The sequence below is a fragment of the Amycolatopsis sp. NPDC004079 genome (genome assembly GCF_040610415.1).
Taxonomy (GTDB): Bacteria; Actinomycetota; Actinomycetes; order Mycobacteriales; family Pseudonocardiaceae; genus Amycolatopsis; species Amycolatopsis halotolerans.
Genome location: NZ_JBEXMH010000041.1, coordinates 1 through 54,813, shown reverse-complemented (window position 1 = coordinate 54,813; position 54,813 = coordinate 1). Strand labels below are relative to the sequence as shown.

Sequence of the window (54,813 nt, the reverse complement as noted above, 5' to 3'; positions counted from 1 at the left end):
TCGTCTACCGCTACGCGCTCTTCCGCCTCGGCGACCGCGACCTGGCCGAGGACGTCACCAGCGAGACCTTCCTGCGCGCGCTGCGCCGGATCACGTCGGTGAGCTACCAGGGCCGCGACGTCGGCGCGTGGTTCGTCACCATCGCCCGCAACCTGATCCTCGACCACGTGAAGTCCAGCCGGTTCCGGCTCGAGGTCGTCACCGACGAGGTCGCCGAACCGGGCGGCGTGCCCGGCGGACCGGTCGGCCCGGTCGCGCAGGCCGGGCCCGAACAGCAGGCGATCGCGGGCGCGACCCGGACCGAGCTGCTGCGATGTGTCGCCGAACTCGGCGACGACCAGCGCGAATGCATCGTGCTGCGGTTCCTGCAGGGGCTCTCGGTCGCCGAGACCGCCCAGATCATGGACCGCAACGAGGGCGCGGTGAAGGCGCTGCAGCACCGCGCGGTCCGGCGGCTCGCGCAGCTGCTGCCCACCGGCCTGCGTTGATCGTTCAACGATCAGCCGTAACTTTTTCGGCTTCTTAATCGTTTCTCACGCAGACCGGCGGTCAGGGCCGGGCGTTGGGTGGAGACGGAGCAGCACCGTGGGCGTGCCCGGGTGGTTTTCGCGTGGTCGGACCGAGAGCGAACGGTTCGACGACGCGATCAATGCTTCCCCCGGGCAGCGGCCGGACGAGTTCGCCGAAGAGCTGGCCCTCGTCGGCACCCTGCGCGAACTGGGCCAAGCGGGCGACCCCGACCCAGCCACCCGGGCCCGCATCCGCGCCGAGATCGAAGGCCGCATCGGCGAACCGCTTCCCCGCCGACGCTGGCGGCCGCGAATGGCCGACCTCGCCGCCGCGGGCATCGCGCTCATTCTGGGCTTGGGCGGGCTCACGCTGCTGCTTTCGCGAGACGCCTTGCCCGGAGACGCGCTGTACAGCGTGAAGCGAGCCGGCGAAGTCACCTCGCTCGGCCTGACCTTCGGCGACGAAGCCAAGGCCGAGAAACATCTGAAGTTCGCCGCGAACCGCGTCACCGAACTGAGCCGGATGAGCGACGCCAGCCCGGCGGCGTTCCAGACCGCCCTGCACGATTTCAGCAGCGACGTCCGCGCGGGCGTGGCCGAACTCACCGAGCTGGCGACCACGAACGGCAACCGCACGCGGCTGGCGTCGCTGGAATCGTGGGCGCAGAGCCAGTCGCGGCAACTGGAATCGGAACAGGCCGACGTCCCGGAGTCCGCCCTCTCGGAGTTCGAGCAAGCGCGCCTCCTGCTCGACCGGGTGCGGCAGCGGACGTCCGCGCTGGGCTCGCGGCTGAGCTGCTACCAGATCACCACCGGCACCACAGACGAACTGGGCCTCCTCCCGGCGCGTGGCGCGTGCACCCAGCAACCGCTTTCGCCCGGCGGCTCCACTCCGAGCAGCCCTCCGCCCGCTGCCGGGTCGAGCGTGCCGCCGACGGACTCCCCGCTGCCGGTGCGCTCGGTGTCCTCGCCGACGCTGAGCAGCCCGAACCAGCCGACTCCGACGCCGACCTCGACGGAGGTCCCGCGCACGGCGACCCCGCCGAGCGTGTCCCCGCCGATCACCGCCCCGACGCCGCCGCGGATCCCGACCCGGCCCGCTCCCCCGCCGGTCGTCTCGATCCCGCCGCTGCTGCCCGGCCTGCCGCCGATCGTCATCGGCTGATGCCTCGGTCCGTGAAGGGCTCCTTGAAGGAATCTGGTTCCCTCAAGGAGCCCTTCACGGACCGCCAGCCGCGACGTAGATCACTCTCGAGCGCGGTGATCGGGGCGGGTGGGCAACCCCTATCGGAGGCACGGGCCACATCTCCAACGGGTGAGTCGAGCGGTCGCTACCCTGTCCTGCAGGACCCGGTCGGCGTCGTCCGCCGGGACGTGCCCGAACCTGGAGGCGGTGTGCGTGTCAGCTTGGCGTGGCAAGGATAAGAGTCAGGAACTCGAGCGGCTCGCCACGCTCGCCGGCGAGGCGTCGGCCGAGGCGGCCTCGTCTTCGGCGCAGCTGGCGACGTCGGTTCCGCCCGCGCCGCCGGACCTCACCGCGGGCGCCTTCTTCGACGTGGACAACACGATGATGATGGGCGCGTCGATCTTCTACTTCGCCCGCGGCCTCGCCGCGCGCAAGTTCTTCACCTCCGCCGACCTCGCCGGTTTCGTGTGGGACCAGGTCAAGTTCCGCATCGGCGGCCGCGAGAACAAGGCCGACATCAAGACCCACCGCGAGCGCGCGCTGTCCTTTGTGGCCGGTCGCACGGTCGAGGAGCTCACCACGATGAGCGAGGAAATCTACGACGAGCTGATGGCGGACAAGATCTGGTCCGGCACCCGCGCGCTCGCGCAGATGCACCTCGACGCGGGCCAGCGCGTGTGGCTCGTCACGGCGACGCCGATCGAACTCGCCGCGATCATCTCCCGCCGCCTCGGCCTCACCGGCGCGCTCGGCACGGTCGCGGAAACCAAGGACGGCGTCTACACCGGACGCTTGGTCGGCGACATGCTGCACGGCCGCGCGAAAGCCCACGCGGTCCGCGCGCTCGCGTCGCGGGAAGGCCTGAACCTCAAGCGCTGCACGGCTTATTCGGATTCGCAGAACGACGTGCCGATGCTGTCGGTCGTCGGAACCGCGGTCGCGGTGAACCCGGACAGCGGCCTGCGCGACGTCGCCCGCGCCCGCGGCTGGGAGATCCGCGACTTCCGCACCGGCCGCAAGGCCGCCCGCATCGGCGTCCCGTCGGTGATCGGCGCGGGTGCGGTCGCGGGGGCGGTCGCCGCGGGGATGGCGTACCGCCGCCGCTGAGGCTTCAGTCCAGGACCGCGGTCGCTTCGACCTCCACCAGGAGGTCCGGCTCCGCCAGGAACGCCACACCGATCCCCGTCAACGGGGCCTGGATGGCGACGCCCAGCTTCTTCTCCGCCCGCTGCACGCCCTCGACGAACTCGCCCATCTTCTCCGGCGACCACTCGACGAAGTACACCGTCAGCCGCGCCACATCGGCAAAGGTGGCACCCACCTCGGCCAGCGCCGCGGCCACGTTCAGGTAAGCCTGCTCGACCTGCGCGGCCAGATCCCCGTCCCCGACGTGCCCGCCGTCGGCAGTCCGTGCCACCTGCCCGGCGATGTACACGGTCCGCGAGCCGGTCGCGACGGACACTTGGCTGTAGAGGCCGACCTGCGGCAGTGCGGCCGGGTTGACCAGGGTGACGGCCATGTTTCCTCCTGAAGCAGGGAAAGATCATCGGTTCTTCAAACATAGCATTGCAATGCTATAGAATGCCGCCATGGCGAGGGCGAAGGATCCGGCAGTGCGCACCTTGCTGCTCGAACGGGCAGCGCAGATGCTCCGCACCCGCGAACCGATCACCCTGCGCTCGCTCGTGGCCGGGACCGGAGTGTCGACGATGGCCGTCTACACGCACTTCGACAACATGGACGGCCTCTGGAAAGCCTTGCGCCAGGAGGGTTTTACCCGCTTGGCACACCGGATGGCCGAGGTCCGCCAGTCTGCCGACCCGGTACGCGACCACGCCGCGCTGATTTCCGCGTACCTCGGCAATGCGCTCGACCACCCCGACCTGTACCGCGTGATGTTCGACGCCAACTTCGAGCTGGAAGACGCCCAAGCCGCCGACGACACCCTCGAATACCTGGTGCAAGCCGCCGCCCGAAGCCGCGACACCGGCCGGTACCGCGAAGGCCTCGACGCGCTCGAACTCGCCACACAAAGCTGGGCCATCGCACACGGCCTGGTCTCGCTGGTCGCCAACGGTCCCTTGCCGCGCACCACACTCGAGCACGGCGCGCCCTTGCTGACCGCGCTGTTCGTCAGCGTCGGCGACGAACCTCAGCGCTGCGAACGCTCAGTGCGCCGCGGCTGGCACCTGCCCGGCTGAAACTCAGCCGCGGAAAACGCTGCGGCGCTGGGAAAGCCTGCGGTACAGCGCATGCTGGATCGACTCCCGCACCTGGTCGGTGAGCGTGAACACCAGCATCGGATCGTCGACCGCGTCCGGGCCGTAGTCGTCGGTGCGGATCGGCTCGCCGAACTCGATGGTCCACTTCGTCGGCAGCGGCACCGCGCCGAGCGGGCCCAGCAGCGGGAAGAACGGCGTGACCGGGAAGTACGGCAGCCCGAACAGCCGCGCCAGCACCTTCAGCTCGCCGATCTTCGGGTACGTCTCCTCGGCCCCGACCACCGACACCGGGATGATCGGCACGCCCGCGCGCATCGCCGCGGACACGAACCCGCCGCGGCCGAAGCGCTGCAGCTTGTACCGCGCGGAGAACGGCTTCCCGACGCCCTTGAACCCTTCGGGCCACACGCCGACGAGCTCGCCGTTGGTCAGCAGGCGTTCGGCGTCGGCGTTGCAGGCGAGCGTCTGCCCTGACTTGCGCGCGAACGACCCCACCAGCGGCAGCTTGAACACCAGATCCGCGCCGAGGCCGCGCAGATGCCGTCCGCCGGTCTCGTCGTGCACCGCGACCGCGGTCATCAGCGCGTCGAGCGGCAAGGTGCCGGAGTGGTTGGACACCAGCAGCGCGCCGCCCGCCTTCGGCAGGTTCTCGACGCCGAACGTGTCGACGCGGAACCACTTCTCGTACAGCGCGCGCAGCGGCGGCAGCACGAGCGTCTCGGTGAGCTCGGCGTCGAACCCGAACTCGTCCACCGCGTAGTCGCCGGTGAGCCGGTGGCGCAGGAAGGTGAGCGCGCTCCGGACCGACTCCGACAGCGGATCGGCCGCGGGTTCGCGCACCGGCCCGGACGGCTGCGCCGGGAACTCGACGACGGGCGCGTCCACGCGCTCCTCGGCCTGCTCCGGCGCCTCGGCCGGCTTCTCCCGGCCAGGTCCATGCAGCGGGATGACCTGTGCCTCAGCACCATTCACGGGATTCGCCTCACTTCCGGCCCTCGTCGCGTGGTTCATCGGCGCGCCTGCCCAGTGGCGGCGGCCTCGAGCACTTTCCCGGCCAGCCCGGCCAGTGCGCCGCCGTCGAGCACCGGGCGCAGGCCGCGGCCGGCCACGTAATCGTCGAACGCCTCGCGGGTGGTCCAGCGGGGCGTGTACCCGAATTCCTTCTTGAGCTTCGTGATGTCGACCGCGCGGCCGAAATTCAGCAGCCGCACCTGGTCGGCGGAGAAATCGACCAGCCGGGCCCCGCGCAGCAGCTTCCCGACCGACGGCACGACGCCGCGCGGCATCGGCAGCCCGACCCGGCCCGCCCGGCGGATCGCCTGCGACAGGGTGAGTACCCCTTCCGAGGCGACGTTGAACACGCCCGGCCGGTCTTCCAGAGTCGCCATTTCCAGCACCGACAGCGCGTCTGAACCGTGCAGGAGCTGCAGCCGGGAGTCGTACCCGAAGACCGTCGGCACGACCGGCAGCGAGAAGTACCGGGCCAGCACGGTGTCGACCTCGGGGCCGATGATGTTCGCGAACCGGGCGAGCGTGATGGTCAGGTCCGGGCGGCGGCGCGCGAGGCCGCGCACGTAGCCCTCCATCTCCACCGCGTCCTTCGCGTAACCGCTGGACGACGGCGGGATCAGCTCCGAATCCTCGGTGAAGACCGCCTGCGAACGCGCGCCCGCGCCGTACACCGCGGCGCTGGACTTCACGACGAGCTTGCGCACCTTCGGCGCGCGCTGGCACGCGGCGAGCAGCCGCATGGTGCCGATGACGTTGACTTCCTTGACCGCCGCGCGGCGGCTCGGCCCGGCCGGATGCGCGGTGCACGAGGTGTGCACGACCGTGTCCACCTCGGCGCTGCTGATCACCTTCGCGATGAGCGGATTGCGGATGTCGGCGCGCACGAACTCGGCGCGGCCCATCCGCTGCTGGACGTCCTTGGCGGGCGGCGCGGTGTCGACGCCGATCACCCGTTCAAGATCCGGATGGGCTCCGAGCCGGGCGAGCAGCTTGCCGCCGAGGTCGCCGGCGACCCCGGTGACGAGCACGATGTTCGAGGCCATGGAACTCCCTGATCGGCAGCAGTGTGCAAGACGGAGTGATCACTCGGGGTGCGCGAACCTGCACTCGCTGGAAGCATCGCGCTGATGCGCCCGCCATGTTACCGGCCGCAGGCACCCTTCTGACCAGGGCTTACCTCGTTTTTACGAGGGACGTCCGGATTGCGATACGCGCCTCACTCGATCGGGCGTACTCGGGCCCGAACATGAGTGTGGCCCGTCCAGAGACTGGACGGGCCACGAAACCTCAACCGCGCGGACGGCTCACTTGCCGGCCTTGCGCCGCTGCACGCGCGTGCGGCGCAGCAGCTTGCGGTGCTTCTTCTTGGACATGCGCTTGCGGCGCTTCTTGATCACGGAACCCATGGGCGCTCCTCTTGTCGTCGGTCACGCTGCCCGGCGCAGCGTCCAACGGGTGGAGCGCACAGGCACGAGCGGTTTACCAGGCTACTAGCGTCCCGGCGCGGGCTGGTCGGCGGGCATGGTTTGACGCATGCCCGGCGACCAGTCAGCCCACGTCGAAGTAAGCACCCTGCAGATACTCGTGCACCGCTTTTTCCGGCACCCGGAAGGACTTCCCGACTCTGACCGCGGGAAGTTCGCCCGAATGCACCAGGCGGTACACGGTCATCTTCGAGACCCGCATCAGCGTGGCCACTTCGGCGACTGTCAAAAACTGGACCTGCCCTACCGCGGGCAAATCCTCCCTCTTGTTCGGCGACATGTTTACCGCGTCCTTCGACACGTGTCGCGCCACGAGGCTTCCCCACCTGTGGTATCGACACGCACGTGCTCTTCCGAGGGTAGCGGGACAGGTGGGACTCGTGCGACGCCTGTCACCAGGATGGGCTCTCACCTGGGGCTTCGGATAGCCCAGACGGCCCAGCAGTGTCCGAAACGCCCGACTCGCCCGACCGCCCCGATGGGGCATGGATGCACTGAACGGACTAGCGGACCGCCGCCACTCGCCGCAGAGGCGCCGCGGCAGGGCCGGGCCAAGCATCAGCCGGGGCGCATGACTCCGCTCCCGCCGAGGTCCGTGAAGGGCTCATCGAGGGAATCTGATTCCGTTAAGGAGCCCTTCACGGACCCACGCGCCGTCGGCACTCGCCCACTGCCGCGAAAACTCGCCGGGACCAGGCAAGCGCCCGACGCGGCGTCGGGGCGGACGATCAGTTTTCGTGGGCGCGGCCCAGCTCCTCGGAGCGGTCGCGGGCGGCCTCGATCGCGTCGAGCAGTGCCGCGCGCACGCCGTGCTTCTCCAGTTCGCGGATCGCGTTGATGGTCGTCCCGGCCGGGGACGTCACCGCCTCGCGCAGCAGCACCGGGTGGTCCTGGCCCTCGGCGAGCATCTTCGCCGCGCCGACCGCCGACTGGATGATCAGCTGCCCGGCGAGCGCGCGCGGCAGGCCGAGCAGGATGCCCGCGTCGATCATGGCCTCGACCAGGTAAAAGAAGTACGCCGGACCAGATCCGGACAGCGCCGTCACCGCGTCCTGCTGCCGCTCCGGCACCTCGACGACCTGGCCGACGTGCGACAGCAGCTCCTTGACCGTCGCGACGTGCGCCGGCGTCGCGTGCTTGCCGGGTGAGATCGCACTCATCGCCTCGCCGACCAGCATCGGGGTGTTCGGCATCACGCGGACCACCGGCACCCCCGAAGCGAGCCGGCGTTCGTACAGCGCGGTCGGCAGTCCCGCGCACAGCGAGACGACCAGCGACGCCGTCCCGAGCAGCGGGGCCAGCTCGTCCAGCACCGGCTCGATGTCCTGCGGCTTCACCGCGACCACGACGATGTCCGCCTGCCGGGCGGCGTCCGCGACAGTCGCCGCCTTCATCCCCGGGTAGCGCGCCTCAAGCTCGCGCGCCCGCTCCTCGTACCGCTCGGTGAAGAGCAGGTCGCCTGGCTCGTGGCCGCCGTTGAGCAGGCCCGACAGCAGGGCTTCGCCGATCTTTCCCGCACCCAGCACCGCGATCACACTCATGCGGCCAGCGTGCCAAACGCGGCTCAGCCGCCCGGTGCCGGGGCGAGCGCCAGCTGCCGCACCTGCGCGACGAGCCGGCCTTGCGCGTCCACGACGGTGGCGTCCGAGTCGAACCACGGCTCGTGCACCGACCGCGCTTCGACGAGGATCCGCAGCCAGCCCGGGGCCGGGCGGGTGCGCAGCAGCGAGGTCAGCTGGACGGTCGGGGCCCAGCCGTGCCTGCCGAGGTTCGCCACCACCGGCGGGTTGAGGTCGCCCGCCAGGAGCGCGAAGTACACGTCGGGCTGGCCGACGCGCGGACGGGCCCACATCCGCAGCCGCGGCGGGTCTCCGGTCCGTCCGGACACGAACCCCGCGGTCGCCGGATCGAGTCGCACGTCGCAGGCGGCGGACAGGTGGAACGGGCCTTCCGGGGTGTCCTTGCCGAGCTGCAGCGCGCTCGACGGCGGTTCGGCGGGCATCTGCGGCAGGTCCGTCCATTCGGAACGGCGCATCGGCAGCCGGCCGACCGTGACCCGCGCCTCGACGCAAGCCCGGCCGCGCTGTTCGAGCGAGACCGCGACCACCGAAACGCGGCGGCCGACCTTGCGCACATCGGTGCGCAGCAGCACCGGGCCGAGCGCGGGCGCGTGCAGGAATTCGGTGCTCACCGCGAGCGGTTCGACCGTCGCGTCCCCGCGCTCGTGCAACGCGGCGGCAGCGGTTTTTGCCAGCAAGGCCACCAAAAACCCGCCGTGCGGATGGACCGCGATCGCCCATTCCAAACGCAACGTCGCGGTGAACGTGCCGTCCCCGAGCGACCGGACTGCGGTGGCCGCGTCGAAAGCGGTCGCGGTGTCGTCGGCCGCGCTCACGGACGACCGGCCACGGCGATACGGCGCGTGGAACCGGGTCCGGGGAAGACTGGAGACGGCGATGGCAGCGAGGTCACGCCCGCACTTTACGGTGCCCGGCCGCCTTTGCGAGCCGAGCCGGGCAGGGACCGCCCGGACAGCCGAGCAAGATCACCCGCGGATCACTGCCCGAGATGCAGGCGGGCGAACAGCAATGCCTCCGCCAACGCCCGGGCCCGCGCCGCCGCCCCCGTCGCGTGCCGGGTGTTGACCTCCAGCACCACCTGCCCGGAAAAGCTGTCACTCACCAGCTTTTCCAGCAATTCCGCACAAGGTTGCCCGCCATGCCCCGGAATCAGGTGCTCGTCCTTCGGAATTCCCGTCCCGTCCGCCAAATGGACATGACTCAGCCCGGCCCCCATCCGGTCGGCCAGTGCCAGCGCGTCCATCCGCGCCGCGGCCGAATGCGACAGGTCCAAGGTGTAGTGCCGGAATCCGACATCCGTGGGGTCGATGGAGGGGCGGAAGGCCGACACCCGCGCGTCACGCGATCCGCCGGGCGGGCGGACCTTGAACATGTTCTCCACCGCGACGTCGACGCCGCTCGCGTCCTCGAGTTCGTCCACGAGATCGCCGAACGCGTCGCCGTAGCGGCGCTGCCAGCGGAACGGCGGGTGCACCACGACCGTGCGCGCGCCGAGTTCCAGCGCGGCGTCCACGGAGCGGCGCAGGCGCACCTCGGGATCCGGCGACCAGATCCGCTGCGTGATCAGCAGCGACGGCGAATGCACCGACAGCACCGGCATCCCGGTGCGCCGCGACCAGCGCCGGATCGCCGAGACGTCCTGGCTGATCGGGTCGGCCCAGACCATGACCTCGACGCCGTCGTAGCCGAGGTCCGCGGCCAGCTCGAAGGCCGCGCCCGCGCGCAGCGGCCACACCGAGGCGGTGCTCAAGCCCACGGGGACGGGCGCGCTCTCACTCACGCGCCCATCCTGCCCCAGCGGCCTCGGCGGCGGGCTACTTGGCCACCAGCAACAGCGCCGCGGGCGACACCGTCACCACCAGCCCGACGAGAATCGCCAGCAGCGTCGTCTGCAGGTCCTCGGCGCGGCGGATCTTCCGCACGATCCAGACCAGCGCGACGATCACCAGCAGCGCGCCCACGAGCGCGGCGGGCGCGAGGTTGACCCACAGCCAGTTGAAGCCGAGCCACACCGCGGCGCCGCCGACGACGCCCAGCGCCAGCTGTCCGGCCAGCGTCAGCCACTGTTTGCCCGCCGAAACCGCGGGTTCCGGCTCGGCCTCCGGCGCGTCCTCGGCGACGGCTTCCTCGGGGTAGTCGTCGTACTCGTCGCCTTCGGCGTAGCCCTCGGCGTGTTCGTAGCCTTCGGCCTGCTCGTACCCGTAGCCGTCGTCGCCCTCGAAGTCCGGCTGGCCCTCGGGGTAGCCCGACGGTTCGGCGAACTCGCGCTCGTACTCGGACAGGTCGTCCTCGACCTGGTCCTTGCCGCCCGGCGCGAACGGCATCGGGGCCGGGTAGCCCGCGGTCGGCGGGCCCGCGTCGTAGTCCGCGGCGGCGGGCGGGTACTCGTCCTCGTAGCCGTCGTCGACGTAGTCGTCCTCGGCGTACTGCGCGGCCGGTTCCGGCTCCGCACCAGCGGGCGGGACGGCCGGCATCATGCCGACCTCGGTGTCCTCCAGTTGCTCCGCCTGCCGACGCTGACGCCATCCCGCGAGACCCGCTGGCGGCGCGTCTTCGGCGACGCCCTCGGCGGGCAGGCCGTCGACCGCGTCGAACTGCTCGGTGTGCGGCTCCTGCTTCGGCGCCGGACGGCGGGCCGGAGCGCGCCGCGGCCGGTTGGGAGGAGCGGCCGGAGCGCCGGGAGCCGGGAACGCGCCGCTCGCCATCGGCGTCGCAGGCGGTTCCGGGGAATCGCCGTCGAGACCGTCGAGCCGGGCGGCGAGGCCACCGTCCTGCGGGGGCGGCGGAGCCTGCGGGGCCGGGCGGCGGCGGACCGGCGGCACCGCGCCGCGGGTCTCCTCGCCGCCTGCCGGTGGCCCCTGCGGACGCGGCGGGCGGCCGCGCGGCGGCACCGGCATCTGCCCGGATTCCTGCGGCGGCGCGGGCGGACGCACGTAGCCCGAGTCCTGCGGGGCGGCGGGACGCAGGTAGCCGGTGCCCTGCGGACCAGGACCGGCCGCGGGCGGCGCGGGGCGGGCGAACTGGCCCGACTCCTGCGGCGGCGCGGGCGGGCGCACGTAGGCCGAGTCCTGCTGGCCGTTGCCCGGCCGCGGGTACTGGCCGGACTCCTGCGGCGGCGCCGGGGGACGCACGTAGCCGGAGTCCTGCTGGCCGTTCACCGGGTACTGGCCCGACTCCTGCGGAGCCGGGTACTGCCCGGAGGGCTGCTGGCCGGGACGCGGGTACTGACCCGATTCCTGCGGCGCGGGCGGCGCGGGCGGTGCCGGCCGGGGAGCCGCGTCCGGACGGCGACGGCCGCCCGGGGGACGCGACGGAGGCGGCGGGGTGCCGCCCTCGGAGGCCACCCGGTCGATGATCGCCTGTGGTCCGGTGTCGGTGAGGTTCGAGCGCCGCGGGGCGGCCTCGTCCTCGTCATCGGCCGCCCTGCGCCTGCGTCGCCGTGCGCCGTCGACCTGCTGCCCGTGCTGGGCGAGCAGTTCCGCCACGGTCTTCTGGGGCTGGTCGCCGCCGGTCTGGTCCGTCATACCGTGCTGTCCAAAGCGCGCTCGGGGTTGGTTGTGGTCACTCGGGCACACCTGCCTCCGGAGCCGCGCGCAATCGACACCGTGCAGTGCATGTCCGTCACCTCTTCACCGTGCCTGGTCTTCGTCGGCCAAGTCCAGTCCGCTGCTGTCACCGGTCCTCCCCGCTCGCCGAAACGCCGGCGACGGCAGTACCAGTTTCGTCCGCCCCATTGGCGTGGTCCAACCGCCGCAGGATGACACCCTCTCGCAGCGCCCAGGGGCAAATCTCCAACTCGGTGAGGGAGAGCGCCCGCATCGCGGCCTGCGCCACCAGCGCACCCGCCACGAGCTGGTGCGACCGGCTCCCGCTGACGCCTTCCAGCTGAGCCAGATCCGCGGCGGTCATCCGCGAAATGAAGGCGATGAGCTGGCGAAGGGCAGTGTCAGTGAGCGTACGGCGCACTCGGGGGCCCGCCGCCGAGGGGGCCGCGCCGGTCAGCCGGGCGAGCGAGCGGAACGTCTTGGAGGTCGCCACGACCCGGTCCGGCATGCCCTGCCCGGCGACCTTCTTCGCGAGCCCGGCGAGCTGGTCCTCGAGCCAGGCCGACGTCGCGACGACCTCGGAGCGGGTCGGCGGGTCGTTGCGGAAGCGCGTGCGGGTGGTGCGGCCCGCGCCGAGCGGGAGCGATTCGGCGAGTTCGGGTTCCTCGTCGCGGCCCATCGCGACCTCGAACGACCCGCCGCCGATGTCCAGCACCAGCAGTTTCCCGGCCGACCAGCCGTACCAGCGGCGCACCGCGAGGAAGGTGAGCCGCGCCTCGTCCGCACCGGAGAGAACACGCAGGTTGACGCCGGTTTCGGCGGTCACCCTGGCCAGCACCTTCGCCGAGTTCTTCGCCTCGCGCACCGCGGACGTGGCGAACGCCAGCACGTCCTCGCAGCCGAGCCGCACGGCCGCGGCCTTGGCCGATTCGACCGCCCGGACCAGGCCGTCCTCGCCGGGACGGCTCAGTTCGCCGGAGCCGGTCAGCTGTTCGGCCAGCCGCAGCATCGTTTTCTCGGAGTGCATCGGGGTCGGGTGGGCGCCACGGTGGGCGTCGACCACGAGCAAATGGACGGTGTTGGAACCGACGTCGAGTACCCCTAGGCGCACGAGGATTCAGCGTACCGGTCCCAGTGCCAGGTCTCGAAACTGTAACCAACTCCACTCGGATCAACATCGACTCAGCGTGCGCGATCCGGCACGGTATGCGCTGAAACCCGGACAAAAGCCGTGAAGGACCCCTTGCGGGAATCAGATTCCTTCAAGGAGTCCTTCACGGACGGTCCGGGAGAAACGGCTCAGGTCTCGAACTTGTAGCCGAGCCCGCGCACGGTCACCAGGTGCCGCGGCGAACCCGGGTCCGGCTCGATCTTCGAGCGGAGCCGCTTCACGTGGACGTCGAGGGTCTTGGTGTCGCCGACGTAGTCCGCGCCCCACACCCGGTCGATGAGCTGGCCGCGGGTCAGCACCCGGCCGACGTTGCGCAGCAGGTACTCGAGCAGGTCGAACTCCTTGAGCGGCAACGAAACCTCGCCGCCGTCCACAGTGACCACGTGCCGTTCGACGTCCATTCGCACCGGTCCGGCCGACAGCACCAGCGGAGCGAGTTCGCCGTCCGTGCCCGGCTCGCCGCCGCGGCGCAGCACCGCGCGCACCCGCGCGATCAGCTCGCGCGCCGAGTACGGCTTGGTCACGTAGTCGTCGGCGCCGAGTTCCAGCCCGACGACCTTGTCGATCTCGCTGTCGCGCGCGGTCACCATGATCACCGGCACCGCGGAACGCTGCCGCAGCTGCTTGCAGACGTCGGTGCCGCTCATCCCGGGCAGCATCAGGTCGAGAAGCACGATGTCGGCGCCGTTGCGGTCGAACTCCTCAAGCGCCTGCTGGCCGGTCACAGCCACCGCCGCGGTGAAGCCTTCCTTGCGCAGCAAGAAGGCGAGCGGGTCGGCGAAGGACTCTTCGTCCTCGACTATGAGAACCCTCGTCACAGGTTTCCTCCATGGTCTGGGCTGGAGACTTCCTGCCCGGTTGCCACGAGCCGGGGTGTCCGCTCGGGGGTCTTGTCCGGCCGCGCGGGCGCGGCCTTGCGTGCGGTGTCGGCGGGTTCGGTGCGCACGTGCGCCGGGATGCGCAAGGTGAACGTCGACCCGGTGCCGGGACGGCTCCACAGGCCGACCGAACCGCCGTGGTTGGCCGCGACGTGTTTCACGATCGCCAGCCCGAGGCCGGTGCCGCCGGTGGCGCGCGAACGCGCCTTGTCCGCGCGGTAGAAGCGCTCGAAGACGCGCTGCTGCTCGTCCTCGGCGATGCCGATGCCGCGGTCGGTCACCGCGATCTCGACCATGCCGTCGGCGAGCCTGCGCGAGATGGACACCGGGCTGCCCGGCGACGAGTACGCGACGGCGTTCTCCAGCAGGTTCGACAGCGCGGTGACCAGCAGCGTCCGGTCGCCCTCGATGAGAAGGCCGCTGGCCGCGTCGGTGGTGATGGTGATTTCGGCGGATTCCGCCGACAGCGTGGTGCGCCCGAGCGCCTCCCGCACGACGGCGTCGACCTCGACCACGTTGAGGTCCGGCAACCGTTCGGCGCCCTGGAGGCGCGACAGCGCGATCAGCTCGGTGACGAGCTGGCCGAGCCGGGTGGATTCGCGCAGGATCTTGCTGCCGAAGCGGCGGACCTCTTCGACGTCCTCGGCGGCGTCCAGCACGGCCTCGGTGAGCAGCGCGATCGCGCCGACCGGGGTCTTGAGCTCGTGGCTGACGTTGGCGACGAAGTCGCGGCGGACCGCTTCCAGCCGGATCGCCTCGGAGTGGTCGACGGCCTCGACGACGGTGAACCCGTCGCCGAGCGGCCGGACCTCGCCGAGCACCGCCTCGGGCTGGCGGCGGCCCCGGCTCTCCAGCGGCGAAAGGTCGACCTCCATCGGCTCGTCGGTCTCGACCACCTGTTCGGCGGCCTTGCGCGCCCGCGGGTCGGCCTGGTTCACCCGGACCAGGCCGAGCTCGTACGCCCGCGGGTTGTGCAGCACGAGGTCGCCGAACCGGTTGAGCACGATGACGCCGTGGTTGGAGGAGCGGATCAGCCTCATCAGCAGCTCCGCGACGGTGGGGCCGGTAGGCCGGGCCGCCTCGCGCCGGGCCCTGGCCCGTGCCGCGAGGAAACCGGCGACCGCGCCGACGGCAAGAGAGCCGATGGCCGTCAGCAGGACAACAGGCGTGGTCACGAGGGAATCGTAAGCATCCCGGTAGCCTTCCGGCCTAGTCCTGGAAGCCCTGTCGTGAGGCGAGTGACACCTGACGGGGACATATTCGCCTCGGGGTCAGGCCCTGTTCACCCGATCGAGATGTTTCGGCAAAATCGGCACGCTTGGCGTTCAGCGCGCATCAAGGGTTTCGAGGTCCTCGTCGGTCAGCTTCAGCGCCGCCGCCGCGACGTTCTGGTCCAGGTGAGCGGGGTCACTCGTGCCCGGAATCGCGAGCACGTGCGGGCCCTGCGCGAGCGTCCACGCCAGCCGCACTTGAGCGTCCGTCACCTTGTGCCGCCGCGCAACCTCGGCGACCCGCTCGCCCGCATCGGACTGTCCACTCGCGACCGCGAAGAACGGCACGAACGCCACGCCCTGCTCGCCGCACAGCCGCAGCAGTTCGTCGTCCTCGCGGCGGGCGGACAGGCCGTACTGGTTCTGCACGCACACCACCGGCGCGATCGCCCGCGCCTCGGCGAGGTGCTCCGCGTTGACGTTCGAAATCCCCAGCTCGCCGATCAGCCCCTCGGTGCGCAGTTCGGCCAGCGCGCCGAAGTGCTCGGCGAGCGAGCCGGTGCCGCGGTCCAGGCCGGTGCCGATGCGCAGGTTGACGACGTCGATGTGCTCGCGGCCGAGTTCGCGCAGGTTCTGCTCGACCTGGCCGCGCAGCTCGTCGGGACGGGCGAACGGCCGGAACTGGCCGGATTCGTCACGGGACGGGCCGACCTTGGTGGTCAGCACGAGGTCGTCGCCGTACGGCGCGAGCGCGGCCTTGATCAGGGCGTTGGCCGACCAGGTGGCGCCGAAGTAGAACGCCGCGGTGTCGATGTGGTTCACGCCCAGTTCGACGGCTCGGCGCAGCACGGAAATCGCCCGGTCGGCGTCGATCGGCGCGGTCGGGTCGAGCGTGCCGCCGAGCCGCATCGAGCCGAAGCCGAGGCGGTTGACGGTGCGGGAGCCGAGCTGCCAGGTGCCCGCGGCAGCGGCGGGAAGTGTCGTTTCGGTCATGTCTCCAGCCTGCTTCCCGGTCAATCCCGGCGGGGTGTTTGGCAGCAAGCTGCCAACGCAGGACACTGGATGACGTGCCCCGAGCCGAGGAAATCGCGAACCTGCGCGACGAGCGGGAACTGGTCGAGCGCGCCGGGCACCTGCTCGCCGGCGCGGACGAGTTCGCCTGCGCCGCGAACGACCTGCACACCTGGTCCGCGATGCAGAAATTCGCCCAGGAGCTGCCGAACCAGCGGAAACTGCGGATCCGGAAGGTCTATCTCTCGCGGGTGCTGCTCGACCCGCGCGGAGCCGAGCACCTGCGGACGCTGCACCGGCTGGGCGCGGAAGTCCGGATCAGCGACCACGAGATCAACGAGACGATCCTGCTCGACGGCCGCATCGCCATCCTCGCCGACGGGCCCGGCTACAGCGTCGTGCGCAAACCGGATCTGGTGCGCGGCATCTCGTCGCTGTACGAGGCCGCCTGGCGCTCGTCGACCGCGTTCGAGGCATACGAGACGCGGTTCGCCGAGCTGCGCCAGTACACGCCGCAGCTGCTCGACCTGCTGTCTTCCGGCTCCACGGACGAAAAGGCGGCCCGGGAGATGGGCGTCGGGCTGCGGACGTACCGTCGGCGGGTGGCCGAATTGATGGATGTACTGGGTGCGACGTCGCGGTTCCAAGCGGGTGCTCTCGCGCGGGAGGCGGGCCTGCTGTGAGGCGCGCTGTCCTCGCCGCGGCCCTGCTCACCGCCGGTTGCAGCGGAGCTGTGTCCGGGCAAACCGCACCGCCCGCGCCGTCGTCCGCGCCCGCTCCCGCGAATGTGGCCTATGTGGACGCCAAGGCGACCAGCGACGCGGTGTCCGGCATCAAAAAGGCCGTGGAGTCCGCGTTCACCTACGACTCCACGAAACCGGACGAGGTCGCGAAAACCGAGCAGCAGTACCTGACCGGCGCGGCCCGCGCGCAGTTCGACAAGACCTTCGCCGAGGTCCGCACCGAGCCGGTGAGCACGCAGACGCAGGTCGTGGAAACCGGATTGGCCGAGCTGACCCCGGACCACGCGCGGATGCTGGTGGCGGCCACGCAGCACAGCAAGCATCCCGACGGAGCCACGAACCAGGCGGGCGCGCTCATGCTCGTCACCGCGGTCCGGACGAACGGGCACTGGCTGTTGCAGGACTTGAACTTCGACCCGCGCGGCCCGATCGCTTCGGCCGCCGCTCCGGCGAAAGGCCTTGCCGCGAATAGGGATTCCGCGGTCGAGGCGGCTCGCCGGGACGGCGGGATCCTGATGACCATCGACCCGCAGAACATCGACGCGAACTACACGGCCTGGGAGAACGTCGCTGCCGAGCCGCTGCTGACGGAGTTCAAGAAGAGCCGCCAGGAGACCGTGGACCAGATCAAGCAGACCGGGAAGAAGGCAAGCTACGGCCCGGATTCGACGGCCGCGCTGACCGAACTAAGCCCCGACGGCACGCACGCGTCGGCGGTGCTGGCCGCGCTGCTGACGACCAGCGGCGGCCAGAACCCCGGCGAAAACCGGCTGCCGGTGCACCTCGACCTCGTGCGGCAGGGCGAGGAGTGGAAAGTGTCCGGAATGAAGGCGATCACCGCAGGCTCGTGAGCGGCGACGCCATTCACGACGCGCCCCACGCAGCCATGCCCTCGTGAGCGGCAATCCCGGTTCTAACCACAACCAGCACTCACGACACCCCACGCAACCAGCCCTGCCGCCGCCTGCCCCTCGCGAGCGCCCGTGCCCGGCGAGAACCGGTACCGCCCACCCACGCCAAGCCGCCGCCAAGGGGCCAAGCCGCCGCCTGCTAGTGAGTGGCGATCCTGGTGAGAACCGGGATCGCCACTCACGAGCCGAACGGGCAGCAGGCAGCGGGTAAAGCGCGGAGCCTCAGCGGCCCTGGTTCGCGACCGCGGCGGCGGCGTCCTTCGCCGCCTCCGGGTCCAGGTACTCGCCGCCTGCCTTGACCGGCTTGAGGTCCGGCGTCAGGTCGTAGCGCAGCGGGATGCCGGTCGGGATGTTCAGCGCGGCGATGGCGTCGTCGGAGATGCCGTCGAGGTGCTTCACCAGCGCGCGCAGCGAGTTGCCGTGCGCGGCCACCAGGACCGTGCGCCCGGCCCGCAGGTCGGGGACGATCGCCGACTCCCAGTACGGCAGCAGCCGGGCCACGACGTCCTTCAGGCATTCCGTCAGCGGGGCCTGGTCGCCGAGGTCGGCGTACCGCGCGTCGCCGGCCTGGCTGTACTCGTCCTTGGGGTCGATGGCGGGCGGCGGCGTGTCGTACGAGCGGCGCCAGAGCATGAACTGCTCCTCGCCGAACTCGTCCAGCGTCTGCTTCTTGTTCTTGCCCTGCAGCGCGCCGTAGTGCCGCTCGTTGAGCCGCCAGTCGCGCTTGACCGGGATCCAGTGCCGGTCGGCGGCGTCGAGGGCGATGTTCGCCGTGCTGATCGCCCGGCGCAGCAGCGACGTGTGCACCACGTCCGGCAGCAGCCCCGACTCGGCGAGCAGCTGCCCGCCCTGGCGGGCCTCTCGCTCGCCGGTCTCCGAAAGGGGCACGTCCACCCAGCCGGTGAACAGGTTTTCCGCGTTCCACGTGCTCTGTCCGTGCCGCAGCAGCACCAGGGTCCCAAGTTCGGCCATGGCCACCAGCCTGCCAGAGCGGGCGAGCGCTGCCAGTAGTGCGTCCACCCCTCTACCCAGAGTGCGTTACCCGGGAGTAACACCTTCACCCGACGCGCAGGTGGGTTGCCGACAAGCAGGCCAAAGAGTGCAAGATGCTGCACACCGTTATCCCCGTCAGTGAAGTTCACTCGAACGGAGTAACCAGTAGTCTTGTGATTACTGGTCGACATCTGACAGGTTGGGCATGTCCCGCTCAGCCGGATTCCACGCACTCCCGGCTGATCACGGGCAGTGACCGCGGCTCGTCTCCCCCCTGCCGAGCCGCGGCCCGCCGGCCCCGTTGGCATCCCCCTCGTCACCGGGTCCAGCAGGCGGGACCTGCAGCGGGACGGCTCGAGATCGCGACTCCCCCTCCCTCGAGCCGTTCCGCCAGCCCCTCACTCCGCGGGCCTGGCCCCGCGGCGGCGGCGGAACCACCAGAACACCGCGCCCGCCGGAATCCCGAACGCGATCGCGAACGGCAGCAGCACGCCCAGCACCCGGACCAGCCCGTTGCAGAACGCGACGAACGCGTCCCATCCCCCGGACAGCCCGGAGAGGAAGCCGCCCGCCGGTGCCGCGGGAGCCTCCTGCTTCGTCACCGACAGCGACACGGTCGCCATCGCGACCTGCCCGGCCAACGAAGCCTGTTGCCGCTCCAGCGACTCCAGCGTGGCCTGCCTGCTGGTCAGCTCGCTCTCGACGGACGCGATCTCGGACACCGATTGCGCCTTCGCCAGCAGCGCGCGCATCCGGTCGACGCTCGCCCGCTGGGTCGCCAGCCGCGCGTCCACGTCGACCACCTGCGCGGTGACGTCCTGCGCGCTGATCTCCCGCCGCTTCACCTGGCCGAGCCCGCCGAGCTGGTCGAGCACGCCGTCGAGTTTCTCCGCGGGCACCGACAAGGTCAGCGACGCGGAATCGTCCGTCGCGCTCTCCTGCCCGGGATAGCCGCCCGCGCCGGTCGCGATCGCCTTGGCGCGGGACACGACGTCATCGGTCTTCGGCGTGGTCAGGTCGAGCCGTGCGCTGCGCGCCAGCTTGCGATCGGTCGCGCCGGGCGCGGGCACCGACGCCTGTGCGTTGCCCTGTTTCGGCGCCGCGCCCTGCTGCTGCGCGGGCGCGATCGCCGACCTCGCCGAATCCGCGCTGTTGGCGCTGCATCCGGCCAGCAGGAACACCGCCGCGCCCGCGAGCGCGTATCTCCATCGAGTCCGCATCCCCGTCTCCCTCCAGTCGTCGGCGGTGAGACGAAACGACCGGAGAAGGCGTTGCACGGGATCGGTTACGAGTCGGTCAACCCCGGTTCGTGGCCGTCGGCGGGCTCGGCGAGGTGTTTGAACGCCTGCAGGTTCGCCAGCGATTCGCCGCGCGAGACGCGCCAGTCCCATTCGCGCTTGATCGACGTGGCGAACCCGATTTCCAGCAGCGGGTTGAAATCGCCGTCGGCGGCTTCCAGCACCTGGCCGAGGATCTTGTCCAGTTCGGACTCGGTCACCGTCTCCTTGCCGAAGCGGCCGACGAGGTAGATGTCGCCGAGACTGTCCACTGTGTAGTGCACGCCGTAGAGCCGGGCGTTGCGCTGCAACAGGAACCGGTACACGTCCTCGTGCCGCTCGTCCGGTCGGCGGCAGACGAACGCCTCCACCGAGAACGCGTGGTCGCCGTCCACGAGCCAGCAGTTCGTCTGCAGCTTCTTGGTTCCCGGCAACGTCACGAAATAGCGGCCTTCGCCGCGACGGTCGTACTCGAGCCCACTTGAGTCCAAAGTGGACTTGATAGTCGCGTCAAGGCTCACACTGCCACCTCCGCCCGCAGTTCCAGCGCCTGCCGGAACGCTATGGTCGCCTGAGCATAGATGTCCAGCAAGGAATCCGTGGTGCGCCGCCAGGAAAACCGCTGCGCGTGCCGCACCGCGTTGGCCGCGAGTTCGGCTCGGCGATCCGGGCGCAGCGCGACGGCGGCGAGCGCGTCGGCCCATTCCGGCGCGCCGTGCGAGGGAACCAGCAGCCCGGAAACCCCGTGCGGCACCGCGACCGGCAGCCCGCCGACCTCGGCCGCCACCACCGGCGTGCCGCACGCCTGCGCTTCGAGCGCGACCAAACCGAAGGATTCGTTGTAGCTCGGCACCGCGACGACGTCGGCCGCGCGGAACACCGTGCGCAGCTTCAGCCCGCTCTGCGGCGGCAGGAATCGCACCTGCTCCGCGATGCCCAGCGACACCGCCAGCTCGCGCAACGCCTGCGGCTGCTCCAGCCCGGTCCCGGACGGTCCGCCGACCACCAGAACCACCAGCCGCGACGCCAATTCCGGCCGCCGCCGCAGCATTTCCGCCGCCGCGTGCAGCAGGACGTCAGGCGCCTTGAGCGGTTGGATCCGTCCGGCGAAAGCGAGCACGACGGCGTCCGGCGACAGGTTCAGCTCGCGGCGCGCGTCCAGCTGCGAACCAGGCGTGAACCGTTCGAGGTCGACACCGGGCGGCACGGCGTGCACCGCGGGCGCGGCGGCCCCGTAGAGATCGACCAGCTGCCGAGCCTCGACCTGGGTGTTCGCGACGAGGCAATCCGCCTCGGCGACCACCTGCTCCTCGCCCATCACGCGCGTGCGCGGCTCGGGCTTGTCGCCCTCGGCGAGCAGCGCGTTCTTGACCTTGGCCAGGGTGTGCGCGGTGTGCACGAGCGGCACGCCCCAGCGGTCGCGGGCGAGCCAGCCGACCTGGCCAGACAGCCAATAGTGCGAATGGATCAGGTCGTAGTAGCCCGGCTCGTGAAACGCCTCCGCGCGCAGCACGCCCGAGGTGAACGCGCACAGCTGCGCGGGCAGCTCGTCGCGCGCCAGCGGCTCGAACGGCCCGGCCGGCACGTGCCGCACCGTGACGCCGGGCGCCAGCTCGGCCAGCGGCGGCTGGTCCGACGAGGTCGCCCGGGTGAAGACCTCGACCTCGATGCCGCGCCGCGCCATCTCCTGCGCGGTCTGGCTGACGTACACGTTCATCCCGCCGGCGTCGCCGGTGCCCGGCTGCTCGAGCGGGGAGGTGTGCACGGACAAGACCGCGATCCGGCGCGGCTGCGCGATGAATCCCTTGAGGGTCACCTAGTCACTCCTGCTACTCGGCTGCTGCGTCCCCGGCGAACCGCCGCAGCACGGAGTTGAAGTCCTCCGGCTCCTCGACGAACGGCAGATGCCCGGCCTCAACGAACCAACGCAGGACCGCCCCCGGAATCTTCCCGGCCGAATACTCTGCCGCCGAAGGATCCACCACCCCGTCGGCCGAGCCGTGCACCACGAGCGTCGGCTTGTCGACCGCGGCAAGCACGTCACCACTGCCGATGTCCCGCCGGAACAGCTCGCCGCGCACCGCGGGCGGCACCGAAAGCGAGCTGCCGAGCATCGCCTGCGCGTACCCACCGGGCACCTTTGCACTGGCCTGGGCGCGGGTGAACTCGACCAGCGCGGGGATCGCCACCTCGGCGTCGTCCGAGAGCGCGGCGGGCAGCGCGGCCCGCATGATCGGCCCGGTGGCGCCGCCCTCGCGCTTGCGGCCGATCTCGGTGATCGCGCCCACCAGCACGATCCCGCCGAGCCGTGCGGTGCCGTGCTCGCGCAGGTAGTCCGTGATCACCAGCCCGCCGTAGGACCAGCCGACGACGATCGCGTCCGGACCGGCGAAGTCGAGCACCGCGGCGAGATCCCCGGCCCACTGCGCCGGGTCGTCGTAGCCGTCCTCCGGGACGTCGGACGCGCCGTGCCCGCGCAGGTCCATCGCGACGAGCCGGAACTGCCCGCTCAGCGCCGGGTCGGCGAACTGAGCGGACCAGGCCGCGGCGGACTGGGCCCAGCCGTGCACGAAGACGATCGGACGCGCGTTCTCCGGGCCTTCGACGCGCAGTGCGATCCGCACGCCGCCGGCCCCGGTTACCTCAGTGTTCACTTCTACTTGTTAGCAGACGGCCAGTGGATCACTTCGCGGCCGAGAGCGACTTCCAGGTCGACCAGTCGTAGAACCAGTCCTTGACGTCGGAGTTCGTCGGGCTGCCCAGCTTCGAGCCGGTGACCTCGACCGGGTCGCCGACCATCGCCGTGTCGAAGTAGGCCTTGGCGTCCGCCTCGAGCAGGTTGACGCAGCCGTGCGAGTTGTTGGTCTTGCCGATCGCGGCCGCGTTGTCCTGGTTCTCGTGGATGAACTCGCCGTGGTTGGAGAACCGGCAGGCCCACTTCTTGTTGACGTTGGTGTAGCCGTAGCGGGCGTTGTCGAACACCGCGTGCGGCTCCTTCGACATGATGATGAAGGTGCCGTTCGGGGTGTTGCGGTCGACGACCGAGTCGAGCCCGTTGGAGCACGGGTAGCTCGCGCTCTCCGCACCGCCGCGGTAGACCTTCATCACGTGGTCCGGCGTGTTGATCTTGACCACCTGGTTGCGGCCGATCTTGAACTTGGTGCTGACATCCGATTTCACGAAGACGCCGCCGCCGAGGTCCACGCCGTACAGGTTGGCCTCGACCTCGACGGTCGTGTTGGCCGGCCAGTACTCCTTGGGCCGCCAGTCGACCTGGTTCGCCGACATCCAGGCCCACGAGCCCTCGACGTCCTTGCTGGTCTTGACCTTGAGCGCCTTCTCGACCGCGGCCCGGTCCTTCGGAGCGGCCCCGTTGAACTTCACGCTGATCGGCATCGCGACCCCGACCTCGGCGTCGTCGCCCGGGTTCAGCGTGGCGCGCACCGTCTTGGCCGGGCTGATCGTGGCGAACGAGCCCTTGAGCTCGGCGGGCCGCTGGTCGGTGCCGGTCGCCTTGGCGGCGTAGTTGTAGGTCTTGCCGTAGCCGAGCGGTTCGGAACTGGTCCAGGACAGGCCGTCCTTGGCGATCTCGCCCTTGATCTCGTCGCCGCCCTCGTTGGTCAGCTTGACCTCGGTGAGCTTGCCTTCGGTGACCTTCACCACCACCGGCTCGCGCACGCTCGCGTCCTTGGCCCCGACGGCCGGGGTCGCGGTGAGCTTCGCCACCGGGGCGACCGGCTTGCCGCCGTTGTCGCCGCTCCCGCCCTGCGGCGACGCGGTGCCGTCATTGCTGCCGCCCGAGCACGCGGCGGCCAGCGCCGCCGCGCCGGTCGCGAGAACGGCCTTGAACACCGTACGGCGCTCGATCACGGTCTTACCTCCACTTGTCCCCCGCACCGGCATCTCCCACGCACATCAGCGCCGGTGAGCGCTTTGACGTTACCTGCGAACCGGAAATTCCACTCCATCCCGCAAGACGTTTCACCCGGTGCCCGGTTGCTGCCGATTTCCTGTCGCCTGGCTCACCCGGGTTACCCCGATGGCGTCAGAGCGAACAGTTGATCAGCAGCGGTTCCGGTCGCAACCGCACTCCGAAGCGCCCTTCGACCCCGTCCCGGACCTCGCGAGCCAACTGCAGCAGGTCTTCCGTGCTTGCCCCGCCGCGGTTGGTGAGCGCGAGCGTGTGCTTGGTGGACAGCGAAACCCGACCGCCAGGCCCGGGGTACCCCTTGCCGAACCCGGCCCGCTCGATCAGCCACGCGGCGGACAACTTCACCCCGCCGCTGGCCGGGTACTGCGGGATCTTCCCCTCAGTCGACTCCGCGATCCGCTCGAGGACGGCTGGCGCTTCTTCTTCGGGGACGATCGGGTTGGTGAAGAACGACCCCGCACTCCAGGTGTCGTGATCAGCGGCGTCGAGCACCATGCCCTTGCCGCGCCGCAACCCCAGCACCGCTTCCCGAGCCTGCGCGGCGGGGACTTTCGCGTCGATCTCGACACCCAGCGTGCGCGCCAACTCGGCGTACCGGACAGGCGCGGACTGCCCGCTCGGGTCGATCCGGAACCGCACGCTCAGCACGACGCCGCGATCGGTGCCCTTGAGGACGCTGGTGCGGTAGGCGAAGCCGAGTTCGTCAGCCTTGACCGTGCGCACTTCTTTCGCCGCCCTGTCGTACAACTCGACAGAGACGATCGACTCAGCCACCTCGCCGCCGTACGCCCCGACGTTCTGAATCGGCGTCGCCCCCACTGACCCCGGGATGCCGGAGAGACACTCGAGCCCGCCGAGGTCGTTGTCGACCAGCGCGGCGACGAACGCGTCCCACTCCTGCCCGGCGGCCACCTCGACGATGTCACCGTCTCGGGTCCAGCCGGTGTTGGCGATCCGCACGAGAGTGCCCGCGAAGCCTTCGTCGCCGACCACGAGATTCGACCCGCCGCCGAGCAGCAGCACGGGCTCGCCAGCGTCGTCGGCGTCGCGCACGGCGGAGACGAGTTCCGCGGCGGTGGTCGCGGTGACGAACCGGCGCACCGGCCCGCCGAGGCGCAGCGTCGTGTACTCGGCGAGGTGAGCCGGACCAGGCGTTTCAGCGATGTCCACGAAGCTTGACGGTACTGCGCGCCCCCGCCCCCGCCCGCTCGGACCGTCCGTGAGGGGAACCCTGAGGGAATCAGAGTCAATGAGGGTTCCCCTCACGACCCGCCCAGCCCCTCCCCCAACCGGCCACAATGTCGCCGCCAGGCGACGAGCAACCCACCCGGTACTGTCCGTTTCATGGGATCCCGGATCGAACACCGCGGCGAGTTCGACGGCTCGCTAGCGGACGTCTTCGCCGCTGTAGCCGGAGAAGAAGCCCTCCGCGCCCGCCTGGAAGCGCTAGGCGGAGACGACGCCAAACTCCTGGCCTACACCGCCGAAGCCGACTCCGTCCGCTACGAACTCCAGCACGGCATCAAGGCGGCCAAACTCCCCCAAGCCGTCCGAGCCCTGCACAAAGGCGACATCATCGTCAACCGCACCCAGACCTGGAAGCGGTCCGGCGACGAGTACACCGGCCGGTCCGACGTCAGCGTCGGCGGCGTGCCCGGCGAAATCGGCGCCTCCACCTACCTCACCCCCAAAGACGGCAAAGTCCTCCTCCGCACCTCAGGCGAGGTAGTCGTCCGGATCCCCCTCTTCGGCGGCCGGATCGAGGAGTTCGTCTCCGAGCAGGTGGTCAACCTGCTGCGGAACGAGGACGAGTTCACCGCGCAGTGGCTGGCCGAGCACGCCTGACCCCGGTGGGCGCCCCGACCAGGGGCACCACCAATCCCAACCGGTTGCGCAGGGTCGACCGCTGGCTCGCGAGCGACCCGGCCGTCACCCGCCTGCTGCGACGGGGCGAAAGTCCCCTTGTCGTCGATCTCGGCTACGGAGCGTCGCCGGTCACGACGGTCGAACTGGCTCGCTGGCTGGCGCGCGTACGGCCGGACGTCCGCGTGCTCGGGCTCGAACTCGACCCGGAACGCGTCGCCGCCGCCCAGCCCGCCGCCGATCCGCCCCGGCTCGATTTCCGGCGCGGCGGCTTCGAACTCGCCGGGGCGCGGCCGGTCCTGGTGCGCGCGTTCAACGTGCTCCGGCAGTACGCCGAGGACGAGGTCCCCGGCGCGTGGCAGCTGATGCTCGACGCGATGCCGCCGGACGGCCTGCTCGTCGAGGGCACCTGCGACGAGATCGGCAGGCTGGTCACGTGGGTCGTGGTCGGAGCCGACGGCCCGCGCACGCTGACCCTGTCGCTCCGCCTCGCCGAGCTCGACCGTCCGTCCACAGTGGCCGAACGGCTGCCGAAGATCCTCATTCACCGCAACGTTCCCGGCGAACGCGTGCACGCCCTGATGTCCACATTGGACGAATGCTGGGCGGCCGCCGCGCCGCACCGTTCCTTCGGCGTACGCGCCCGCTGGACCACCACCGTCGCCATGCTCGCCGACCGCGGCTGGCCCGTTTTCGGCAATCCGGACCGGCGCAGGCTCGGCGAACTGACCGTGGCCTGGGAAAGCGTCGCGCCGCGCTGAACCCACCTGTTCACCACCCGCACCCCGCTGGGTCATCCCTTGGTGACCTTCAGTGCTGACGATGAGCGGGTGGAACTGCTGGAACACGTCACCGACCTGATCCGGGGCACCCTCGGCTCGCCCTGGCTGTGGGTGCTCGTGTTCGCGATCGCCGGACTGGACGCGCTGCTCCCGTTCATGCCGAGCGAAACGACCGTGGTGACCGTGGCCGTCCTGATCGGACCCGACGTCGGCAGGCTCGCGCTGCTGGTCGTCGTCTCCGCCGCGGGCGCGTGGGCGGGCGACTGTCTCGGCTACGCCGTGGGCCGCGCCGCCGGACCGCGCGCTGTCGCCCGGCTGCAGCGCGGACCGTCCGGACGGCAACGCTACGAATGGGCCCGTGACCAAGTCCGCCGGCAAGCGCCGCTGCTGATCATCGCCGCTCGGTACCTGCCCGGCGGCCGCGTCGCGAGCGCGCTGGCCAACGGCAGCCTCGGCTACCCGCTGCGCCGGTTCGTGCCGCTCGACGCCGTGGGCGCGGCGCTGTGGTCGGTGTACAGCGCGCTGATCGGGCTCGCCGGCGGCACCGCGTTCGCCGACCGTCCGGTGTACGGGCTGCTGCTGTCGTTCCTGCTCGGCCTGCTGCTGGTCGCGCTCATCGAATTCGGCCGACGGGTGCGGGTGCGCAGGCTACGGTCAGTGCATGGACGCGCCACGTCTGCTGGAAGCGATCGACATTCACGCCGACCGGATCAAAGCCGCGACGCTCGCCGCAGGCCCGGCCGCGCCCGTCCTCAACTGTCCGGAGTGGACAGTGCAGGACCTGGTGACGCACCTGACGACGGTGCTCTCGTACACGGTCGCGGCGATCACCGACCGGAAGGCTGAGCCGCGACCGGTGGCCACCTGGGAAGACGCACTCGGCTGTTTGGACGGCGAACGCATGGCCGTCCGCGAAGCCCTGCGCCGCCCGGCGGACACCCCGCTGCGGTCGCCGTTCCCGCGCGGCGGCCCGGTCACCGTCGGAGACTGGACGCGCCGGCTCGCGCACGAGTTCGCCATCCACCGGCTCGACGCGGAAAGCGCCCTGCCCACGCCGCCGGTCACCCAGTACCGCACGGAATTCGCCGAGGACGGCATCGACGAGTTCCTCGCGTTCCTGACCCCGCGCCGCGCCCAGCCGAGCGGCCGCGGCGGGATCGTCCAGGTCAGCACCGACACGCGGACGTGGACCGTGCTGCTGCACGCCGACCAGCCGCCGACGCTGGGCGAAGGCGTCCCGGACCTCACGCTCACCGGCCCCGCCGACGACGTCTACCGCGCGCTCTGGGGCCGCCCGAACCACGCCGGGAAAGTCGGCGACGCCACCCTTCTGGAGCCCCTCGCAGCGCCCTGACCAGCGGCCGGTGAGAATGGGCGCGTGTCAGATCCTCAGCGTTACGTGCTCACCTTCGGCTGCCCCGACCGCACCGGCATCATCGCCCGCATCTCGGGCTTCCTCGCCGACCACGGAGGAATGATCGCCGAGGCGGCGTATCACACCGACCCCGACTCGGGCTGGTTCTTCACCCGCCAGGTCGTGCGCGCCGATTCGCTGCCGTTCGACGCCGCGGGATTGCGCGAGCGGTTCGGCGAGGTGGCGAACGAGCTGTCCGCGGAGTCGAGCTGGCAGGTCCGCGACACCGGCGAGCGCCCGCGCGCGGTGGTGCTGGTGTCGAAGGCCGGGCACTGCCTGTACGACCTGCTCGGCCGCGTCGCCTCCGGTGAACTGGACGTCGACATCGCCGCGGTGATCGGCAACCACGACTCACTCGCGGACATCACCCGCGCGCACGGGATCCCGTTCCACCACGTGCCGTTCCCGGCGGGCGACCCCGACGGCAAGGCGGCCGCGTTCGCCAAGGTCCGCGAACTGGTCGACGCACACGACCCGCACGCGATCGTGCTGGCGCGGTTCATGCAGGTGCTGCCCGCGGACCTGTGTGCGGAGTGGGCCGGGCGCGCGCTGAACATCCACCACAGCTTCCTGCCGTCGTTCATCGGCGCGAAGCCGTACCACCAGGCGCACACGCGCGGCGTGAAGCTCGTCGGCGCGACCTGCCACTACGTCACCGCGGACCTGGACGCCGGGCCGATCATCGAACAGGACGTGATCCGCGTCGACCACGGCGATTCGGTGCAGGACATGGTGCGCAAGGGCCGCGACATCGAGAAGGTGACGCTCGCCCGCGGCCTGCGCTGGCACCTCGAGGGGCGCGTTCTGGTACACGGCAACCGGACCATGGTGCTCTGACGCGCCCCAATGTGGCATTGGGTGCGTTCAGCGCACCGAACGCCACATTGGGTGCGTTGAACAGGCCAGCGGCGCGCAGCGCCTCCGTTGAGGGCGGCGGCGGGGGCATGGATGGAGCACCCAATGTGGCATTGGGGCGCGGTCGGCGAGGGGTCAGCCGATCGTCGAGGTGTCGATCACGAAGCGGTAGCGCACGTCGCTGTTCTCGACCCGCGCGTACGCCTCGTTCACCTGGTCCGCGCTGATCGTCTCGATCTCCGCGCCGACGCCGTGCTCTGCGCAGAAGTCGAGCATCTCCTGGGTTTCCGCGATGCCGCCGATCATCGAACCGGCGAGCACGCGGTTGCCGCCGAGCAGGGAGAAGACGTTGTACTCCAACGGTTCTCCCGGCGCGCCGACGTTCACCATCGCGCCGCCGACGCGCAGCAGGCTGAGGTACGCGTCGACCGGCAGCTTCGCCGAGACGGTGTTGAGGATGACGTCGAACTGGCCGGCGAGCGCCTCGAAGGTCGACTCGTCGCTGGTCGCGTAGTAGTCCTTCGCGCCGAGGCGAATCCCGTCTTCCTGCTTCTTGAGGCTCTGGCTGAGCACGGTGACGTCCGCGCCCATCGCGACGGCCAGCTTGACCGCCATGTGCCCGAGCCCGCCAAGCCCGACGACGGCGACCTTCTTGCCCGGTCCCGCGCCCCACCGGCGCAGCGGCGAGTACGTGGTGATGCCCGCGCACAGCAGCGGCGCGGCGATGTCGAGGGAGATGCCTTCCGGGATGCGGCAGACGAACGCGTCCTTCACGACGATCTGCTGGCTGTAGCCGCCGTAGGTGTTCTCGCCGTCGAAGCCGACCCCGTTGTAGGTCTGCACGTTGCCCTTGACGCAGAACTGCTCGGACCCGGCGCGGCAGTACTCGCACTCGCCGCAGGAATCGACCATGCAGCCGACTCCGACCCGATCGCCGACCTGGTACTTCGTGACGTCCGAGCCGACCGCAGCGACGACGCCGGCGATCTCGTGGCCCGGGACCATCGGGAAGATCGCGGTCCCCCAGTCCTGGTGGACCTGGTGCAGATCGCTGTGGCAGATGCCCGCGTAGGCGATGTCGATCAGCACGTCGTCCGGCCGCAGGTCGCGGCGCTCGATCGTCGTCGGGGCGAGCGGTCCGCCCGGCGCCGCGGCGGCGATGGCGGAGGTGGTCGTGGTCATGAAGCCCTCCTGGGTGTCCCGTCCGGTGCGGGACAAATTCGATGTAAGAACCCTCTTACATAGACTAGCGTGGGCCTCGGCTTATTCCTCGGCACGACCACGATCGGGTGTGACACACGGCATGGCGGCGCAGTACCACCACCGCAATCTGCGCGCCGAACTCGTGCGCGTCTCGCTCGACTTGATCGCGGAAAACGGGGTCGCCGGCTTCTCGGTCGCCGAAGCCGCGCGGCGGGCGAAGGTCTCCGCCGCCGCGCCGTACCGACATTTCCCAGATCGCGCGGCGCTGCTGGCCGCAGTCGGCACGGTCGCGGCGCGTCAGCTTCGCGAGCTTGCCGAGGAAGCGGCCGCCGCCGAGACGGACGACGGTGCCGCGCTGGCCGCGGTCGCCGCCGCGCACACCGAGTTCCTGATCGACACCCGAATCGGGCTGCACGTCTTCTTCGCCGCGGAGTTGGCCGACGCGCAGTACGGCGAACTGCACGAGGCCCGCCGTGAACTGATCGACGCGTCGCTGCTGCGCTGCCTCGCGATCTCGCCGGATCCGGCTACCGCGCTGGAATTGATGGAGCAGCTGCACACCCAGGCCTACGGCTACGGCGATTTCTACCTCAACGGCGTCTATCAATGGCTCGGTTATCCGACGGAGCAGGTCGTCGCCAAGTCCCGGCGGGCGGCGCGGATCGTGGTCGAGGCTTATCGCGCCGGGAGTCCGGAGATCAGTCCGGCGGAGTGGTGACGTAGCGGGCGGCCAGCCATTCTCCTAAGGCGCGCAAGCGATCGGTGAGCGCGGACGGCTCCAGGACGTCGAAATCCACATCCAGGTAGGCCAGCCAGCGCGCGGCCCAGTCGAGATCGTCGGTGCCGAAGCGGAGTTCGCATTCGTCGCCGTCCTCGACCACGGTGGCCACGCTCGGGTCGACGAGCTCCCGGACCAGTTCCGCGGAGGTGTGCACCTGCACGCGGACGCGATGCCGCCAGCCCGCGTCCGTGACCAGCTCGGCCACAGTGGACGGTGGCTCCGGCGCGGGCAGCTGGATCCCGAGCGGCTGAACCGCCTCGATCCGGTCCACCGCGAAGGTTTTCCATTCTCCTACCCCGCGCGGGCAGGCGACGAGGTACCACTGCCGCCTGACCGCAATGAGCCGATGTGGTTGCACATCAACCGGTTTCGCGGACGGAGCGTCCAGGGCTCGATGCCGGATCCGGACCGCCTCGCCAGCCCGGCAAGCCAACGCGAGCGGAATCAAAGTGTCCCGAGCCGCACGCCAGAAAGGCTTGCCCGGCAACGATTCCACGTCCGCCAGCGCGGCTAGCCGGGTCTGCCAGCGCGCCGGGACCACCTGGGTCAGCTTGGCCAGCGCGGTCACCGTGGCGGTTTCGAGCCCGTCGACCGCCACCGCTGTCTGCAGGCCGAGCGAAACGGCGGCGACCTCGTCCGCGTCGAGCAACAACGGCGGCATCGCGGTCCCGTGCGCGAGCCGGTAGCCGCCGACCCGGCCCGGCTCGCCGTCGATGCGGTAGCCGAGTTCGCGCAGCTGAGCGATGTCGCGGCGCGTGGTGCGCTCGGTGACGCCGAGCCGGGCCGCGAGGTCGGTGCCGGAGATGCCGGGACGCGCCTGCAGCAGGGCCAGCGTTTCCAGGCGACGGCTCGTGGTGGTCATGGTGCGATTCTCGCGCAAAACTAGGACAGTATCCGACCGGGTATCTGGTCATACTCGTCTCATGACACAGCTGCTCCGCCCCGAAGGGCTCGTCCAGTCCCCCGCCTTCACCCACGTCGCGGTGGTCCCGCCCGGCGCGACCACGGTCTACGTCGGAGGCCAGAACGCCGTCGACGCCGAGGGCGGGATCATCGGCGGAACCGACGTCGCCGCGCAGGTCGAGCGGGTAATGGCCAATCTGAAGACCGCGCTGGCCGCCGGGGGTGCGACGATCCAGGACGTGGTGCTGCTGAACGTCCTGCTGGTCGAAGACGTCGACATCAACGAGGCCTATCCGGCCGCCGCAGCGGGCCTGGAGGGCGCGACCCCGCCGGTCGTCGCCCAGCGGGTGGCCGGGCTCGGAGTGCCGGGCGCGCTCGTCGAGGTCAGCGCGATCGCGGCGGTGGTCCGGTGAGCGTCGGGCAGACCAAGGACGCGGGCTGGCAGATCGGCGTCTCGAAGACGATCGGCCGCTCCGCCGAAGAGGTGTGGGACTTCATCACCTCGCCGGAAGGCGTGGCGATCTGGCTCGGCGAGGGCGTGACTGTCCACCCCGAACCCGGCGTCGGATACGAGACCGCCGACGGAATCCGCGGCGAGACGCGCAGTTTCCGCGAAATGGACCGGATCCGGCTCACCTGGCAGCCGACCGGCTGGTCGCACGAGACGACCCTGCAGCTGGCGGTGCGCGCCAGCGGTCCCGGCAAAGCGATGCTGCGCATTCACCAGGAGCGGCTGGCCAATGCCGCCGAACGGGAGCAGCAGCGCCGCCATTGGCAGGGAGTTCTCACCGAACTGATCACCGCGCTTGCCTAGCCCGCGACTGACGGAGGACCCTGGTACGCAAGCGGTTCACCGGCAGGAGGCGCGATGCTCTGCGTGTTCGACGTCAACGAGACGCTGCTCGATCTGACCGCGCTCGACCCGCTGTTCACCCAGCTCACCGGAGACCCGGCGGCGCGGCAGGAGTGGTTCACCCTCGCGATCCACACCGTGCTCACGGTGACCGCGGCGGGCCAGTACCGCGATTTCGCGCAGATCGCCGGGGAAGCCGCGGCCGCCGTTTGCGCGCGGCACGGCCACGAACTCACCGACGCCGAGCTGGGGAAGGTCGGCGACGGCCTGCGTGCACTGCCCGCGCACGCCGACGTCGTACCCGGCCTTGACCGCTTGCGCCAGGCCGGACATCAGGTTGTCGCCCTCACGAATTCGCCGCTCGCCACCGCCGAAGCGCAGCTGCAGAACGCTGGCCTGGCAACGAAATTCGACCGGATCTTCTCCGCACAGCAAGTCAGCCGGTTGAAGCCCGCGCCAGCGCCGTACCACCAGGTGCTGCGCGCCTTCGGCGTCGAACCTGGTCAGGCGGTGATGATCGCCGCGCACGGCTGGGACATCGCCGGGGCCCAAGCCGCCGGACTCCGGACCGCGCTGCTCGCGCGTCCCGGAGTCCATCCGCTGCCCGGCCTGCCCGCCGCGACCTACACGGCGGCGACGATGCCCGAGCTGGCTGACGCGATCGTCAGGAACTGAGGCGCACCAGCATCTTGCCGGTGTTGGCCCCGCTCAGCAGACCGAGGAACGCTTCCGGCGCGTTGCGGATACCGTCCACAAAGGTCTCGGAGTACTTGATCTCGCCGGACGCGACGAGCGGCGCGACCTCGGCCACGAACTCCTGCATCAGGTGCCAGTGGTCCAGCACGAGCAGGCCGCGCATGGTGATCCGCTTCGCGATGAGCTGCACCAGGTTGCGCGGCGCGGGCGTCGGCTCGGTGGCGTTGTACTGCGAGATCATGCCGCAGATGGCGATCCGGCCGTGCAGGTTCATCGAGGCGATCGCGGCTTCCAGGTGCTCGCCGCCGACGTTGTCGAAGTAGACGTCGATGCCCTCGGGCGCGGCCGCGGCGAGCTGCTCGGCGACCGGACCGTCCTTGTAGTTGAAGGCAGCGTCGAAGCCGAGCTCCTCGGTGAGGTAGCGGACCTTCTCCGCCGAACCCGCGCTGCCGATCACGCGCTTGGCGCCCTTGAGCCGCGCCAACTGACCGACGAGCGAGCCGACCGCACCGGCCGCGCCGGACACGAAAACGGTGTCGCCGGGCTTGAATTCCGCGCTCACCAGCAGTCCGGCGTAGGCGGTGAGACCCGGCATCCCGAGCACGCCGAGGTAGGTCGAAAGCGGCGCGACGGAATCGTCCACTTTGACCGCTCGCTTGGCGTCGAGCACCGCGTGCGTGCGCCAGCCCGCCTGATGCAGCACGTGATCGCCGGGCGCGAAGCCGTCCACAGTGGACTCGATGACCTCGCCGACCGCGCCGCCCTGCATGGCCTCGCCGACGACGAACGGCGGCGAGTAGGACTTCACGTCGTTCATCCGGCCGCGCATCGCCGGGTCGACGCTCATCACCGCGTTGCGCACCAGAATCTGCCCGGGACCCGGCTTCGGCACGTCGGTCTCGACGATGTCGAAAGTGTCCATGGTCGGGACGCCGTGCGGACGGGCCGCGAGCCGGACCTCGGTCGCTGTGTCGGGCGCTGTGGGTGCGTTCACCGTCGAACTCCGTTTCGTTCAAGCTGGACTGAAGCGGGGCGCACGCCCCGTCTATCCGGCCAACGGAGCAACCGGGGCGCGCATTCCGATTGTCCCCGGAGCTGTGGCAAGCGCTACACGATCTCCGCGAGCTTGCCGAGAACGCCGTCGTAGATCTTCTTGAGCCCGCCGGGCGCGAAGGTCTTCTCGAAGAAGCCGCCGACGCCGCCCGCGCCGTCCCAGCTGGTCTGGATGCGGACCAGCGAACGCTCGCCGGAGGCGGTGACGGTCCAGGTGGTGACCATGCTGGAGTTCGCGTCGGTCTCGACGAGGGTGCCCGGCGACGGCTCGGTCACCGTGGCCGCGACGTCGCGCACGCGCTTGGCCGTGGCCTGCAGCTTCCAGCTGGCCTTCGTGCCGGCGCCGACTCCGCCTTCGCTGACCTCGTAGTCGCGGTAGTGCTCGGTGAGCAGCTTCGGCCGGGTCTCGGCGTAGTCCGCGACCAGCTCACGCACGCGTTCCACCGGCGCGTCGATCGTGCGCTCCGCGGTGGCCGTGACCTTGCCCATGTCGTTTCCTCTGCTCTCCTCAGGTTCCGCCGAGGTCACCTTCGCACATGGGGGTCGTGAGTGGCGATCCCGGTTAGAACCCGTGATCGCCACTCACGACACTCAGCTGAGGCCCTGCTGCTTCAGCCAGTCCTTGGCCACGTCGGCCGCGGGCTCGCCGTCCGCGTCGACCCGCTTGTTCAGCTCGCGCATGCCCTCCGTGGTGAGCTTCGCGCTGACCGCGTTGACGACCGTCGCGAAGTCCGTGCCGCGCTCGTCGAGCACCTTCTTGTTCACCGCGGGCACCACGTTCTCGGTGGGCACGATGGTGAGGTCGTCCTTGAGCGCGACGTACTGCGAGTCGCCGACCAGCGGGCTGACCGAGTCGACCGGGATCACCGTGACCGCGCCGGAATTGAGCTGCTGCACGCGCGGCCCGGCCTCCTGCACGGTCTGGAAGGTGGCGTTCGCCAGCTTGTAGACGTCCTTGAAGCCCTTGAAGCACGGCAGCCGCTTCTCGCACTCCGGCGGACCGGCCATGACGACCTTGTCGAGCTTCTTCAGGTCGCTGATCGACGCGATGCCCTTCGACTTCGCGACGTCGGCCTTCATGATGTAGGTGTTCTTGTCCTCGGCCGCGGCGTAGTTCAGCAGGCCGACGCCCTCCGGCGCGAACAGCTTCTCCAGCTGGTCGTGCTCGGCCTTGGCGTCCTTCGTGGCCTCCTTGCCGAAGCCGGTCGTGATCGCCGCGCCCTGGTACTCCGGCAGGAACTGCAGTTCGCCGGATTTGAGCGACGGGTAGACCAGCTCCCGCGAGCCGAGGTTCAGCTTCCGGGTGACCGGATAGCCCTTGGCCTCCAGCGCGCTCGCGTAGATCTCGGCCAGGATCTGGCTGTCGGTGAAGTTGAACGAGGCGACGACGATCGGAGCGCCGCCCTTGCTCGGCGCGGCCGGCTGGTCGCTTCCCCCACCGCACGCGGTCAAGCCGAGCGCGGCCGTCGCCAGCAGCGCGGCCACTCGGATGTTCCGGGTCCAGCGCACGTGTCCCCACACTCCTCAGTTCACTCTTTCAGTGGAGTTGGACCCTAACCGCGCGCACCGACAGAAACCACTGGTTAGGAACATCGCCACGCAATCTCAACTGTCGGAATATTGTCGCTCGATCGGGGTAACCTCGTGCGGTGCACGCGTCCGTGACCCCGCTGCTGGCCGACAGCAGCCGTCCCCTCTTCGAATGGCGGTGGGTCGAACGCAACGCTGACGCGATTCTTCAGCGGCTCGGCGAGCACGTCGCCCTCACCGCGACCGCGCTCGGCGTCGGTCTCGTGCTGTCGCTCGCGCTGGCCACGCTGTGCCTGCGCTACCGCTGGTTCTATCCGTTCGTCGTGGGCGCCGCGGGCGCGCTCTACGTGATCCCGAGCCTGGGCGCGTTCGCGCTGCTGGTCCCGTTGCTCGGGTTCACCTTCGCCACCTCGGTGATCCCTCTGGCGACGTACACGCTGCTGATCCTGATCCGCAACATCGTGACCGGCGTGCAGCAGGTGCCGACCGAGGTGCGCGAGGCCGCGGTCGGGATGGGCTTCACGCGACGGCGGCTGTTGTGGCAGGTGGAACTGCCGCTCGCGCTGCCGGTGGTGATCGCCGGGCTTCGAGTGGCCGCGGTGACGACGATCGGCCTGGTCACCGTCACGTCGCTGCTCGGCAACGGCGGGCTCGGCTACTTCATCCGCGCCGGAATCCAGACGCCGATCCCCAACCCGAGCCCGATCATCGTGGGCATCGTGCTGTCGATCGCGCTGGCCGTGCTCGTCGATTTGCTGCTGTGGCTGAGCGAACGCGCGCTCGCCCCGTGGGCGCGGAGGGCGGTCCGATGAGCTTTTTCGCGCAGCTGAGCCAATGGCTGGCCGACCCGAACCGCTGGAGCTGGACCGATCCGGCCGGGATTCCGTTCCGGACCGTGCAGCATCTGTGGTTTTCCGCGCTGGCGCTGGTGATCTCGATCGTCCTGACGGTCCCGTTCGCGCTGTGGCTCGCGCACTACCGGCGCGGCCAGTTCCTCGCCAGCAGCGCGGTGAACATCGGCCGCGCGATCCCGAGCTTCGGGCTGATCATCCTGTTCTGGTTCCTGGCCAGCAGGTGGGGCGCGAACACGGACTTCTGGCCGCTGCTGCTCGCGCTCGTCGCGCTGGCGCTGCCGCCGCTGTTCACCAACACCTACGCCGGGGTGGTGCAGGTGGAACAGGAAGTCGTCGACGCGGCGCGCGGCACCGGGTATCGCGAATGGCAGATCATGCTGCGCGTGGAACTGCCGCTGGCGTCGCCGGTGATCGTGGCCGCCGCGCGAGTGGCGTTCCTGCAACTGGTCGCGACGGTCGCGATCGGCGCGATCGTCAACGACGGCGGCGGTCTCGGCCGCTACATCGTGGACGGTTTCGCCCTCGGCGAGCAGGGCCACGGCGAGATCTTCGGCGGCGGCGTGGCGGTGGTGATTCTGGCGTTGGTGTGTGAGGGATTGTTCGCGCTGCTGACCAAGCTGGCTACGCCTCGCGGTCTCGCGCTCCAGCAGGCACGGCGGGACTCGTGAGGGGTTATCCCGGTTCTAACCGGCATGGGAACTCACGACACACCGCGGCCAGTCGCTCGATTTCCGGCCCCAGCGACCGGTCGACCACCACCGGCTCGACCCTCTCGGCCAGCCAGGCGTAGGCGTCGGCCAGCCCCGGTGCTCCTGGGGTCTTGAGCAGATACCGCGCTTGCCGTCCGGCGATCAACTCGCACGCGGTGATGGCGAAGAAGCGTTCGATGACGGTCTCCAGCTCGGCACCGGCCTTGCTGGCAAACGCTTGCACGTCCTCCTGACCAGCGGAAGTGTCGAGCGATCCGAGCGTCGCCGGTGCGGCCAGCCGCCGCATCGCGTGCAGCTCGCCCGCCGCGCGTTTGTGCAGCGGCGTGAGTCCAGCCTGTGGACCCGGATCCACCGCCAGCTGGGGCGGGAGGCCGCTGAACTGCGGGTCGAGGAGGCGGTGCAGGCGCTGTACCGAGACCTCCGCCGCGTGGATGAGCGCTGCCTTCACGGCGTCCATCCGAAGCCCGAGCGCGGCTGCGTGATAGCCGGTCGTCGGGACGAACTCTCCGTCGAGGAAGGCCGGTGAGTCCGCCGGAGTTTCCCAGGACTGCTGCAGGGTTTCCCGCAGTTCCTCGACCGTCTGGCTGACGTATTCGAGCACCTTCGGGCCTACTCGCACCGAGATCGGCGCCTGCACGACTCCCTTTCTCGTTTTGCCCCCGTCGATAAGTCTCTCGATCCTCGTGCCGCGGTAAATCGCTTGCGGCGCACCGAGAACGTCCACGGTGATCGCCGCGCAGACCGTCTGCCAATCAACCAGCCGACGTGCTCTTTCGCCGCAGACCCACGCGTACGCCTCGGCCAGCGGCGAACCTTGGATCAGGCTCGCCCCTTCCTTCGGCCCGAGCACGAACGGCTTCACCCCGCGTTGGTGCAGCGCCTCCGCCGCCGGGACTTCGATGCCGTCCTCGATGACTGTGCCGAGCCCGACGAAGGTCTGGAACGCGTGCGCCAGCGGGATGATCTCGCCCGCGCTGCCGAGGCTGTCGCGCGGGACGGCGGGGAGGAACCCGTCGTTGATCCGGTCGGCGAGGAAGGTGACCAGCTCGGGGCTGACCGCCGCGTCGCCGCGGAGAAACCCGCGCAATCGCATGCGCAGCACCGCACGGGTCAACTCCGGCGACAACCACGGCGGCCCGCCCACTGCCCGGCCGACCAGGAGATTGCGCTGGTGGTGAGCTTGCTGCTCGCTGGTGAGCCGGGTCCCGGCGAGCCGCCCCATCCCGGTGTTGATGCCGTAGATCGGACTGTTGTTGTCCAGCGCGGCCAGCATCGCCTCGCGCTGCCGCTTAAGGGCTTCGAGGACTGCCGGGCTGACCTTGACCGGTTCTAATTCGTCCATTATGGACAGTTCAGCGCGCGAGCCCGTCGATGACCTCGGCGTTCGGCAGCCCCGCGAGGGCCGAACCGGAGATCAGGAGCTTGCTGCCGCGGATTCCGCTGCCGATCACCAATTCCGGCGCGTCCGCGACGGCCTGGTCAACGAGGATCGGCCAGTCCGCGGGCAGCCCGACGGGCGTGATGCCGCCGTACTCCATGCCAGTGAGGGAAACGGCCTCGTCCATCGGCGCGAACGACGCCTTGCGCACGTCGAGCCGACGCTTGATGACGCCGTTGACGTCGGCGCGGGTAGTCGCGAGCACGAGCGCCGCCGCGAAGCGAACCTCGCCAGCGCGCTTGCCAGCGACAACAACGCAGTTCGCGGAGGCTGTCAACGGCGACCCGTACGCCTCGCAAAACGCCGCCGTATCGGCGAGTTCCGGATCGATCTCGGTGACGCCGAGCGCGTCCGGCGCGGGCATCGCGGCCAGCGCCTTGGCGACGGGTTCGGCGAGCAGGTCAGTACGGGTCGGCGCGGGAACGACGGTGAGGCTTCCGGCGATAGTCCAGGTGGTCACCGACCCGAATGTAATCCGCCCGGTGCCCCGGTCACCAGTTGCGGTGGCCCCGCTGGACCTCGATGAGCTTCGGCCGCACGTCGACGATGTAGACGAGCGCCGCCGCCATCGCGGGCACCCAGAAGATGAACCCGGGTCCCTGGATCTGGAACAGCACCAGCGCGAGCGTGGCCCCGCCGGTGATCAACATCCAGATCGGCTTGGTCTTGCGATCGGCCGCCGAGTACGCGTCGGCCCGCTGCAGCAGCGCGTGAACGAAGGCGAAGAGCCCGACCAAGGCGCTGCCCCAGTGGATGACCCTGAGGATCCATTCGGCAACCAGCACGACGTCAGCTTACGGCAAACCGCCCACGCCGCCCGCTCCCCCGAAACCCGGCGTCACGACGTGACTGCTGGTCAGGGTCGGGTCGAGCGGGTTAGCCATGGTCGACCGCCGCGACGGGGCTCGAGGTGACAACGGTCACTCCCGGCGGGCCGCCTTGGCTCCGGCCGAGCTGCGGTTCGAGTGCGGCTCGTTGCTCGGGTTAGGTCGAACCCACCCGCTTCGCCGCGAACTTAGGCCGGGTCCAATGGGGCTCGTCCTAGCTAGGCCGAACCTAATCACGCGCGCCCAAGCTAGGCCCGACCCAGCAAAACTCCCCCGAGCTAGGCCCGACCCAACCACGCACGCCCAACCTAGGTCCGACCCAACGAGACTCCCCCAAGCTAGGCCCGACCCAACGAAACTCGGCGAAACCTAGGCCGAACCCAGCCACGCCCCGCCAGTCAGGCCGCACCGAACGAATCTCGCCGAATTAGGCCCAGCCCAAGACCGGCCACCGCCCCCACGGCCCCCGCGCACCGATACCCCGACGCCTCCGCCGAAACACCCCCAACGCAGCACACGGCGACCGGACCAAACCTCGGTCCGGCCGCCGTGCGACCCCTCGTTCTTCAATTCTCGCCCTCGGCGACTCCGGCGCAAACCGAGTCACCCCAACGATTCCAGCGCCGAAGCGCCCGAACCGCCGTCAGCGCGGTGCAGTGCGGTGCGAGTGCGACCGTCACTTCTCCGTCTTCGGCGCGGCCGGCTTCTTGGCGTTCGCCGTGGCCGTGCTGCTGGCGGTGGTGCGACGAGCAGGCGTCGCGGTCTTCGGCGAGGTGCGGTTCGCGGCCTTGCGGGCCACCGACCGGGTCTCGTGCGCGACGTTCTCGCCGATTTCCTCAACCGCGTCCGCGGTCTCGCCGGCCACCTCGGTCACCTTGCGGGCGGCCTTCTCGCCAGCGGAACGGGTGCGCTTGGTGACCTTCGACAGCACGCCGTCGACGCGCTCGCGGGTCTCCTCGGTCAGGCCGTCGACGCGTTCCTGCGCGGCGGTCAGAGCGTCGTCCAGCTGCTCGAGGGCCTTCTTGACCTGCGGCTGCGCGGCGATCTTGTCCCAGGCCTGCTCGCCGGACTCGGCCAGCTTGTTGTACAGCTTCAGCGCGGCCTCGGTGTACTCGTCGATGGCCTTGCGCAGTTCGGCCGGGTCGAGCTTCTCGCGGAGGCTCTCGACGTCGGTCGGCAGCTCCTCGAAGCCCTTGCGGGCGGCCTCGGTGTTCTTGGTGACGTTGGCGCGGGCCTTGGAAACCGCGTCGGTCACGGCCTGGCTGGCCAGGTTGCCGGCGCCGAGCGCGGCGAGCAGCGGGGTGCGGACCTGGTCGAGCGCGGTGTTGACGGCCTTGCGGACGTCCTCGGTCTTGGGCGTGGTCATGCCGACTCCTCAGTGGTCTCTTGGGTGGTCTTCGGTGCGGTGGTGCTCGCGGCGGCGTTTTCGCGCCGGAAGGACTCGTAGACGTCGAGCAGGACCTGCTTCTGCCGTTCGGTCAGCTCGGCGTCGGCGCGGATCGCGTCGCCGACCGGGCCGCCGGTCGGCAGGTCGAGAATCCCGGCCTGCACGTACAACGCTTCGGCCGAGATCCGCAGCCCCTTGGCGATCTGCTGGAGGATCTCCGCGCTGGGTTTGCGGACCCCGCGCTCGATCTGGCTCAGGTACGGATTGGACACTCCGGCGAGTTTCGACAGCTGGCGCAGCGAAATCTTCGCGGAACTGCGCTGCTGGCGGATGTACTCGCCGATGTCGGAGGCGATGTCCGCGACCTTGTCCATGGGGCGCTGTGCTCCGCCGGGTTCTGTCATCCGGTCACCTCCTCGCGACCTACTCGACAGTACGCTCGCGTGCTAGCTATTGCAAGCACCCTGCTTGCAACCATCGGGTGTGGTTCCGCTCACCCCGTTACCCTGGGCTTATGCGGGCACAACGGTTGCGTCGACGCCTGGTCCGGCAACTCGTCGAAGAGGACGTGCTGCACGACGAAGCCTGGGCCGAGGCCTTCGCCACCGTCCCTCGGCACGCGTTCCTGCCGCGCTTTTTCGTGCCCGCCGGCACCGGCTGGGCGGCGGTCGACCGCGGCGATCCGGATTGGCTGGACCGCGTCTATTCGCGCGAAGTCCTGGTCACCCAGCTCGACGACGACCCGGCGCGCTGGGACCGCGCCCGCGCGCACGGACCAGTCCCCGGCGTGCCGACCAGTTCGTCCAGCATGCCCGCGATCATGGCGATCATGCTGGAAGAACTCCTGGTCCGCGACGGCGATCGCGTACTGGAGATCGGCACCGGAACGGGCTACAACGCGGGTTTGCTGTGCCACCGCTGCGGTTCCGGCCAAGTGTCCACAGTGGATATCGACGCGACCATCGCCGCCGCCGCGCAGGAACGCCTTGCCTCCTGCGGCTACGAACCCGCGTGCGCCACCGGCGACGGCGCGCTCGGCTTCCCGGCCGGGGTTCTCTTCGACCGAGTCCTCTGCACCGCGTCGGTATCGCGGATTCCCCTTGCCTGGCTTGAGCAAACACTCCCCGGCGGGCACATCGTCACCACCCTGAACCGCCCGCTCGGCGGCGGGCTCGTCCGCCTCACCGTAGGCGAAGGCGCGACCGCCGAAGGCCAAGTCCTCGCCCGCGACGGCCGGTTCATGCCCCTGCGCGCGCATCGCCTGCCACCGCTCGCGGACCTGCCGGACGCCGCCGCCACACAATGGCGGCCGACTGAGGTGTCGATGTCAGATGTCCTTAAGCCACAACGGCATTTCGAATTCTTCGCCTCACTGGAGCTGCCCGACGTACGCCCGGTGCACGTCGAGCCGAACGGAGCCTTCGCACTGTCCCATGCGGACGGTTCCTGGGCCCGAACCCGCCGCACCGACTCCGGTTTCGAGGCAGCGCAAGGAGGTCCGCGCGCCTTGTGGGATCTCGCCGAGGACGCGCACCGCCGCTGGGAATCGCTGGGCCGCCCCAGCCGATCCCGCTTCGGGCTCACGGTGAACAGCGAGGAACAAACCTTCTGGCTGGACGATCCACAGTCCGAAAACCGATGGCCGTTGCAGGGTCTCAAATCCGATGGCGGATCCGCCAACCGGTAGCGGTCACTGGCGGGAAGAAATGCCATCGAACTGAGGCCGATCTTGAGTGGCGCAGCCGCTGTTCGAGGCCGCGCAGCCGTGCGGGTGCTTCGATCAACCCGCCAGCCCGCGAAGCAGTCCTTCCAAATCACGCTCGCCGACCCGCGTCTGCGCACCCCGCGCCAATCCTCCGCGAATCAGCGCTTCCGCTGCGGGACGAGTGAACTGCCCCGCCCAAGCATCGTGTTCCCGCTGAAATCCGTTGGCCAAATCATCCGGGACCAGAGCCTGTTTCGCCGCCGCGACCACGCCTTCCGGCAACGCGGCGATGTTGCGCGCCAACCGATCGACGAATTCGTCCAGTTCATCGTCAGGCACCGCCCGATTGACCCAGCCGTAGCGTTCGGCCGTCCGCGCGTCGTACAACCCGGCCCCCAGCACCGCTTCCAACGCGCGGTTGCGACCGATCCGGTTCGCCAGGTACTGCGTTCCCCCGCCGCCCGGAACGATCCCCATCAACGCTTCGATCTGGCCGATCCCCGCAGTGTCGATCGCCGCGAAAACCATGTCCGCGGCGGCGACGAACTCCGCCCCGCCGCCGCGCGCCAGACCGGCCAGCTTGACGATCGTCACCTGCGGCTGGTGCCGCAGCAACTCGCCCAAGGCCTGGAAAACGTTGAGCCCCGGCGGCACGTCGGGGGCGAACTGGTCGAACGCGTCCGGCGCGTCGACCAGCGACATGTCGACGTGGGCGATGAAGAAGTCCGGGTCAGCACTGTCGAAAACGATCACCCGAGCCGATTCGTCGTCCCGCAGCGTCGTCAGCAGCCGCCGGAGGTCCGCCATGAGAGCGACGTCGAGGACGTTGACGGGCGGGTTGTCGAGGGTGACGCGGACGAGGCCGGCCTCGCGACTCACTCGCAGGGTCGCGTAGGCGTCGTGGTGCATGCGGGTCTCCGATACGTATTCGGCAGGCAGCTAGGTTCCTGATGTATACCTAGACTCGGACCCCGGTCGACCAGCGTCAATAACGCACTTTGGGCATCGCAAGGATCATGGAGGATACCGAGATGGCCGCTCCTGACACCGGAACCGTCTACCGGGCCGACTGTCCCAGCCGCCCGATCCTCGACCAGATCGCTGACAAATGGTCGATGATGGCGATGGCCGTCCTGGAGGAGCCGCGCCGGTTCAACGACATCAAACGCCGGTTGGAAGGCGTGACGCAGCGGGTGCTGACCCAGACCCTGCGCCGCCTGGAACGCAACGGCATGATCGTCCGGCGCGTACTGCCGACATCCCCGGTCGGAGTCGAGTATTCCCTTACCCCGCTTGGCGAATCCCTCCGCGAGCCGTTCGGCAGGCTGTACGACTGGACTGTCGCGCACACCGGTGAGATCCAAGAATCCCAGCAGAGTTACGACGAACGGCTCCGCGCGGAAGAATCGTGAAGGGTCGCTAGGTCCGGCCCAATTCTGGCCCGAACCCATTTCTCCACCGCGGTAACGACGTCGTCGAGCCGGGCGTCGGTCGTGTCGATGGATTCGACCTGCCCGCGTATCCACAGGTTGAACTCGAGCATCTCCTCGATGCGCGGCTCGTCCCACTCCCGCCACGCGGGCCGGGCGCGCAACCGCCGCCGAAGGGTCTCGTTGTCCGCGACCAGTGCCAGATAGTGCACGTCCGAGAAGAAAACCCGCTCGGGCAACGGTTCCAGCTCCTGCGGCGCGACCGTCCCGCACAGCACGACCGGCCGTCCGTTCTGGTGCAGCATCGCCGCCATCCGCAGCCAGGCGCCGCGGAACGCGGGATTCCCCGGTTCGTCGTCGCGCAACGCGCCGGTCCACAGCACGTCCTGCTCCAGCACGACGGCCTCGCCCGCCAACCGCTGCGCCAGCTTCGGCCCGACCGTCGATTTGCCGCCCGCGCTCGGACCGGTCAACGCGAACAACGGCAGCCGCCGGAACGGCCACCGCTGCCCGCACTCCGCGCACTGCAAGAGGTCGCCGTCAGCCTGTGGACAACTCGCCCGGTCGCCGCAGGACGGACAGATCCGCAGGTCGAGCGCTACCGGATCGGTGGACAACTCAGTCGAAGAGGTTCTCGAGGAAGCTGCGCTTGCGGCGCCGGTCATACGGCCGCGGCGAATCCCCGTAGCCACCGCGGTACGGCCGCGGCGAGTCCGCGTGCCCGCCCCGGTACGGGCGCGGTGAATCCGAGTGCCCGCCCCGATGCGGACGGGGCGAATCCGAGTACCCGCCTTGATAAGGGCGAGGCGAATCGGCACGGGCGTACTGCGGCGGCTGCTGCCGGTAGAACGCGCTCTCCGCACCGGCGATCTGCTCCAACTCGCCGCGGTCGAGAAAGATCCCGCGGCAGCCGTCGCACTGCTCGATGTGGACGCCGTTCTTGTCGACCGTGCGCATCATGTTCTGACACTTCGGACAAATCACTCATCCGACCCTACGCGGATTCGCCGCGCCGTGTCAGCAGGCGGTCAGCAGGCGCAGAGGCAGAACGGGTGGCCGACCGGATCGGCGTACACGCGGAAAGTCTCCGGGGAATCGTCGAGCAGCTTCGCGCCCAGCCCGAGAATGCGCTGGTGAGCGGCCTCGAGATCCGTGACGTCCAGGTCGAGATGCGCCTGCTGCGGCGTGTCCTGCGACGGCCATTCGGGGGCGCGGTAATCAGCTACCCGCTGAAATTCCAGCCGGACGCCGCCGCGCGGGTCGACGAGCGTGGCCCAGTGGCCGTCCTCGGCGATCTCAGGTTCGGCCCACTCGAGCACGGAGCGGTAGAAGCCGGCGAGCGCCGCCGGGTCCGGACAGTCGAACGCAACGCCGCCGAACGTCGGAATCGCACCCATGTTTCGTCCATCCTCTCCTCGTCGCGTAACCAGTAAAACGAGTATGTCGGTTATGCCACCAGGTCGCAACCGATATTGCCCGTACACTGGGCAGGTGCACACCGACGCTTCCCTGGTGGTCGCCTTTCTCAACACCGTCGACATCGAACGGGGCGACGACCTGCTGGACGATCCGGGGCTCTGGCGGCAGTGGGCCGCGGACCACGACGTGACACCGAACGATCCCGCCGAAGCCCGCGCGGTGCGGAACAGCCTGCGCGCCGCGGTCGGCGATCCGCGACTGCCCGCGACCGCGCTGAACGTCCCGCTCCGCTTCGCGCTCACCGACACCGGCCCGACGCTGCTCGCCCCGGACGCCGTCACCGCGACCCTCGCCGCGGCCACCCGAATGGCCATCCGAGGCGACTGGGTCCGGCTGAAGATCTGCCCCGCCGACGACTGCCTGTGGGCCTTCTTCGACGAATCCCGCAACCGCTCCCGCACCTGGTGCTCGATGCGCGTCTGCGGAAACCGCGAAAAAGCCCGCTCCTGGCGCGCCCGCACGGCGGCTGTGCACAACTGAGACCCTGTGGACAACTTGTCCACACTCACCACATATGCACGTGCAGATGCCCCGGATCCCCACAAGTTGTGGACAGCGATTAGGCCATCACCGTGAATTCCTGTGGATAACCCCGGGGATAACTCAGCTTCCTGTGGACAACTGGTTTGAGCCCCTCCCGGCTGTGGTATAGGACGGCGCGCATACGACCGACCACCCGCCGCATCCGGCCGGGGCAGGGGAAAGACCGGGGAAACGTGGCCGACGCAGCGGCACCAGACCGCTGAAGGCAGCCCCAGACTCGGGCGGCTGCGGCGTGTGGCCGGTCGCGGGCTGCGGTCGCGGGCTGCGGTCGCGGGCTGCGGCTGCGGCTGCGGCTGCGGCTGCGGCTGCGGCTGCGGCTGCGGGACAGTCTCCGCTCCCGAGGCACGTGCGCTAGAACCAAGATCCGCTGAGGTCGCGAGCGATCGAACCGGAGCTTCCCCGCCGACGAATTCCGCTCAACCACAACGAAATCCACCTCAGCCAACAGCCAGACCCCGCCGCGCTGCCCTCGCCACAACCGGCAGCCAGCCCCACGCACGGCCCTCACCGCAATCGCCAGCTAGCCCTCAACTAGCCCGCCGCACAGCCATCACGACGGCCCTCAGCGAACCTCACCGCACAACTTTCAAGACGGCCACCAGTTTCACGACGGCCACCAGCCAGACCCACCGCACGGGCTTCACCACGGCCGCTGCCCAACTCTCGGCCAGCTTCGCGACATGGCTCTCGCCGCAACCGCCTAGCCCCAGTCCGCCTCACGACACAGCTCTCGTCGCAATCCCCCAGCCCCAGTCCGCCCCGCGACACAGCTCTCGCCGCAACCCCCCAACCCTCGCCGCACCGCCGCCCGACCGGCCCCCAGCCAGCCGCACCGCACGGCCTCCGCCACGACCGCCTAACCAGCCCCAGCCCTGCCCCGCGCAGCAAAACCGCAGCAGAACCCCGGCCGTCAGAACAGCAACTGCGCCACCGCGTAAATCACCAGCCCAGCCAGCGCCCCCACCACAGTCCCGTTGATCCGGATGAACTGCAGATCCCTCCCGACCTGCAGTTCGATCTTCCGGGAAGTCTCCTCGGCGTCCCACCGCTCCACCGTGTCCGTGATGATCGTCGTGATCTCGCGCGAATAGTGGGTCACCAGGTAAACCGCCGCGCTTTCGACCCAGCCGTCGACCTTCGAGGTCATCGACGGGTCGTCCACCAGGCGCTTGCCCAGCGATTCCAGGCCGCCGCGCACCCGCTGGCGCAGTTCGCTCGACGGGTCCTCCGCGGCGTTCAGCAGCATTTCCTTGGCCGTCGCCCACGCGTTGCCGATCAGTTTCTGCACTTCGCCGTGGTTCACGATCTGGCCCTTGACCTGCTCGGCCCGCTCCATGGTCTTCGGGTCGGTCTGCAGGTCCTGCGCGAACTCGCCGAGGAACTTGTCCAGCGCGAGGCGCATCGGGTGGTTGACGTCCGTTTTCACAGCCCAGGCGAAGGTCAGTACCTCGCCGTACACCTTGTCCGCCAGCATTTCGTCCACGAACTTCGGCGACCAGCTCGGCGCGCGGTCCGAGACCACGCGCAGCATCGTCTGGTGGTTGTCCCGGACCCATTCGTACGCCCGGTCGCACATCAGGTCCACGAGCTTGTGGTGCGCACCGTCCTCGAAGACGCCCGCCAGGATTTTGCCGAGCGGCGGGCCCCACGGCTTGTCGATCACGCGCTTGACCACGGCCTGCTCCATGATCGCCTGCACGTCCTCGTCACGGAGCACCGTCACGGCACCGCGCACGACCGTCGCCAGTTCCGACGTCACGCGTTCCGCGTTGTCGCGCTGCGAGAGCCAGGCACCGAGCCTGCTGGCGACCTCGACGCGGCGGAGCTTGTCGCGGATGACATCCGGGGACAGGAAGTTCGAGCCGACGAACTCGCCGAGGCTGTTGCCGAGCGCGTCCTTCTTGTTCGGGATGATCGCGGTGTGCGGGATCCGCAGCCCGAGCGGATGCCGGAACAGCGCGGTCACCGCGAACCAGTCCGCGAGCGCGCCGACCATGCCCGCCTCGGCCGCGGCGCGCACGTAGCCGACCCAGCCTCCCCAGCCCGCCGACTGCGCCCAGCTCGTCAGCAGGAACACGATCGTCGCGCCGAGCAGGAAGGACAGCGCGACCAGCTTCATCTTGCGCAGGCCGCGCCGTTTCGCCTCTTCGCCGGCGGTGCCGCCGGGCGGGTCCGCGGGCGTGACCTTGGCAGGGGTGAGTTGCTCCACACCGCCATTGTCCGTGAGGATGCGTTCTCGTGCGTGAACCAGCTCTCGTCCCCCGCCTCCGCCCGTTCGCCTCGACGGTCTTCGCGGAGATGACCGCGCTCGCCGTCCGGCACGACGCGGTCAACCTCGGCCAGGGCTTCCCGGACACCGACGGGCCCGCCGGAATGCTCGAAACGGCGAAGAACTCGCTGTTCGGCGGCGACAACCAGTACCCGCCGGGACCGGGCCGCCCGGAGCTGCGCGCCGCGATCAGCAGGCACCGCCAGCGCTACGGCGCCAGCTACGACCCGGACACCGAGATCCTGGTCACCGCGGGTGCGACCGAGGCCATCGCGGCGACGCTGATCGCGCTGACCGAGTCCGGCGACGAGGTGATCGTGGTCGAGCCGTACTACGACTCGTACGCCGCCGCGGTCGCGATGGCGGGCGCGCAGCGGCGCGTGATCGGACTGGTCGAAACCGAGAACGGACAGCTCGAACTCGACCTCGACGCCCTCCGCGACGCGATCACGCCGAACACCCGCGCGGTGCTGCTGAATTCGCCGCACAACCCCACCGGCACGGTGTTTTCGCGCGCGCAACTGGAGGAGGTCGCGCGGCTGTGCGTCGAGCACGACCTCATCGCGGTCACCGACGAGGTCTACGAACACCTCGTCTTCGACGGTGCCGAGCACCTTCCGCTCGCGTCGTTCCCCGGCATGCGCGAACGGACCGTCGCGATCTCGAGCGCGGGCAAGACCTTCAACTGCACCGGCTGGAAGATCGGCTGGATCTGCTCGACGCCGGAGCTCGTCGCCGCGGTGAAGGCGGCGAAGCAGTTCATCACCTTCGTCTCAGGCGGACCGCTGCAGCCGGCCGTCGCGTATGCGCTCGACAACGAACTTGAGTGGATCGAAAACCTGCGCGTGAGCCTTCAGGAGAAGCGCGATCGGCTGTCTGCCGGTCTTGCCGATGCGGGATTCGCCGTACGGCCGAGCGCCGGGACCTATTTCGTGACCGCTGACGTGCGTCCGCTCGGCTTCGAAGACGCCGCCGAACTCGCTTGGACGCTGCCGGAACGCGCCGGAGTCGCGGCAGTACCCGTCAAGGTGTTCACGGATCACCCGGACGAGTGGAAACATTTGCTGAGGTTCGCGTTCTGCAAGCGCAACGAGGTGATCGACGAAGCGGTCGAACGCCTGCGGAAACTCGTCTGACGACTGCGGCCCGGCCTCGGTTTCTCCCTGCGGGAACGGCGATACCGAGAGTGTCGCGGTGGCCGAAACATCGGGTCAACGCCCGAATTCGCGCCGTCGGACGGCCGCCCGGATGGCCGCATTCGCCCCGGTTGAAGCGACGCTGGGTGATCGACTAGGGCGGATCGGACACCAGAGCCGGTGGGGACGTTCCGCCGTACGGGGTGGATCGAGCGCGGGAGAGATGAAACACTCGCGTCCGGTGCTAGAAAGAGGGCAGCCCCGGGGGACCTGCGACCTGGCCGGAAGAGAGCCCCAGCAAGATCAGCCTCGTGCGGTGGGCCGCATGAGCTTCAGGCGCGGACGGTGGTGGTGGCGTGACCGGCATGGCGACCCCGCGCGGCCTCGCACATCCCGCGCCCTCCGGCGCGAGCGCCAGTCCGCTCGGGAACACGGGTTCGGTGTTGCTGGGCATGGTCGACCGCGCTGAGCGGAATTCCTCTTTCGCGCGCGCGGGCGCGCGACGACGGCCACGCGCCTGGGCGGCGCCGATCGCCCGGCCTGCCGCCCGAATCGCCGTCGCCGGCGGACTCACGCTGGCCGGATGGCTGCTCGGAGCGGCGTTGTCGCAGGCGAACGCGGCGACGGACGACCACGTCGACCATCCGATCTCTTCCACACACGACACCGAACCCGAGCACCGGTACGCCGGAACGGCCACGTCCGGCACGCTCACCTGGGCCATGCCGGGCGCGGCGACCGGCGCGAAGCGCGCCAACCTGCACCGGTTCCACGTCTCCGCCAAGGACTTCGAGCCCGACGTGAGCTTCCGGCCGACCACAGTGGCCGGAAGCGACCCGGGCACGCAGAATCCGGGTCTCCACGCTTCCCGGCCCGCCCCCGCGGCGAAGGTCACCAAGCCCGCCAAGCCGAAGAGCCCGGTCCAGCCCAAGCACCACGCGCCTGCCAGTGACCCCGCACCGGAAGCCGCCACCCGGCCCGGCCTGCTCAGCAGCATCAGCGGCGAACCCGAGCCCGGCATCCTCAGCACCGCCAGCCACGAACCGCGGCAAGGACTCCTCGACGGCCTGCTCGGCGGCTCCGATCGCGACTCCGGCCGTGGTCTCCTGGACGGCCTCCTCGGCAGCCCCGAACACGACCAGCCGGGGCTTCTCGACAGCGTCCTCGGAACCGTTGACGACACCGTCGACACGACCCTGCACACCACCGTCACCTCGGTCGACACCGTGATCGACACCGCGCCGGTCCGAGTCGTCGAACCGCCGGTCCACACAGTCGAACCCACACCGGTGGCCAGCGGCTCGGTCAGCGCCTCCGTCCCCGCGACGAAGCTGGCGAAAGAGCCTGACGCGCCGGTCGCCGAGAAGGTCAGCAAGCAGGCCCCCGCCGTCGTGCACACCGCGCCCGCCCGCGTCCTCACCGGACAACCCGCCGCGAAGCAGGAAACCCAGCCCGCGCCGCCGGTCAAGGAGCGCAGCCGGGCAGGCGGCGGCAGCAGCGGTGGCGGCGAAGGCCTCCCCTCGGCACCGGCCGCGCCTGCCGCGCCCGCGTCGACTGTCTCAGCGGGACACGACGGTTCCGGCGGCCTGCGCCAGCTGTTCGCGCTGGCCGGCGACGGCGACACCGTCACTCAGCTCAAGCTCATCGGCGTCAGCCGCGACCACGAGGTCGACGGCGCGGGCAGGGATGCCGCCCTGCCGACCACCTCCCCGGACTGACCGCCCGACCGGTTTCCCGGGGAGAGCTACGTCCACGTCAAGATCAACTTCTTGATCGCGCGCGCCCGTTCGCTGCGCCGGGCTCACCCCTTCACACCAATGCCACTTCGAACCAGGGGCTGAACCATGACCGCACTTCCCGACCGGCCGACCGCGCCCGGCCGGATCGGGTCCTGGTCCCGGCGTCGCGCTGCCCCCGCGGCGCCGGGACCCACCACGGGCGTGCTCCGGAGGTTTTCGCTCACCGCGCCGAGCGAAAGCCTGCGCCAACCGAAGCTCGCCTGAACCGAGGGCGCTTCCCGGCACTTCGAGGGGCTGTGCCGGGAAGCGCCTCGGACGATCGGCCGGTGCGCCGGACAGGAGACCGCCACCCTCCCTGGAGTGGCTGGATCCCATCCGGTGCACCGGCTGTTCACTTTCCGGGGTCGTGAGTGTTCCCGCCGGTGAGAACCGGCAACGCCACTCACGAGCCCGCTACGTCACCGGAATCCGCTCCGCGTGCACATCCGCGCAGCCGCGTACCGAAGCCGCCGCCGCGCTGACCCGCCGCACCGCCTCCGGCAATTGCTCGCGAGGCAGCCCGAACGGCAGCCGCAGCCAGCGTTCCAATCCGCCGTGCACCCCGAACCTCGATCCCGGCGCGAGTTGCACGCCGCGAGTCGCCGCCGACACCGCCAGCCGCGTGCTCATCGGCTCCGGCAACCGGCACCACACCGACAGTCCGCCGGACGGCACCTGGAATGTCCACTCTGGACAGTACGTGCGCAGTGCCGCGACCGTGATGTCCCGCTGCTCCCGGAATTCCGTACGACGCCGGGCAAGCACCTCGTAGCCCTCCGGTTCCAGCAGCGCCGCCAGCACGAGCTGATCGAACACCGGCGCCCCGAGATCGACCGCGAACCGCGAGGACTGCAGCCGGTCCAGCAGATCCGTCGACGCCCGGATCCAGCCCAGCCGCAACCCGCCCCACTGCGATTTCGCCGCGGATCCGACGCTCAGCACCAGATCCCCGCCGAACGCGGCCAGCGGCGGCGGACCGTCCACCGGATCGCCCTCGTAATCCAGCTCTACCAACGATTCGTCGACCACGACCGGCGTCCGCGTCCGGGCGAGCAGCCCGCCGAGCCGTTCGCGGCCAGCCGCGTCGAGGCGCAGTCCGGTCGGGTTCTGGAAGTCCACCACGAGGTAGCCGAACCGGGGCGCGGCCTGGCGCAGCGCGGCTTCAATCCCGGGCAAATCCCAGCCGTGCACCGGATCGAGCGCGACCGGCACCGGCAACGCGTGCGTCGCGCGGACGGCGTCGATCGCGTTGGGATACGTCGGTTGTTCAAGCAGGACGCGATCGCCCGGCCCGGTCAGCATCCGCAGGCACAGCACGAACGCGGAGTACGCGCCGGACGTCACCAGCACCTGGTCCGGCGAGGTCGGCAGGCCACGCGCGGTGTAGCGCTCGGCGATCCGCTCGCGCAGTCGCGGAAGGCCGCCCGTGAGGTAACCGTTGCCGCTGGCGTACTCGACCAGGTCCCGCCGCGCGGTGTCGAACGCGGCCATCAGCCCCGGCACCGCGGGCGGGGCGGCCCGCGCGAGGTCGAGGAGGTCGTCGCGGACCGCCTCGGCCTCGTCGCGGTTTCCGACCCCGGCCACCCACGACCCGGCTCCGCGACGGCTGGCGACGAGGCCGTCCGCGCGGAGCCGGTCGAGCGCCGCCCCGATGAGCGTGCGGCTGACGCCGAGCGCGTCGGCGAGTTCGCGCTCGGCGGGCAGCCGGGTGCCGATCGGCAACTGCCCGTCGAGCACGTGCAACTCGACCGCCGCCGCGAGGTCGGACGCACCTTGCCGGGAGCCACGCTGCCGCCATTCCCCCAGCAATGTGGCCAATCGACGTCCCGAGATGCGTCCACCGAGCGGTTCCATAAGGCCAATTATTGCGCATTGGCCATGGCATATCAGGCCAGTTGTCGCCAATAGTGGAGAAGTGGCAGCTATCGACCTCAGTCCGCTCAGCATCCGCCGATCCCCCGCGCGCCGGGGCGCCCAGTTGTTCGCCGGACTCGCCCTCTACGGCGCGAGCATGGCCATGCTCACCCGAGCCCGCCTCGGCCTCGACCCGTGGGACGTGCTGAACGACGGCCTGACCAAGCTCACCGGCCTGACGTTCGGCACGATCAGCGCCGTCGTGGCGGTCTTCGTGCTGCTGCTGTGGATCCCGCTACGGCAGCGCCCCGGCATCGGCACCGTCGCGAACATCGCGGTGATCGCGGTGGCCGTCGACGCGGTGCGCGCCGTGCTGCCGGACCAGCACGTGCTCGTCTGGCAAATCCTGATGCTGATCGGCGGCGTGGTCCTGAACGCCGTCGCGACCGCGGTGTACGTCGGAACCCGCCTGGGCCCCGGCCCACGAGACGGCCTGATGACCGGCCTGCACGCCCGAACCGGCTGGTCAGTGCGCCTGGTCCGGACCGGCATCGAAGTACTCGTCTTGGCCGCGGGCTGGCTGCTCGGCGGCTCGGTCGGCGTCGGAACGGTCCTGTACGCCCTCAGCATCGGCCCGCTGACCCAGGCTTTGCTCCCCCTGGTCACTTGGCGCACCGGGCCGGACGAGCAAGAACAGCATTAGCGTTTGCCGACGGCGTGGCGGACCGCCGGATAATCCACGCCGCGCGCCGCGAGGAAATCGGCGACCGGACCGCGCTGTTTGACGAGCGCGAGCAGCAGATGCTCCTGCCCGAGATGCTTGTCGCCGAGGTCGTGCGCCTCCCGCACGCTCATCTGCAGCGCGTTCTTGGCCTCCGAGGTGAACGGCAAGTGATTGCGCCGGCTGCGCCGCCCAGCCTCAGCGAGCGCACCCGGCCCGTGCGTCTGCTCGATCCGGTCCACAATCTGATCGACGTCGATGCCGAACTCGGTAAGCGCCTCGGCATCGGCGTCACTGATCCCCCCACGCCGACGCACCCGGGCAAGCTCAGCGAAGACGTCGTCCCGAGAAACCCCGAGAACCCGCAGCAGCCGCACCGCCTCGCCGTCCTCAACCCGCGCCAACCCAGCGAAAACGGCCTGCGCGGAAATCTCGCGCGCCCCCGCTTCGTGCGCCGCCGCCTGCGCCTCGACCACCGCTCTCCGGGCGTCATGGGTGAACTTCTCGAACATCAATGCCTCCCGTACTTCTTGTGCACGGCCTGCCGGCTGACCCCCAACTCGGCCGCGATGTCCTGCCAAGACCAGCCGTGCATGCGCGCACTGCGCACCTGCACGGCCTCCAACTGCTCCAGCAACCGCCTCAGCGCCGCCACCGCCCGAAGCCCCACCCGGGGATCCCGGTCACCGGCGCGAGCGGCCAGATCCGTCGCTTCCGTCATGATGTCAATCTAGGTTGACACTCAGGGCTCTGTCAACCTCCGTTGACACCGCAAGGTTCGTGAGGGCCACCCTCACAGCCCCTGATTCCCTCAGGGTTCCCCTCACGACCACCGCCCGCCGCGATGCGCCCCAATGCCACATTGGGTGCGTCCCACGCACCCAATGCGGCGTTCGGTGCGTCCCACGCACCCAACGCCACATTGGGGCGCTAGCCCAAGCCCACCACGAACCGCAGCCGACGCACCCAACTGCCGAGGCACCCAGCCCCTCCCCGCACCCCGATACGAAGCCTCCCTGCGGTTCGGGGGTGCTTGTCAAGGCATCTTTCCCGCCTTGACAAGCACCCCCGAACCGTCAGCACAAT

The 54,813-nt window shown here is 70.0% G+C and carries 61 protein-coding genes and 1 pseudogene (1 of these 62 only partly in view); 24 read left to right on the top strand and 38 right to left on the bottom strand.

The window, feature by feature from the left end; all coding sequences use genetic code 11:
* From ABZX37_RS32855 to ABZX37_RS32845, 3 genes are all read left to right on the top strand, one after another.
* Positions 1–488, top strand: the 3' portion of a protein-coding gene (locus ABZX37_RS32855; protein WP_354746169.1) for a sigma-70 family RNA polymerase sigma factor. Its footprint begins 223 nt before the window's first position; 488 of the gene's 711 nt are visible here — the last part of the coding sequence; its start codon lies beyond the left edge, outside the window; its stop codon occupies positions 486–488.
* 97 nt (positions 489–585) lie between these two features.
* On the top strand, positions 586–1,674 hold the full coding sequence (locus tag ABZX37_RS32850) for a DUF5667 domain-containing protein (protein WP_354746167.1): 1,089 nt from the start codon (positions 586–588) through the stop codon (positions 1,672–1,674).
* A 219-nt stretch (positions 1,675–1,893) separates the two neighbouring features.
* Positions 1,894–2,802, top strand: coding sequence for an HAD-IB family hydrolase (locus ABZX37_RS32845; RefSeq protein ID WP_344288310.1), 909 nt, complete (start codon positions 1,894–1,896; stop codon positions 2,800–2,802).
* Between the two features lie 4 nt (positions 2,803–2,806).
* On the opposite strand, the gene ABZX37_RS32840 is transcribed toward ABZX37_RS32845, so the two are convergent.
* Positions 2,807–3,214: a RidA family protein gene (locus tag ABZX37_RS32840; RefSeq protein WP_354746165.1), complete on the bottom strand. Its 408-nt coding sequence runs from the start codon at positions 3,212–3,214 to the stop codon at positions 2,807–2,809.
* A gap of 70 nt (positions 3,215–3,284) precedes the next feature.
* Between ABZX37_RS32840 and ABZX37_RS32835 the strand changes: the two genes are divergently transcribed.
* Entirely contained in the window at positions 3,285–3,896 is a 612-nt protein-coding gene (locus ABZX37_RS32835; RefSeq protein ID WP_354746163.1) for a TetR/AcrR family transcriptional regulator, read from the top strand.
* 3 nt (positions 3,897–3,899) lie between these two features.
* On the opposite strand, the gene ABZX37_RS32830 is transcribed toward ABZX37_RS32835, so the two are convergent.
* From ABZX37_RS32830 to ABZX37_RS32775, 12 genes are all read right to left on the bottom strand, one after another.
* On the bottom strand, positions 3,900–4,928 hold the full coding sequence (locus ABZX37_RS32830) for a lysophospholipid acyltransferase family protein (RefSeq protein WP_354746161.1): 1,029 nt from the start codon (positions 4,926–4,928) through the stop codon (positions 3,900–3,902).
* Positions 4,925–5,971 (bottom strand): NAD-dependent epimerase/dehydratase family protein, encoded by a 1,047-nt coding sequence (locus tag ABZX37_RS32825; protein WP_354746159.1) that lies wholly within the window; start codon positions 5,969–5,971, stop codon positions 4,925–4,927. Before ABZX37_RS32825 ends, ABZX37_RS32830 begins: the two co-directional genes overlap by 4 nt.
* Positions 5,972–6,232: 261 nt before the next feature.
* Complete coding sequence (locus ABZX37_RS32820) at positions 6,233–6,334, bottom strand: AURKAIP1/COX24 domain-containing protein (protein WP_007030867.1); 102 nt, start codon at positions 6,332–6,334, stop codon at positions 6,233–6,235.
* A 142-nt stretch (positions 6,335–6,476) separates the two neighbouring features.
* Complete coding sequence (locus ABZX37_RS32815) at positions 6,477–6,692, bottom strand: helix-turn-helix domain-containing protein (protein WP_033291067.1); 216 nt, start codon at positions 6,690–6,692, stop codon at positions 6,477–6,479.
* A gap of 448 nt (positions 6,693–7,140) precedes the next feature.
* Positions 7,141–7,953 (bottom strand): pyrroline-5-carboxylate reductase, encoded by an 813-nt coding sequence (gene proC / locus ABZX37_RS32810; protein WP_354746157.1) that lies wholly within the window; start codon positions 7,951–7,953, stop codon positions 7,141–7,143.
* A gap of 23 nt (positions 7,954–7,976) precedes the next feature.
* Positions 7,977–8,807, bottom strand: coding sequence for a thioesterase family protein (locus ABZX37_RS32805; protein WP_354746155.1), 831 nt, complete (start codon positions 8,805–8,807; stop codon positions 7,977–7,979).
* A gap of 161 nt (positions 8,808–8,968) precedes the next feature.
* Positions 8,969–9,772, bottom strand: a complete 804-nt coding sequence (locus tag ABZX37_RS32800; RefSeq protein ID WP_354746153.1) for a sugar phosphate isomerase/epimerase family protein — start codon at positions 9,770–9,772, stop codon at positions 8,969–8,971.
* A gap of 34 nt (positions 9,773–9,806) precedes the next feature.
* Positions 9,807–11,516: a phage holin family protein gene (locus tag ABZX37_RS32795; RefSeq protein WP_354746151.1), complete on the bottom strand. Its 1,710-nt coding sequence runs from the start codon at positions 11,514–11,516 to the stop codon at positions 9,807–9,809.
* A gap of 148 nt (positions 11,517–11,664) precedes the next feature.
* Positions 11,665–12,648, bottom strand: coding sequence for a Ppx/GppA phosphatase family protein (locus ABZX37_RS32790; protein ID WP_354746149.1), 984 nt, complete (start codon positions 12,646–12,648; stop codon positions 11,665–11,667).
* Between the two features lie 188 nt (positions 12,649–12,836).
* Positions 12,837–13,526 carry a response regulator transcription factor gene (locus tag ABZX37_RS32785; protein ID WP_344288160.1) on the bottom strand — a complete coding sequence of 230 codons (690 nt, stop codon included), beginning with the start codon at positions 13,524–13,526 and terminating at the stop codon, positions 12,837–12,839.
* Positions 13,523–14,761 (bottom strand): ATP-binding protein, encoded by a 1,239-nt coding sequence (locus ABZX37_RS32780; RefSeq protein ID WP_354746147.1) that lies wholly within the window; start codon positions 14,759–14,761, stop codon positions 13,523–13,525. Before ABZX37_RS32780 ends, ABZX37_RS32785 begins: the two co-directional genes overlap by 4 nt.
* A gap of 150 nt (positions 14,762–14,911) precedes the next feature.
* Positions 14,912–15,790 (bottom strand): oxidoreductase, encoded by an 879-nt coding sequence (locus ABZX37_RS32775; protein ID WP_354746145.1) that lies wholly within the window; start codon positions 15,788–15,790, stop codon positions 14,912–14,914.
* 74 nt (positions 15,791–15,864) lie between these two features.
* On the opposite strand from ABZX37_RS32775, the gene ABZX37_RS32770 reads away from it, so the two are divergent.
* Both ABZX37_RS32770 and ABZX37_RS32765 read left to right on the top strand, forming a co-directional pair.
* Positions 15,865–16,491 (top strand): DNA-binding response regulator, encoded by a 627-nt coding sequence (locus ABZX37_RS32770; RefSeq protein ID WP_354746143.1) that lies wholly within the window; start codon positions 15,865–15,867, stop codon positions 16,489–16,491.
* Positions 16,488–17,402, top strand: a complete 915-nt coding sequence (locus ABZX37_RS32765; RefSeq protein ID WP_354746141.1) for a hypothetical protein — start codon at positions 16,488–16,490, stop codon at positions 17,400–17,402. The genes ABZX37_RS32770 and ABZX37_RS32765 overlap by 4 nt, the downstream gene beginning before the upstream one ends.
* Positions 17,403–17,684: 282 nt before the next feature.
* Here the strand turns inward: ABZX37_RS32765 and ABZX37_RS32760 are convergent, their stop codons facing one another.
* The 7 genes from ABZX37_RS32760 to ABZX37_RS32730 all read right to left on the bottom strand — a co-directional run bounded on the left by ABZX37_RS32760 (position 17,685) and on the right by ABZX37_RS32730 (position 24,833).
* Entirely contained in the window at positions 17,685–18,434 is a 750-nt protein-coding gene (locus tag ABZX37_RS32760; RefSeq protein WP_354746139.1) for a phosphoglyceromutase, read from the bottom strand.
* A gap of 419 nt (positions 18,435–18,853) precedes the next feature.
* A complete protein-coding gene (locus ABZX37_RS32755) occupies positions 18,854–19,675 on the bottom strand; it encodes a DUF4349 domain-containing protein (protein ID WP_354746138.1) in 822 nt (273 codons plus the stop codon).
* Between the two features lie 65 nt (positions 19,676–19,740).
* A complete protein-coding gene (locus ABZX37_RS32750) occupies positions 19,741–20,253 on the bottom strand; it encodes a YbjN domain-containing protein (RefSeq protein ID WP_354746136.1) in 513 nt (170 codons plus the stop codon).
* On the bottom strand, positions 20,250–21,548 hold the full coding sequence (mshA, locus tag ABZX37_RS32745) for a D-inositol-3-phosphate glycosyltransferase (protein WP_354746135.1): 1,299 nt from the start codon (positions 21,546–21,548) through the stop codon (positions 20,250–20,252). The genes ABZX37_RS32750 and mshA overlap by 4 nt, the downstream gene beginning before the upstream one ends.
* 13 nt (positions 21,549–21,561) lie before the next feature.
* The gene (locus ABZX37_RS32740; RefSeq protein WP_354746133.1) at positions 21,562–22,386 is read right to left on the bottom strand and encodes an alpha/beta hydrolase; all 825 of its coding nucleotides are present in this window, start codon (positions 22,384–22,386) and stop codon (positions 21,562–21,564) included.
* 28 nt (positions 22,387–22,414) lie between these two features.
* Positions 22,415–23,602: an Ig-like domain-containing protein gene (locus ABZX37_RS32735; RefSeq protein ID WP_354746131.1), complete on the bottom strand. Its 1,188-nt coding sequence runs from the start codon at positions 23,600–23,602 to the stop codon at positions 22,415–22,417.
* Positions 23,603–23,777: 175 nt separating this feature from the next.
* On the bottom strand, positions 23,778–24,833 hold the full coding sequence (locus ABZX37_RS32730; RefSeq protein WP_354746129.1) for a UDP-N-acetylmuramate dehydrogenase: 1,056 nt from the start codon (positions 24,831–24,833) through the stop codon (positions 23,778–23,780).
* 174 nt (positions 24,834–25,007) lie between these two features.
* Between ABZX37_RS32730 and ABZX37_RS32725 the strand changes: the two genes are divergently transcribed.
* The 5 genes and pseudogenes from ABZX37_RS32725 (at position 25,008) to purU (ending at position 28,559) form a co-directional block, all read left to right on the top strand.
* Complete coding sequence (locus tag ABZX37_RS32725) at positions 25,008–25,508, top strand: DUF2505 domain-containing protein (protein WP_354746127.1); 501 nt, start codon at positions 25,008–25,010, stop codon at positions 25,506–25,508.
* Positions 25,487–26,287 carry a class I SAM-dependent methyltransferase gene (locus ABZX37_RS32720; protein ID WP_354746125.1) on the top strand — a complete coding sequence of 267 codons (801 nt, stop codon included), beginning with the start codon at positions 25,487–25,489 and terminating at the stop codon, positions 26,285–26,287. Before ABZX37_RS32725 ends, ABZX37_RS32720 begins: the two co-directional genes overlap by 22 nt.
* Before the next feature lie 69 nt (positions 26,288–26,356).
* A complete protein-coding gene (locus ABZX37_RS32715) occupies positions 26,357–27,154 on the top strand; it encodes a DedA family protein (RefSeq protein ID WP_354746123.1) in 798 nt (265 codons plus the stop codon).
* Positions 27,060–27,662, top strand: a pseudogene (locus ABZX37_RS32710) (maleylpyruvate isomerase family mycothiol-dependent enzyme); the annotation flags it as partial. The gene ABZX37_RS32715 and the pseudogene ABZX37_RS32710, both read left to right, overlap by 95 nt.
* A 45-nt stretch (positions 27,663–27,707) precedes the next feature.
* A complete protein-coding gene (gene purU / locus ABZX37_RS32705; RefSeq protein ID WP_354746231.1) occupies positions 27,708–28,559 on the top strand; it encodes a formyltetrahydrofolate deformylase in 852 nt (283 codons plus the stop codon).
* A 153-nt stretch (positions 28,560–28,712) separates the two neighbouring features.
* On the opposite strand, the gene ABZX37_RS32700 is transcribed toward purU, so the two are convergent.
* Complete coding sequence (locus tag ABZX37_RS32700; protein ID WP_354746121.1) at positions 28,713–29,759, bottom strand: NAD(P)-dependent alcohol dehydrogenase; 1,047 nt, start codon at positions 29,757–29,759, stop codon at positions 28,713–28,715.
* A 121-nt stretch (positions 29,760–29,880) separates the two neighbouring features.
* Between ABZX37_RS32700 and ABZX37_RS32695 the strand changes: the two genes are divergently transcribed.
* Positions 29,881–30,498 carry a TetR/AcrR family transcriptional regulator gene (locus ABZX37_RS32695; RefSeq protein ID WP_354746229.1) on the top strand — a complete coding sequence of 206 codons (618 nt, stop codon included), beginning with the start codon at positions 29,881–29,883 and terminating at the stop codon, positions 30,496–30,498.
* On the opposite strand, the gene ABZX37_RS32690 is transcribed toward ABZX37_RS32695, so the two are convergent.
* Entirely contained in the window at positions 30,479–31,423 is a 945-nt protein-coding gene (locus ABZX37_RS32690) for a WYL domain-containing protein (protein ID WP_354746119.1), read from the bottom strand. The genes ABZX37_RS32695 and ABZX37_RS32690 overlap by 20 nt on opposite strands.
* 61 nt (positions 31,424–31,484) lie before the next feature.
* On the opposite strand from ABZX37_RS32690, the gene ABZX37_RS32685 reads away from it, so the two are divergent.
* Genes ABZX37_RS32685 through ABZX37_RS32675 form a run of 3 tightly spaced genes read left to right on the top strand, consistent with a single transcriptional unit; the run spans position 31,485 to position 32,992 of the window.
* Positions 31,485–31,877, top strand: a complete 393-nt coding sequence (locus tag ABZX37_RS32685; protein ID WP_354746117.1) for a Rid family hydrolase — start codon at positions 31,485–31,487, stop codon at positions 31,875–31,877.
* Entirely contained in the window at positions 31,874–32,278 is a 405-nt protein-coding gene (locus ABZX37_RS32680) for an SRPBCC domain-containing protein (RefSeq protein WP_354746115.1), read from the top strand. Before ABZX37_RS32685 ends, ABZX37_RS32680 begins: the two co-directional genes overlap by 4 nt.
* A 54-nt stretch (positions 32,279–32,332) precedes the next feature.
* Positions 32,333–32,992 carry a haloacid dehalogenase type II gene (locus ABZX37_RS32675; protein WP_354746113.1) on the top strand — a complete coding sequence of 220 codons (660 nt, stop codon included), beginning with the start codon at positions 32,333–32,335 and terminating at the stop codon, positions 32,990–32,992.
* Here ABZX37_RS32675 and ABZX37_RS32670 read toward each other — a convergent pair.
* From ABZX37_RS32670 to ABZX37_RS32660, 3 genes are all read right to left on the bottom strand, one after another.
* Positions 32,982–34,007, bottom strand: a complete 1,026-nt coding sequence (locus ABZX37_RS32670; RefSeq protein ID WP_354746111.1) for an NADP-dependent oxidoreductase — start codon at positions 34,005–34,007, stop codon at positions 32,982–32,984. The two genes, ABZX37_RS32675 and ABZX37_RS32670, sit on opposite strands and share 11 nt — an antisense overlap.
* Positions 34,008–34,120: 113 nt before the next feature.
* Positions 34,121–34,555 carry an SRPBCC family protein gene (locus ABZX37_RS32665; protein WP_354746109.1) on the bottom strand — a complete coding sequence of 145 codons (435 nt, stop codon included), beginning with the start codon at positions 34,553–34,555 and terminating at the stop codon, positions 34,121–34,123.
* Positions 34,556–34,657: 102 nt separating this feature from the next.
* Positions 34,658–35,575, bottom strand: a complete 918-nt coding sequence (locus tag ABZX37_RS32660; RefSeq protein ID WP_354746107.1) for an ABC transporter substrate-binding protein — start codon at positions 35,573–35,575, stop codon at positions 34,658–34,660.
* Between the two features lie 140 nt (positions 35,576–35,715).
* On the opposite strand from ABZX37_RS32660, the gene ABZX37_RS32655 reads away from it, so the two are divergent.
* Both ABZX37_RS32655 and ABZX37_RS32650 read left to right on the top strand, forming a co-directional pair.
* Positions 35,716–36,408, top strand: a complete 693-nt coding sequence (locus ABZX37_RS32655) for an ABC transporter permease (protein ID WP_354746105.1) — start codon at positions 35,716–35,718, stop codon at positions 36,406–36,408.
* Positions 36,405–37,118 (top strand): ABC transporter permease subunit, encoded by a 714-nt coding sequence (locus ABZX37_RS32650; protein ID WP_354746103.1) that lies wholly within the window; start codon positions 36,405–36,407, stop codon positions 37,116–37,118. Before ABZX37_RS32655 ends, ABZX37_RS32650 begins: the two co-directional genes overlap by 4 nt.
* Positions 37,119–37,122: 4 nt before the next feature.
* Here the strand turns inward: ABZX37_RS32650 and ABZX37_RS32645 are convergent, their stop codons facing one another.
* From ABZX37_RS32645 to ABZX37_RS32625, 5 genes are all read right to left on the bottom strand, one after another.
* Positions 37,123–38,502, bottom strand: a complete 1,380-nt coding sequence (locus ABZX37_RS32645; protein ID WP_354746101.1) for an aromatic amino acid lyase — start codon at positions 38,500–38,502, stop codon at positions 37,123–37,125.
* 10 nt (positions 38,503–38,512) lie between these two features.
* Positions 38,513–39,058, bottom strand: a complete 546-nt coding sequence (locus ABZX37_RS32640) for a YbaK/EbsC family protein (protein ID WP_354746099.1) — start codon at positions 39,056–39,058, stop codon at positions 38,513–38,515.
* A 31-nt stretch (positions 39,059–39,089) separates the two neighbouring features.
* On the bottom strand, positions 39,090–39,383 hold the full coding sequence (locus tag ABZX37_RS32635) for a DUF2516 family protein (RefSeq protein ID WP_067595455.1): 294 nt from the start codon (positions 39,381–39,383) through the stop codon (positions 39,090–39,092).
* 718 nt (positions 39,384–40,101) lie between these two features.
* The gene (locus ABZX37_RS32630) at positions 40,102–40,791 is read right to left on the bottom strand and encodes a hypothetical protein (protein ID WP_354746097.1); all 690 of its coding nucleotides are present in this window, start codon (positions 40,789–40,791) and stop codon (positions 40,102–40,104) included.
* Positions 40,788–41,186, bottom strand: a complete 399-nt coding sequence (locus ABZX37_RS32625) for a helix-turn-helix transcriptional regulator (protein WP_043836265.1) — start codon at positions 41,184–41,186, stop codon at positions 40,788–40,790. Before ABZX37_RS32625 ends, ABZX37_RS32630 begins: the two co-directional genes overlap by 4 nt.
* A gap of 140 nt (positions 41,187–41,326) precedes the next feature.
* On the opposite strand from ABZX37_RS32625, the gene tgmC reads away from it, so the two are divergent.
* The gene (tgmC, locus tag ABZX37_RS32620; RefSeq protein WP_354746095.1) at positions 41,327–42,499 is read left to right on the top strand and encodes an ATP-grasp peptide maturase system methyltransferase; all 1,173 of its coding nucleotides are present in this window, start codon (positions 41,327–41,329) and stop codon (positions 42,497–42,499) included.
* Between the two features lie 93 nt (positions 42,500–42,592).
* On the opposite strand, the gene ABZX37_RS32615 is transcribed toward tgmC, so the two are convergent.
* Positions 42,593–43,426, bottom strand: coding sequence for an enoyl-CoA hydratase/isomerase family protein (locus ABZX37_RS32615; RefSeq protein ID WP_354746093.1), 834 nt, complete (start codon positions 43,424–43,426; stop codon positions 42,593–42,595).
* A gap of 122 nt (positions 43,427–43,548) precedes the next feature.
* Between ABZX37_RS32615 and ABZX37_RS32610 the strand changes: the two genes are divergently transcribed.
* Positions 43,549–43,929 (top strand): helix-turn-helix domain-containing protein, encoded by a 381-nt coding sequence (locus tag ABZX37_RS32610; protein ID WP_354746091.1) that lies wholly within the window; start codon positions 43,549–43,551, stop codon positions 43,927–43,929.
* Here the strand turns inward: ABZX37_RS32610 and ABZX37_RS32605 are convergent.
* Genes ABZX37_RS32605 through ABZX37_RS32595 form a run of 3 tightly spaced genes read right to left on the bottom strand, consistent with a single transcriptional unit; the run spans position 43,896 to position 45,344 of the window.
* Positions 43,896–44,564 (bottom strand): AAA family ATPase, encoded by a 669-nt coding sequence (locus ABZX37_RS32605; protein WP_354746089.1) that lies wholly within the window; start codon positions 44,562–44,564, stop codon positions 43,896–43,898. The genes ABZX37_RS32610 and ABZX37_RS32605 overlap by 34 nt on opposite strands.
* 1 nt (position 44,565) lies before the next feature.
* Entirely contained in the window at positions 44,566–44,931 is a 366-nt protein-coding gene (locus ABZX37_RS32600; protein WP_354746087.1) for a zf-TFIIB domain-containing protein, read from the bottom strand.
* 44 nt (positions 44,932–44,975) lie between these two features.
* On the bottom strand, positions 44,976–45,344 hold the full coding sequence (locus ABZX37_RS32595; RefSeq protein ID WP_354746085.1) for a VOC family protein: 369 nt from the start codon (positions 45,342–45,344) through the stop codon (positions 44,976–44,978).
* 94 nt (positions 45,345–45,438) lie between these two features.
* Between ABZX37_RS32595 and ABZX37_RS32590 the strand changes: the two genes are divergently transcribed.
* Positions 45,439–45,906 carry a CGNR zinc finger domain-containing protein gene (locus ABZX37_RS32590; RefSeq protein ID WP_354746083.1) on the top strand — a complete coding sequence of 156 codons (468 nt, stop codon included), beginning with the start codon at positions 45,439–45,441 and terminating at the stop codon, positions 45,904–45,906.
* A gap of 973 nt (positions 45,907–46,879) precedes the next feature.
* Here ABZX37_RS32590 and ABZX37_RS32585 read toward each other — a convergent pair.
* Positions 46,880–48,178 carry a DUF445 domain-containing protein gene (locus ABZX37_RS32585; RefSeq protein ID WP_354746081.1) on the bottom strand — a complete coding sequence of 433 codons (1,299 nt, stop codon included), beginning with the start codon at positions 48,176–48,178 and terminating at the stop codon, positions 46,880–46,882.
* A gap of 29 nt (positions 48,179–48,207) precedes the next feature.
* Between ABZX37_RS32585 and ABZX37_RS32580 the strand changes: the two genes are divergently transcribed.
* From ABZX37_RS32580 to ABZX37_RS32570, 3 genes are all read left to right on the top strand, one after another.
* The gene (locus ABZX37_RS32580; protein ID WP_354746079.1) at positions 48,208–49,374 is read left to right on the top strand and encodes a pyridoxal phosphate-dependent aminotransferase; all 1,167 of its coding nucleotides are present in this window, start codon (positions 48,208–48,210) and stop codon (positions 49,372–49,374) included.
* Between the two features lie 365 nt (positions 49,375–49,739).
* Entirely contained in the window at positions 49,740–51,092 is a 1,353-nt protein-coding gene (locus ABZX37_RS32575) for a hypothetical protein (protein WP_354746226.1), read from the top strand.
* A gap of 126 nt (positions 51,093–51,218) precedes the next feature.
* Positions 51,219–51,377: a hypothetical protein gene (locus ABZX37_RS32570; RefSeq protein ID WP_354746078.1), complete on the top strand. Its 159-nt coding sequence runs from the start codon at positions 51,219–51,221 to the stop codon at positions 51,375–51,377.
* A gap of 189 nt (positions 51,378–51,566) precedes the next feature.
* Here the strand turns inward: ABZX37_RS32570 and ABZX37_RS32565 are convergent, their stop codons facing one another.
* Positions 51,567–53,006 (bottom strand): PLP-dependent aminotransferase family protein, encoded by a 1,440-nt coding sequence (locus tag ABZX37_RS32565; RefSeq protein WP_354746077.1) that lies wholly within the window; start codon positions 53,004–53,006, stop codon positions 51,567–51,569.
* 61 nt (positions 53,007–53,067) lie between these two features.
* Here ABZX37_RS32565 and ABZX37_RS32560 point away from each other — a divergent pair, with 61 nt between their 5' ends.
* Positions 53,068–53,709 carry a hypothetical protein gene (locus ABZX37_RS32560; protein WP_354746075.1) on the top strand — a complete coding sequence of 214 codons (642 nt, stop codon included), beginning with the start codon at positions 53,068–53,070 and terminating at the stop codon, positions 53,707–53,709.
* Here the strand turns inward: ABZX37_RS32560 and ABZX37_RS32555 are convergent.
* Entirely contained in the window at positions 53,706–54,239 is a 534-nt protein-coding gene (locus tag ABZX37_RS32555) for a Clp protease N-terminal domain-containing protein (RefSeq protein WP_354746073.1), read from the bottom strand. The genes ABZX37_RS32560 and ABZX37_RS32555 overlap by 4 nt on opposite strands.
* Complete coding sequence (locus tag ABZX37_RS32550; protein ID WP_009071860.1) at positions 54,239–54,448, bottom strand: hypothetical protein; 210 nt, start codon at positions 54,446–54,448, stop codon at positions 54,239–54,241. Before ABZX37_RS32550 ends, ABZX37_RS32555 begins: the two co-directional genes overlap by 1 nt.
* Positions 54,449–54,813: the final 365 nt, after the last annotated feature.

What these genes read in the sequence shown, in the direction of transcription:
- ABZX37_RS32840 (WP_354746165.1), bottom strand. Translation starts at nt 3,214, where the DNA reads ATGGCCGTCACCCTGGTCAACCCGGCCGCACTGCCGCAGGTCGGCCTC.
- ABZX37_RS32835 (WP_354746163.1), top strand. Translation starts at nt 3,285, where the DNA reads ATGGCGAGGGCGAAGGATCCGGCAGTGCGCACCTTGCTGCTCGAACGG.
- ABZX37_RS32830 (WP_354746161.1), bottom strand. Translation starts at nt 4,928, where the DNA reads ATGAACCACGCGACGAGGGCCGGAAGTGAGGCGAATCCCGTGAATGGT.
- ABZX37_RS32825 (WP_354746159.1), bottom strand. Translation starts at nt 5,971, where the DNA reads ATGGCCTCGAACATCGTGCTCGTCACCGGGGTCGCCGGCGACCTCGGC.
- ABZX37_RS32820 (WP_007030867.1), bottom strand. Translation starts at nt 6,334, where the DNA reads ATGGGTTCCGTGATCAAGAAGCGCCGCAAGCGCATGTCCAAGAAGAAG.
- ABZX37_RS32815 (WP_033291067.1), bottom strand. Translation starts at nt 6,692, where the DNA reads ATGTCGCCGAACAAGAGGGAGGATTTGCCCGCGGTAGGGCAGGTCCAG.
- proC (WP_354746157.1), bottom strand. Translation starts at nt 7,953, where the DNA reads ATGAGTGTGATCGCGGTGCTGGGTGCGGGAAAGATCGGCGAAGCCCTG.
- ABZX37_RS32795 (WP_354746151.1), bottom strand. Translation starts at nt 11,516, where the DNA reads ATGACGGACCAGACCGGCGGCGACCAGCCCCAGAAGACCGTGGCGGAA.
- ABZX37_RS32775 (WP_354746145.1), bottom strand. Translation starts at nt 15,790, where the DNA reads ATGACCGAAACGACACTTCCCGCCGCTGCCGCGGGCACCTGGCAGCTC.
- ABZX37_RS32760 (WP_354746139.1), bottom strand. Translation starts at nt 18,434, where the DNA reads ATGGCCGAACTTGGGACCCTGGTGCTGCTGCGGCACGGACAGAGCACG.
- ABZX37_RS32755 (WP_354746138.1), bottom strand. Translation starts at nt 19,675, where the DNA reads ATGCGGACTCGATGGAGATACGCGCTCGCGGGCGCGGCGGTGTTCCTG.
- ABZX37_RS32725 (WP_354746127.1), top strand. Translation starts at nt 25,008, where the DNA reads ATGGGATCCCGGATCGAACACCGCGGCGAGTTCGACGGCTCGCTAGCG.
- ABZX37_RS32700 (WP_354746121.1), bottom strand. Translation starts at nt 29,759, where the DNA reads ATGACCACGACCACCTCCGCCATCGCCGCCGCGGCGCCGGGCGGACCG.
- ABZX37_RS32695 (WP_354746229.1), top strand. Translation starts at nt 29,881, where the DNA reads ATGGCGGCGCAGTACCACCACCGCAATCTGCGCGCCGAACTCGTGCGC.
- ABZX37_RS32690 (WP_354746119.1), bottom strand. Translation starts at nt 31,423, where the DNA reads ATGACCACCACGAGCCGTCGCCTGGAAACGCTGGCCCTGCTGCAGGCG.
- ABZX37_RS32685 (WP_354746117.1), top strand. Translation starts at nt 31,485, where the DNA reads ATGACACAGCTGCTCCGCCCCGAAGGGCTCGTCCAGTCCCCCGCCTTC.
- ABZX37_RS32675 (WP_354746113.1), top strand. Translation starts at nt 32,333, where the DNA reads ATGCTCTGCGTGTTCGACGTCAACGAGACGCTGCTCGATCTGACCGCG.
- ABZX37_RS32665 (WP_354746109.1), bottom strand. Translation starts at nt 34,555, where the DNA reads ATGGGCAAGGTCACGGCCACCGCGGAGCGCACGATCGACGCGCCGGTG.
- ABZX37_RS32650 (WP_354746103.1), top strand. Translation starts at nt 36,405, where the DNA reads ATGAGCTTTTTCGCGCAGCTGAGCCAATGGCTGGCCGACCCGAACCGC.
- ABZX37_RS32645 (WP_354746101.1), bottom strand. Translation starts at nt 38,502, where the DNA reads ATGGACGAATTAGAACCGGTCAAGGTCAGCCCGGCAGTCCTCGAAGCC.
- ABZX37_RS32630 (WP_354746097.1), bottom strand. Translation starts at nt 40,791, where the DNA reads ATGACCACGCCCAAGACCGAGGACGTCCGCAAGGCCGTCAACACCGCG.
- ABZX37_RS32625 (WP_043836265.1), bottom strand. Translation starts at nt 41,186, where the DNA reads ATGGACAAGGTCGCGGACATCGCCTCCGACATCGGCGAGTACATCCGC.
- tgmC (WP_354746095.1), top strand. Translation starts at nt 41,327, where the DNA reads ATGCGGGCACAACGGTTGCGTCGACGCCTGGTCCGGCAACTCGTCGAA.
- ABZX37_RS32615 (WP_354746093.1), bottom strand. Translation starts at nt 43,426, where the DNA reads ATGCACCACGACGCCTACGCGACCCTGCGAGTGAGTCGCGAGGCCGGC.
- ABZX37_RS32610 (WP_354746091.1), top strand. Translation starts at nt 43,549, where the DNA reads ATGGCCGCTCCTGACACCGGAACCGTCTACCGGGCCGACTGTCCCAGC.
- ABZX37_RS32595 (WP_354746085.1), bottom strand. Translation starts at nt 45,344, where the DNA reads ATGGGTGCGATTCCGACGTTCGGCGGCGTTGCGTTCGACTGTCCGGAC.
- ABZX37_RS32575 (WP_354746226.1), top strand. Translation starts at nt 49,740, where the DNA reads ATGGCGACCCCGCGCGGCCTCGCACATCCCGCGCCCTCCGGCGCGAGC.
- ABZX37_RS32570 (WP_354746078.1), top strand. Translation starts at nt 51,219, where the DNA reads ATGACCGCACTTCCCGACCGGCCGACCGCGCCCGGCCGGATCGGGTCC.
- ABZX37_RS32565 (WP_354746077.1), bottom strand. Translation starts at nt 53,006, where the DNA reads ATGGAACCGCTCGGTGGACGCATCTCGGGACGTCGATTGGCCACATTG.
- ABZX37_RS32555 (WP_354746073.1), bottom strand. Translation starts at nt 54,239, where the DNA reads ATGTTCGAGAAGTTCACCCATGACGCCCGGAGAGCGGTGGTCGAGGCG.
- ABZX37_RS32550 (WP_009071860.1), bottom strand. Translation starts at nt 54,448, where the DNA reads ATGACGGAAGCGACGGATCTGGCCGCTCGCGCCGGTGACCGGGATCCC.